The organism is Pantoea sp. A4 (assembly GCF_000295955.2).
Classification (GTDB): Bacteria; Pseudomonadota; Gammaproteobacteria; order Enterobacterales; family Enterobacteriaceae; genus Pantoea; species Pantoea multigeneris.
In genome coordinates this window covers 1-56,957 of the sequence record NZ_ALXE01000027.1, presented here as the reverse complement: position 1 = coordinate 56,957, position 56,957 = coordinate 1, and the positions used below count along the sequence as shown (strand labels likewise).

Sequence of the window (56,957 nt, the reverse complement as noted above, 5' to 3'; positions counted from 1 at the left end):
TGGCGATAAGCCCAGGCACCATCAGCAGGGCCATGAGCCAGTAAGTGGCCTGCCAGCCGAGAAAGCGATCGGCCAGCCACAATGCAAGGCCGCCCGACACCAGCATCGCCAGGCGGTAGCCCAGTACGGTAATTGCCGCCCCGTTTCCGCGTTCTTCCGCGGGTAACACATCGGTTTTCCATGCATCAAACACCACATCTTGTGAGGCGGAGCAGAAAGCCACGACGACAGCCAGTGCGGCTAACAGGGTTAAATCGCGGTTGGGTTGCATAAAGCCCATCGCCACGATACCTGCGATGAGTGCAAGTTGGGTCAGTAGCAGCCAGCCACGGCGGCGCCCCAGTAGCGGTGGGGTATAGCGATCCATCATCGGTGACCAGAGGAACTTGAAGACGTAAGCCTGGCCGACCAGAGAGAAGAAGCCGATGGTTTTCAGGTCAATGTTTTCTACCGTCATCCACGCTTGCAAGGTGCCTGCGGTGAGTGCCAGCGGTAAGCCGGAAGCGAAGCCCAACAGTAACAGCACGGCGGTATTGCGTTGCGTAAAGATGCGCAGATAGTGATTCATAGTGACCTTAAGACAATGCCCGGCTGAGCGCCGGGCAAAGAGCACAGATTAATGTGCGTTTTGTTTGATGAAGTTATGGATGGTGGTGTCTTGCGCCATATCGGCAATTACGTCACCCAGCGTGCTGTTAACCGCTTTGGTGATTTTGTCATTGGTCGCACTAAACGCGCCTTCCTGACTGTAAGTCTGACGGTAGTTTTTCACCATCTTGTTGCCGTTTTGGGCTGTCGCGATGATAGAGATATCGGCTTTCGTGGTAATGCTGTAGCGCACGTTGCCTTCAGTGACATCTGCGTACAGGTTGTTAACCACAATTTGCAGATCGACTGCGCCGTTTGGCCCCACCATATAACCGCGTGCGGTCATCTGCTTCTCCAGCACTTCCTGAAGCAGGAAGCGCAGATCGCGGGAAGGGGTTAAGGTCACCAGTTGACCGTCACGGTTCACTTTCGCCAGGGCCTGGTCAGTACGCTGATCGGCACCATTGATGCTGACGGTGATCCCCATCAGGCTTGGGTCCTGCGAAGGCAGTTGAATACGTGGTTGAACATCTAAGGTGTTGGTGCTGGCTGCACAACCGGCCAGAATAAAAGCGGCCAGCAGGGGGAAGAACAGTTTCTTTAACATACTCTTTCTCGTTAGCATTGAGGTTGACTTGCAAAACTGTGGCCATCATAACAAAGCGTTGCGGTGAAAAAAGCCCCGACTTGCCGGAAATTGATTGTAAAGGAGTTTTTTACATGAGGAAGGCGACGCTGGATTGATCTCGCCATTTTCCTCTATATCATGCGATGCAGGTCAGGATTTTTATCATGCGCCGGAGCGGTGACGCCAAAACCTACTAATATTTAAACAGATGAGGCACCCCTCTCGCCGTCAAGGAGTGTAAACATGATTCGCGAAGACATAGAAGAAAAATTGCGTAACGCGTTCCAACCGGCACATCTGGAAGTGGTCGACGAAAGTTACCGACACAACGTGCCGGCAGGATCAGAGAGCCATTTTAAAGTGGTGATTGTCAGTGAGCGTTTTACCGGACAGCGTTTCCTTGCTCGTCATCGTGCTATTTATAGCGAGCTGACGACCGAGTTGTCAGGCAGTGTCCATGCATTGGCGCTCCACACCTACACAGAAAAAGAGTGGGCAGGACTACAAGACACGGTGCTGGCTTCCCCCAACTGTCGGGGAGCAGGTACGCTGGCATAATGTCAGTGAACAGTTTAACAGACGGCCTCCGGGCCGTTTTTTATTGCCATTTGATTAATAAACGCGATCCATAGCGCAAAAAAGCGGCGAAGTCGTTAAAAAGTGGTGAGTTTGCGTCCTCGACTCATTCCAGTGATGCCGCTATAATGCGGCGTCTATTTTTCCGGAATGTCTTCGGGACGCTTCTGGTAACAGGGAACGGTCTCTTCGCAGAAGCTGTCCCGGTTGTTGGATACGCGCATTACACAATGTGTGGTGTCTGAAGTTGACCGAGCACGTGATTTTTTGAGGTATCAAGATGACAGTTTCAGTAGAAACCACTCAGGGTCTGGGCCGTCGCATTACGATTACTGTTGCAGCTGACAGCATCGATAGCGCCGTTAAGAAAGAACTGGTGGAAGTGGCTAAGAAAGTCCGTATCGACGGTTTCCGTAAAGGTAAAGTGCCGAGCAAAATCATCGAGCAGCGCTATGGCGCTTCTGTTCGTCAGGATGTGCTGGGCGAACTGATGACCCGCAACTTCGTTGATGCAATCATCAAAGAGAAAATCAACCCGGCTGGCGCACCTAACTACGTGCCAGGCGAGTACACCGAAGGCCAGGACTTCACCTACGCGGTAGAGTTTGAAGTTTACCCGGAAGTTGAACTGCAGGGTCTGGAGTCTATCGAAGTTGAGAAACCAGTTGTGGAAGTTAACGACGAAGACGTTGACACCATGCTGGAAACTCTGCGTAAGCAGCAGGCGACCTGGACTGAGAGCGAAGCAGCAGCGACTGCTGAAGATCGCGCTACCATCGATTTCACCGGTTCTGTAGACGGTGAAGAGTTCGAAGGCGGCAAAGCGTCTGACTTCGTACTGGCGATGGGCCAGGGTCGTATGATTCCAGGCTTCGAAGAAGGTGTTGTTGGCCACAAAGCGGGCGAAACCTTCACTATCGACGTTAAATTCCCGGAAGATTACCACGCAGAAAACCTGAAAGGGAAAGATGCGAAGTTTGAAATCGTCCTGAAGAAAGTCGAAACGCGTGAGCTGCCAGAGCTGACTGAAGAGTTCATCAAACGTTTCGGCGTTGAAGATGGTTCAGTTGCTGGTCTGCGTGCTGAAGTACGTAAAAACATGCAGCGTGAGCTGAAAGGCGCAATCCGCAACCGCGTGAAGAGCCAGGCAATTGATGGTCTGGTTGCTGCTAACGAAATCGACGTGCCAGCTGCGCTGATCGACAGCGAAATCGACGTTCTGCGTCGTCAGGCTGCACAGCGTTTCGGTGGTAACGAGAAGCAAGCGCTGGAACTGCCACGTGAACTGTTCGAAGAGCAGGCTAAACGTCGCGTTGTTGTTGGCCTGCTGCTGGGTGAAGTTATCCGTACCCACGAGCTGAAAGCTGACGAAGCACGCGTTGCTGCCCTGATCGAAGAAATGGCTTCTGCCTACGAAGATCCACAGGAAGTTATCGAGTTCTACAGCAAAAACAACGAGCTGATGAACAACATGCGTAACGTGGCTCTGGAAGAGCAGGCTGTTGAAGCGGTGCTGGAAAAAGCGAAAGTGACTGAGAAAGCCACTAACTTCCAGGAACTGATGAATCAGACCGCTAACGTCTAATCTTCCGTTCTGAAAGTACCCGGCCCGCGACTGCTGCAGTTGCGGGCTTTTTTTTGTTTTTTACCGGTATAACCCTTGTTTTTGCTCAATTAAGCAGCAAATTCACCCTGATGCGCTTTTTCAGGGTTAGCGATTGAGAAAAAGGTTGTTATGCTTGAAATAACTGGGTCGCATCCCCAGATACAAGGAATGCCTGAAACAGAAACTGACTGATGACCCATCCAGAGGATGGAATGGCTGATGTAGAAGGGCAAAATGCTTTTCGGCTCAGGCAACATCGGTACAGCATGTTGCCAATGAATTTTTTCCAGGAGACGGTAATGTCATACAGTGGCGATCGCGAATTTACTGCACCGCACATGGCGCTGGTGCCAATGGTGGTTGAACAAACCTCACGGGGTGAGCGTTCTTACGACATTTACTCCCGCCTGCTCAAAGAGCGTGTGATCTTCCTGACCGGACAGGTTGAAGATCATATGGCCAACCTGATTGTTGCGCAGATGCTGTTTCTGGAAGCAGAAAACCCGGAAAAAGATATCTATCTGTACATCAACTCCCCAGGTGGTGTGATTACTGCCGGGATGTCGATCTACGACACCATGAAGTTCATCAAACCTGATGTCAGCACCATCTGTATGGGCCAGGCGTGCTCAATGGGCGCATTCCTGCTGACCGCAGGGACTAAGGGTAAGCGTTTCTGCCTGCCAAACTCGCGTGTCATGATTCACCAACCGCTGGGCGGCTACCAGGGCCAGGCAACGGATATCGAAATCCATGCGCGTGAAATCCTGAAAGTGAAACAGCGTATGAATGAGTTGATGGCTGAACATACGGGCAAAACGCTGGAAGAAATTGAGCGTGATACCGAGCGCGACCGTTTCCTCTCTGCGAGTGAAGCTGTAGAGTATGGCCTGGTAGACTCTATTTTAACGCATCGTAAATAAGACCCTCTGCCTGTGTCGCTGCACTCTGAACTATAGTTAGCGAGGAGCGGGCAGTTGTGTTGAATGATTAGTGGTCGCGCTTACGCGGCCATCGCCGTACCTCTGTATGGCCTGAGAACAAGAAGAGGTTAACTGATGACAGATAAGCGCAAAGACGGTTCAGGTAAGCTGCTGTACTGCTCTTTTTGCGGCAAAAGCCAGCATGAAGTGCGTAAGCTGATTGCCGGGCCGTCAGTGTATATCTGCGATGAATGTGTTGATTTATGCAATGACATCATCCGCGAAGAGATTAAAGAAGTCGCACCGCATCGCGAGCGCAGTGCGCTGCCGACGCCACACGAAATCCGCCATCACCTCGATGATTACGTAATCGGGCAGGAGAGAGCGAAAAAGGTGCTGGCCGTAGCGGTGTACAACCACTACAAACGTCTGCGTAATGGCGACACCAGTAACGGCATTGAGCTGGGCAAAAGTAACATTTTGCTGATTGGCCCAACCGGTAGCGGTAAAACCTTACTGGCTGAGACGCTGGCGCGGCTGTTAGATGTGCCATTTACCATGGCCGATGCTACCACCCTGACCGAAGCGGGTTATGTGGGTGAAGACGTAGAGAATATCATCCAGAAACTGCTGCAGAAGTGCGACTACGATGTACAGAAAGCGCAGCGTGGTATTGTCTACATCGATGAAATCGACAAGATTTCACGTAAGTCTGACAACCCATCGATCACCCGTGACGTCTCCGGTGAAGGTGTACAGCAGGCGTTGCTGAAACTGATTGAAGGTACAGTGGCTGCCGTTCCGCCGCAGGGTGGACGTAAGCACCCACAGCAGGAGTTCTTGCAGGTTGATACCTCAAAAATTCTGTTTATCTGTGGTGGCGCATTCGCCGGTCTGGATAAAGTCATCGCGCAGCGTGTTGAAACCGGCTCAGGCATTGGTTTTGGCGCGGTGGTGAAAGGCAAATCAGAGAAAGCCGGTGAAGGTGAGCTGCTGGCGCAGGTTGAGCCAGAAGATCTGATCAAATTTGGTCTGATCCCTGAATTCATCGGTCGTCTGCCAGTGGTTGCAACGCTGAATGAACTGAGTGAAGAAGCCCTGATCCAGATCCTGCGTGAGCCAAAAAATGCGCTGACGAAGCAGTATCAGGCGCTGTTCAACCTGGAAGGCGTAGAGTTGGAGTTCCGTGAAGAAGCCTTAACGGCGATCGCGAAGAAAGCGATGTCACGTAAAACCGGTGCTCGTGGTCTGCGCTCCATCGTTGAAGCTGCACTGCTGGAAACCATGTATGACCTGCCTTCTATGGACGGCGTGGAAAAAGTGGTCATTGATGACTCAGTGATTGGCGGTGAATCTGAACCGCTGTTGATTTATGGTAAGCACGAAGCTCAGGCTTCTGGTGAATAATTAACCAATAAATCCACACACTTAAACAATAAAGGGGAAAATTCTTTCCCCTTTTACTTTTCTCGCCCTTCCAACATTGAATGTCGGCTAAGCATCCCCATATACTCAGATACCTGTGGGTTTAACTGCGCATTTCCGCACTCTGCGTTACCCACCACCTGGCGGACACTAAACTAAGAGAGAGCTCTATGAATCCTGAGCGTTCTGAACGCATTGAAATCCCCGTGTTGCCTCTGCGCGACGTGGTGGTTTATCCGCACATGGTAATTCCGTTGTTTGTTGGTCGGGAAAAATCAATTCGGTGCCTCGAAGCCGCAATGGATCATGATAAAAAGATCATGCTGGTAGCACAGAAAGAGGCTTCAACGGATGAACCTGGCATTAATGATCTTTTCGCAGTAGGTACTGTTGCTTCTGTATTGCAGATGCTGAAACTGCCTGACGGCACGGTCAAAGTGTTGGTGGAGGGGCTTCAGCGTGCCCGTATCACTACACTGGCAGATAACGGTGACCATTTTGTTGCCCAAGCCGAATACCTTGACTCACCAGAAATTGAAGAACGTGAGCAGGAAGTATTGGTGCGAACTGCAATCAATCAGTTCGAAGGCTACATCAAACTTAATAAAAAAATTCCGCCAGAAGTGCTCACTTCCCTGAGCAATATCGACGATGCTGCCCGCCTGGCAGACACCGTTGCAGCGCATATGCCGTTGAAACTGGCCGATAAACAGTCAGTGCTGGAGATGTCAGACGTCAACGAACGTCTTGAGTATCTGATGGCGATGATGGAATCTGAAATCGATCTGCTGCAAGTTGAAAAACGCATCCGTAACCGGGTGAAAAAGCAGATGGAGAAGAGCCAGCGCGAGTACTATCTGAATGAGCAAATGAAAGCCATTCAGAAAGAGTTGGGCGAGATGGATGATGCGCCTGACGAATTTGAAGCGCTGAAGCGTAAAATCGAGCTGGCAAAAATGCCAACCGAAGCGCGTGAAAAAGCTGAAGCTGAACTGCAAAAACTGAAAATGATGTCACCTATGTCCGCAGAAGCGACCGTAGTACGTGGCTACATTGACTGGATGGTTCAGGTTCCGTGGAATGCACGCAGCAAGGTGAAGAAAGACCTGCGTAAAGCACAGGAAACGCTGGATACCGATCACCACGGCCTTGAGCGCGTGAAAGATCGCATCCTTGAGTATCTTGCGGTGCAGAGTCGTGTCAGCAAGATCAAAGGGCCAATCTTGTGCCTGGTGGGACCACCGGGTGTGGGTAAGACCTCTTTGGGTCAGTCAATTGCAAAAGCGACAGGACGTAAATACGTGCGTATGGCGCTGGGTGGCGTACGTGATGAAGCGGAAATCCGTGGACACCGTCGTACCTATATTGGCTCTATGCCAGGCAAACTGATTCAGAAAATGGCAAAAGTCGGGGTGAAAAACCCACTGTTCTTGCTGGATGAGATCGACAAAATGTCTTCGGACATGCGCGGCGATCCGGCGTCGGCACTGTTAGAAGTGCTTGATCCAGAACAGAACATTGCTTTTAACGATCACTATCTTGAAGTTGATTACGATCTCTCGGACGTGATGTTCGTTGCGACGTCTAACTCCATGAACATTCCGGCACCTCTGCTGGATCGTATGGAAGTCATTCGTCTCTCAGGCTACACCGAAGATGAGAAACTCAATATTGCACGCCAGCACTTGCTGCCGAAGCAGATTGAACGTAATGCTCTGAAAGAGAAAGAGCTGACCGTAGAGGACAGCGCTATCCTTGGCATCATTCGTTTCTATACGCGTGAAGCGGGTGTACGTAGCCTGGAACGTGAGCTCTCTAAGCTGTGCCGTAAAGCGGTGAAAGCGCTGCTGATGGACAAAAACCTGAAGCACATCACCATTAATGGTGAGAACCTGAAAGACTACCTCGGTATTCAGCGCTTTGACTATGGTCGCGCGGACACGGAAAACCGTGTTGGTCAGGTTACTGGCCTGGCGTGGACTGAAGTGGGTGGTGAACTGCTGACGATTGAAACGGCGAGCGTACCGGGTAAAGGTAAGCTGACTTATACCGGTTCACTCGGTGAAGTGATGCAGGAATCGATTCAGGCAGCGCTGACCGTGGTGCGTTCTCGTGCAGATAAGCTGGGAATCAACGCTGATTTCCATGAAAAACGTGATATTCACGTGCACGTGCCAGAAGGTGCAACACCGAAAGATGGCCCAAGTGCTGGTATCGCGATGTGTACTGCACTGGTTTCTTGCCTTACGGGCAATCCGGTTCGTTCGGATGTGGCAATGACGGGTGAAATCACCCTGCGTGGCCAGGTTCTGCCTATCGGCGGCTTGAAAGAGAAGTTACTGGCGGCACTGCGTGGCGGCATTAAAACTGTGCTGATCCCGGACGAAAACACCCGCGATCTGGAAGAAATTCCACAAAATGTCATTGATAGTTTGACCATTCATCCGGTGAAACGCATTGAAGATGTTTTGACCTTTGCGCTGGAAAATTCGCCGTACGGTATGCAGGTTGTTACCGCTAAATAGTGATTAACGGCAAAGTCCGTTAAAAAAAGCGAGGCTGGCAGGCACATTGGCGCTTGCCAGTCTTTTTTTGTGTCGCTACCTTTAAGAGCTGCTGGAACAACGTTTAAGATGATTACCGTTGTTTCAGCCTCACAGGCTTGATATAAATGCTGCGCGTTCGTTACCGGCTGGATGTTCGGGGCGAGTGGAATAATAACGAGGGGATGAAGAGAGTGAATAAGTCACAGTTGATCGACAAAATTGCTGCAGATGCAGATATCTCTAAAGCAGCCGCTGGCCGTGCACTGGATGCCATCATTGCCGGTGTTACTGACTCACTGAAGTCAGGCGAAGATGTAGCCCTGGTTGGTTTTGGTACTTTCAAAGTCAAGGATCGTGCAGCTCGTACTGGCCGTAATCCACAGACTGGTCAAGAGATCACCATCGCTGCGGCAAAAGTGCCTGGTTTCACTGCGGGCAAAGCCCTGAAAGACGCCGTCAACGCGTAATGACAGACACATCCATTAGAGCTTTTCTTTAGTGGATTGAGGACGATTAGTGCGTTCTCATGTAACATACGGGCACATCCTTGCGGATGTGCCTTTTTTTATCCTGTGGCGTGACAAATGACGAAAGTATTTGTCTCACCTGGGGCAGTTGTGGATTCTACAACTGCGTCGCCTCTTTTTTGGACTGAGGCGGGTTACTGAGCGTTAAATTCACACTACAGCGGAGTGTTGTCATACCATGATGGACAATTTACGCGCGGCATCAAGTCACGTCGTGCTCAAGATTATTTTGGGAGTGATTATTCTCTCCTTCGTGCTGACCAGCGTGGGTAACTATCTGATTGGCGGAACCAGCGACTACGCAGCAAAAGTTAACGGCCATGAAATTAGCCGTGCTGAGCTGGAGCAGGCGTTCAGTAATGAACGTGCGCGTCAGCAGCAGCAGTTGGGTGACCAGTTCTCACAGTTGGCCGCCAATGAAGGTTACATGCAGCAGGTTCGCCAGCAGGCACTGTCCCAGCTGATCGATCAGGCACTGCTGGCTCAGTATCAGAAAGATTTGCACATCTCGATCACAGATGACCAGGTCAAACAGGCCATCTTTAATCAGGCGGCTTTCCAGACCAATGGCAAATTCGACAACGCGAAATATAACAGCCTGATTGGCAATATGGGCTTCACCGCCGATCAATACGCTGAAGCGCTGCGTAAGCAGTTATCTAACCAGCAGTTGGTTAACGCTATTGCCAATACCGATTTCATGCTGAAAGGCGAAACCAGCAAGCTGGTGGACCTGGTGGCGCAGAAACGTGACATCCGCGAAGCGACAATTGACGTCAACGCGCTGGCTGCGAAGCAGACCGTCACTGATGATGAAATTGCCCAGTATTACAAACAGCATCAGAGCAGTTTCATGGCGGCTGAGCAGTTCCGTGTGAGCTACATCAAACTCGATGCTGCTGCACTGCAAACAACGCCAACTCAAGCTGATATTCAGAACTGGTATGACAGCCACAAAGCGGATTACACCCAACCGCAGCGTAACCGCTACAGCGTCATCCAGACCAAAACGCAAGCCGATGCAGATGCACTGCTGGCGCAGCTGAAGAGCGGTGGTGATTTTGCCGCGTTGGCGAAAGCAAAATCCATTGACCCAATCTCGTCGGCTAAAGGCGGAGACATGGGTTGGCTGGAACCAACAACCACACCAGACGAGCTGAAAAATGCCGGTTTAACGCAGAAAGGGCAGCTTTCAGGCGTGATCAAATCTTCTGTAGGCTTCCTGATCGTGCGTCTTGATGATGTGCAACCAGAACAGGTGAAACCGCTGAGTGAAGTGCAAGACGCACTGGCCACGAAAGTGAAAGAGGAAAAAGCGATTGATGCGTTCTACAAACTGCAGCAGAAAGTCAGCGATGCAGCGAATAACAACAACGCTTCCCTGAGCAGTGCAGAGCAGGTTTCTGGTGTTAAAGCCGTTGAAACCAACTGGTTCGGTCGTGATAACGTGCCACAGGATCTCAACTTTGATCAGGTGAAGAAAGTGCTGTTTGACGGTTCACTGCTGGGTCAAAATGGCGGTGCCGGTAATAACTCAGACATCATTACCGTTGATGGTGACCGTGCGTTTGTGGTTCGGATCAGTGAGCACAAACCGGAAGCGGTAAAACCGCTGGATGAGGTTAAAGCCCAGATCACCGATACGCTGAAGCACGATAAAGCCGTGCAGCAGGCGAAGACCCAGGCAGACAAGCTGCTGGCCGATCTGAAAGCCGGTAAACAGGATGCACTGGGCGCGGCTGGTTTAACCCTCAGCGCGACGAAAACCGTGGATCGCAATACGCAAGACAGCATTGTGCAAACCGTATTTGACCTGCCTCAACCTGCTGCTGGTAAGCCTTCATGGGGTGTCAGCGAGGATATGCAGGGCAACGTGGTATTGATTGCGCTGGATAAAGTCAGTGCGGGCACCATGCCGCAGGCACAGATTGATGCAATGGTAAAAGGTGTAACGGACAACAATGCCCAGTTAGCCTTTGAAGCCCTGCTGCAAAATCTGCGCAAGGAAGCCAAAATCAAATATGGCGATGCTGCGGAGGCCCAGTAAGGCTCGCAGAAATCCTGCAATACACTGCAACAACCAAAGGCCGCTTATGCGGCCTTTTCCATTCTTAATCAAAGGCTTTTGCTGCCTGATTTTTGCTATGTCACTCTCCCTGTGCTGTTTAACACAAGGAGAAACACAGCATGATTAAACGTACCACGTTCGCATTTTACCTCTCTCTGGTACTCAGCGGCGCAGGCTGGCATCAGGCAGCGCTGGCAGTAGAAAAGCCCGCAGCACCGGCAGTCACTCAGCCACAACCGGCGGATGCCTCTACGGTGGTGAGCATCAATACGGCAACGGCAGAACAGCTGGCGCAGGCGATGCGCGGTATTGGGTTAAAGAAAGCCCAGGCGATTGTTAGCTACCGTGAACAATATGGTCTGTTTAGCCATCTTGAGCAGTTGAAAGAGGTGCCGGGTATCGGTATTGCGCTGGTAGAACGCAATGCGGATCGGCTGAAACTGTGATCCCGTTGGCAGAGCATCAGCAATAAGCCCTTAACTGGACGGACCTCTGCTACGCTGTAGAGGTCCAACCAGTTGACTAATTCGGAGCCTGTGATGCAAACCACCATTAAAGTACGCGGCTATCATCTTGATGTTTACCAGCATGTGAATAACGCTCGTTATCTGGAGTTTCTCGAAGAAGCGCGTTGGCAGTGGCTGGAAAACGTTAATGCATTTGACTGGCTACAATCAGCGAAGTTGGCGTTTATCGTGGTAAACATCAACATTAACTACCGTCGGCCTGCGGTCATGGGGGATATATTACAGATTCATAGTGCAGTGGCGCAGCTCAACGGTAAGAGTGGCGTTCTCCACCAGCGTGTGACGCTGGCAGAGAGTGATGTCGAGGTGGCTGATGCGGCGATCACGTTTGTCTGTATTGATCTGCGCACGCAAAAAGCGGTAGCACTCGAAGGCGAACTGCGTCAACGGCTAGAGCAGCTCATGGCATAGGGCGATGAAGAGCATTTAACCCACAGGTGGGTGCCATTACTGCAATCCGCTCTTACGTTTCATGCTCGCCATCACGGCCGGTTGATCGGCGAAATAGTTTTCCAGACCGCGAGCACGCAGGTGGCAGGCGGCACATTCGCCACAACCATCACCTTTGATACCGTTATAACAGGTCAGTGTTTCACTGCGAATCAGCGGCAGCTGTTGCCAGTAGTCAGCCAGCGCCCAGGTTTCTGCTTTGTCTAACCACATCAGCGGAGTTTCAAAGCGAACATCACGCGCCATCCCTAAGGAAACGGCATGATTGAGCGCTTTAACAAACTCGTCCCGGCAATCCGGATAGCCTGAAAAGTCGGTTTCACATACGCCAGTGATCACTGCTTCAGCTTCAACCTGATAGGCGTAAACCGCAGCGAGTGTCAGGAACAGAATGTTACGTCCCGGCACAAAAGTACTCGGCAAACCGCTGGCGTCAGGATCGTAATTAGGCACGGGGATGTTATCACGCGTCAGGCTACTGACCGCCAGTTCGTTGAGCAGAGTAACATCCAGAACTTTGTGCGCGCGTGCGCCTAGTTTGAGTGACAGCTCGCGGGCCACGTCGATCTCTTCGCGATGGCGCTGACCGTAATCGAAGGTAACGCAGTGGACTTCATCATACTGCTGTAACGCCTGTACCAGGCAGGTGGTGGAATCCTGACCACCGCTAAACACCACAACGGCTCGTTGCATTGCTGCATACTCCAGAAAAAATTTTCGCCTATGGTACTGCCTGTGAACCGGGATGAACACCCCCGCTTACGGGAAGGAAAGGGGGCGCAGGTCAAGGCTCAGGGTTACATCAGCTGCTGCTGCCAGTGGCTGATATCACCAATATGTTGCGCGACCCAGACCGGATCGTAGTAAGTATCGGGGTAGCGTTCGCCGCTGTCACACAGCAGGGTGACCAGGGAGCCTTGCTCACGCTGTTCACGCATGCGCTGTGCTACCTGCATCATGCCCCAGAAATTGGTGCCGGTTGAAGCACCAGGACGACGGCCAAGGATGTTCTCCAGATGCAACATGGCGGCAATGCTGGCTGCATCCGGGACCTTCATCACTTCGTCGATCACATCCGGCATAAACGAGGCCTCGACGCGCGGGCGGCCAATGCCTTCAATACGACTGCCACGCTCGGCACACAGTGCCGGATTGCGCTGGTGCCAGAAATCATGAAACACCGAAAACTCAGGGTCCACGACCATCAGGCGGGTGTTATATCCCTGATAGCGAATGTAGCGCCCCAGCGTTGCGGAGGTGCCTCCAGTGCCCGCGCCCATAATCAGCGAGTGGGGCACAGGATGAGGCTCATGGGCCATCTGGCGGAAAATACTCTCTGCGATGTTGTTATTGCCCCGCCAGTCCGTTGCCCGCTCAGCAAAGGTGAACTGATCCATAAAATGACCATTTAACTGGTTGGCAAGGCGAAGTGACTCGCTGTAGATCTGTGCCGGATCGCTGACAAAATGGCACTCACCGCCGTAAAACCGGATCTGTTCAATTTTCCGTTTTGCGGTGGTTTCGGGCATGACGGCAATAAAGGGCAGATTCAGCAAGCGGGCGAAATAGGCTTCGGACACGGCCGTGCTGCCAGATGACGCTTCGATGATCGGGGTATCTTGCTTGATCCACCCGTTGACTAACCCATGCAGAAACAGCGAACGCGCCAGGCGGTGTTTCAGGCTGCCACTGGGATGCGTGCTTTCATCCTTGAGGTAAAAATCGATACCCGCATAATCCGCCAGACGAAAGCGAATCAGGTGTGTGTCCGCCGAACGTTGAAAATCGGCGTTAATTTCATTAATGGCGTGGCGGACCCAGGAGGTATTCATGACGGACGTTGCTCAAAGTGACAGAACGCATAGTGTAAAGCACGCGACGGAAAACGGGTTTGCTAAATTTCCATTAAAATCGGCTATCAAGAGAAAAATTTTCTCCCGGAGTCCCACATGCTAGATAAAACAGACCGTGCATTGCTGGCACTGTTGCAGCAAGATTGTACGCTTTCGCTCCAGTCGCTGGCAGATGCGGTCAATCTCACCACCACACCTTGCTGGAAACGCCTGAAAAAACTTGAAGATGATGGCATCATTCGCGGGCGCGTAGCGCTGTTGGACGGTGAAAAGCTGGGACTCGGTCTGACGGCGTTTATGTTTGTCAAAACGCATCAGCACAGCAGCGAGTGGTATCAGGCCTTTGTCGAAGCCGTTCAGACGCTTCCAGAGGTCATGGCTTTCTATCGTATGGCGGGTGAATACGACTACCTGCTCCGCATTCAGGTGGCAGATATGAAATGCTATGACCGGTTTTATAAACGTCTGGTGAACAGCGTGCCTGGACTCATAGATGTCACTTCCAGCTTTGCGATGGAAGAAATTAAATATACGACGGCACTGCCCGTCACCCTCTGAGCATTGATACTGAGAACAACGCGGTGCGATTATTCAGCCAGTTAAGTTGGTATTTTCTGCGTGAATGGCGTCGTTACCTCGGCGCGGTCGCGCTGTTGGTGATTATTGCCATTTTGCAACTTCTGCCGCCTCATCTGGTGGGGGTTATTGTGGATGGCGTAACACACCAAACGCTGGGCGTTGGGCGTTTAATGATGTGGATCGGCGTGATGCTGTTCACTGCGGTGATTGTTTATCTTCTGCGATATGTCTGGCGTGTGCTGTTGTTTGGCGCGTCTTATCAACTGGCCGTTGAGCTGCGGGAAAAGTTCTATCACCAGTTAAGTCAGCAGCATCCCGCCTTTTATCTTCGTCACCGGACGGGCGATCTGATTGCGCGTGCCACCAATGATGTCGATCGCGTGGTGTTTGCCGCCGGAGAAGGCGTGCTCACCCTGGTCGATTCATTGGTGATGGGGTGTGTGGTGCTGATCGTCATGAGCGTACAGATCAGCTGGGAACTCACTTTGCTGGCGCTGCTGCCTATGCCTCTGATGGCCATGGCGATTCATCGCTACGGTAACCAGCTACACGCCCGTTTCAAACTGGCTCAGGCCGGCTTTTCCGCGCTCAACGATCAGACGCAAGAGAGCCTGAGCAGTATCCGTATGATCAAAGCGTTTGGCCTCGAAGCACACCAGTCCAGGCTGTTTGCGGACATTGCGCGCGACACCGGAGAAAAAAACCTGCGGGTAGCGCGAGTAGATGCGCGGTTTGACCCGACTATTTATGTCGCGATTGGCTTTTCTAATTTGCTGGCAATTGGCGGGGGGAGCTGGATGGTGTGGCATGGTTCCCTGACGCTGGGCCAGCTCACTAGCTTTGTCATGTATCTCGGGTTGATGATTTGGCCGATGTTGGCACTGGCCTGGATGTTCAATATTGTTGAGCGCGGGAGTGCAGCCTGGAGCCGAATTCGTGCGCTGCTGGCGGAAGCCCCGGCCGTCCCTGATGGCAGCAAAACAGTGCCTGAACAGCCGGGTACGTTACAGATTGCGATCTGTCAGTTCAGCTATCCGGCCAGCACTGCACCGGTATTGCATCACATCAATTGCCAGCTCAAACCGGGGCAAATGCTTGGATTGTGTGGCCCGACCGGGAGCGGAAAAAGTACGCTATTAAGCCTGATTCAACGCCATTTTGACCTTCTTGAAGGGGAGATTCGTTTCCACAACCTGCCGTTGACAGAACTGCGCATTGATAGCTGGCGGAGTCGTTTGGCCGTGGTCAGTCAGACCGCTTTCCTGTTCTCGGATAGCATCGCCAATAATATTGCGCTGGGTAAACCCCACGCCAGCCTCGATGAGATCCGCCATGTGGCAAAACTTGCCTGCGTCGATGAAGACATTATGCATCTGCCACAGGGCTATGACACCGAAGTGGGGGAACGGGGGGTGATGCTTTCAGGTGGGCAGAAACAGCGTATAGCCATTGCGCGCGCGCTGCTGGTTAATGCCGAAATCCTGATCCTTGATGATGCGTTATCTGCCGTTGATGGCCGCACCGAACATGAAATCCTACGTAATCTCCGCCAGTGGGGGCGAGGTAGAACCGTGATTATCAGCGCCCACCGTCTCTCTGCATTGACTGAAGCCAGCGAAATCCTTGTGCTGCAACAAGGCAGTGTTGCTCAACGTGGCGATCACCACAGCCTGAGCAGCCAGCCGGGTTGGTATCGTGATATGCATCGCTACCAACAGATAGAAGCGGCTCTGGATGATGACCTGCCTGCGAAAGAGGTGCCACATGGCGAAGCCCACTAAAATTTGGCCCACCCTCAAGCGCCTGCTGGCTTATGGCAATCCGTGGCGAAAATCACTGCTGTTAGCGATGCTGATGCTCTGGACTGCCGCTGCCGCAGAAGTGGCTGGCCCCGCAATGATCAGCTATTTCATCGACCATCTACTGGCGCGCCATGAAATGCCATGGGGGATGGTCGCCGGTCTGGTCGTGGGGTTTATCCTGCTACAGCTGCTGGCGGCAGGCTTACATTACGGCCAGTCATTGCTGTTTAACCGTGCGGCGATCGGCGTCGTTCAGCGTTTACGTTGTGAAGTGATGGATGCGGCACTGCGCCAGCCGCTCAGCGCTTTCGATACTCAGCCGGTAGGGCAGGTTATCGCCCGCGTCACCAATGATACGGAAGTGATTCGCGATCTGTGGGTGACTGTCGTGGCGACGGTGCTACGCAGTGCCGCTCTGGTCGGGGCGATGCTCGTCGCCATGTTCACCCTTGACTGGCGTATGGCCTGGGTTGCTATTGCGATTTTCCCGCTGGTCTTCAGCGTAATGCTGATTTATCAGCGTTACAGCACCCCGATTGCCCGCCGCGTGCGCAGCTATCTTGCGGAGATCAACAACGGCTTCAATGAAGTGATCAGTGGAATGAGCGTCATTCAGCAGTTCCGCCAACAGGCGCGTTTTGGCGAGCGTATGAGCGAAGCCAGCCAGTCACACTACCTGGCACGCATGCAAACGCTGCGGCTGGACGGCTTTTTACTGCGGCCGCTGTTAAGTCTGTTTTCTGCGGTGATCCTCTGCGGCTTGCTGCTGCTGTTCAGTTTTAATGCACCTGGCGTGTTTGAGGTTGGCGTGCTGTATGCGTTTATTACCTACCTCGGGCGTTTAAACGAGCCACTGATAGAACTCACCACGCAGCAGTCCATGTTGCAGCAGGCGGTGGTCTCTGGTGAACGCGTCTTTGAGCTGATAGATGCGGCGCAGCAGTGCTATGGCAACGATATCCAGCCGCTGTCCAGCGGTCGGATTGAAGTGCGTCACCTCAATTTTGCCTATCGTGACGATCGTACTGTGCTCAGTGACGTCAGTGTCACCGTGCCTGCACGCAATTTCATCGCGTTGGTGGGGCACACAGGCAGCGGTAAAAGTACCCTCGCGAGCCTGCTGATGGGCTACTATCCGGCATCGAGTGGTGAGATTTTGCTGGACGATCGTCCGATTGGCGATTTATCGCACCAGGCGCTGCGGCAGAGTATTGCGATGGTGCAACAAGACCCGGTGGTTCTCGCTGAGTCGTTGCTGGAAAATGTTCGCCTTGGGCGCGACATTACGGAAGAGCAGGTCTGGCTGGCGTTGGAGCAGGTGCAGCTTGCCAAACTGGCGCGCACGCTACCGCAGGGGCTACATACCCGCCTGGGTGAGCAGGGGAATACTCTCTCTGTCGGGCAGAAGCAGCTGCTGGCGCTGGCTCGGGTGCTGGTCTCCCTGCCAAAAATCCTGATACTTGATGAAGCCACCGCCAACATTGACTCTGAGACGGAACAGGCGATTCAACACACCTTACGCCGTTTACGTGAGCACACTACGCTGGTGGTGATTGCGCACCGGCTGTCTACGGTGACAGAAGCGGATTCTATTTTAGTGCTACATCGCGGTAGTGTGGTTGAGCAGGGCAGTCACGATCAACTCCTCGCCCAGCAGGGACGCTACTGGCAAATGTATCAATTGCAGCAAGCTGGCGATGTGCTGATGACGAGCAATTCCTTAACCTCGACCGGCTAATTGCACCTTTTTCGTCCACACATATCAGACAGTTCTGTACAGATGCACTGATTTGGGCTTTTGAAGCACCAAACCAGTGCATTTTGTGCGGGCTTTCTTCATCACTCCCCCCTTCATGCCGTTTCATGTCACAAACCAGGCCGCAAGTCATCTCGTCTGGCCTAAAAACATCCGTATTTATCATTTATGGCACGGCGTTTGCTTATGTTTAACCGTGTCCGGTGTGACTCACAATTTTAACTATCTGGAGGGGATCGTATGAAGCTGGTTACCGTGGTAATCAAACCGTTCAAGCTGGAGGACGTGCGTGAAGCTTTGTCCTCCATTGGTATTCAGGGGCTGACGGTGACGGAAGTTAAAGGATTTGGCCGCCAGAAAGGACATGCCGAACTGTATCGTGGTGCGGAATACAGCGTCAATTTCCTGCCTAAAGTAAAAATTGATATTGCCATTGCTGATGACCAACTGGACGAAGTTGTTGATGTTATTAGCAAAGCTGCCTACACCGGAAAAATTGGTGACGGGAAGATTTTCGTTGCCGAACTGGAACGCGTCATCCGTATCCGTACGGGCGAGAATGACGAAGCCGCACTGTAAAACCTGCTCAGTAAAATGTGATGGGATGAAAAAAAATGAATAAAGTCTTCACTAAGTTAGGCCTTACCAGCCTTGCATTGTCACCATCGCTCGCGATGGCTGCTGCACCTGCGGTAGCAGACAAAGCCGATAACGCTTTTATGATGATTTGCACTGCGTTAGTGCTGTTTATGTCTATTCCAGGGATCGCGCTGTTCTACGGCGGATTAATTCGCGGCAAAAACGTGCTGTCTCTGCTGACTCAGGTTGCAGTGACCTTCTCACTGGTGATTGTGCTGTGGGTGCTTTATGGCTACTCACTGGCATTCAGCACCGGTAACGCGTTCTTCGGTGATTTCCAGTGGGCGATGTTGAAGAACATTGAACTGAAATCCCTGATGGGGACGTTCTATCAGTACATTCACGTGGCGTTCCAGGCTTCCTTCGCCTGTATTACGGTCGGCCTGATTGTCGGTTCGATTGCTGAACGTATCCGTTTCTCTGCGGTGCTGATCTTCGTGGCGGTGTGGCTGACGCTGGCTTATCTGCCGATTGCACACATGGTATGGGGCGGCGGTTACCTGGCGCTGGATGGCGCACTGGACTTCGCTGGCGGTACGGTCGTTCACATCAACGCTGCGGTTGCTGGTTTGGTCGGTGCCTACCTGGTGGGCAAACGTGCTGGCTTTGGTAAAGAAGCCTTCAAACCTCACAACCTGCCAATGGTCTTCACCGGTACAGCGATTCTGTATGTGGGTTGGTTTGGCTTCAACGCCGGTTCTGCGTCTTCTGCTAACGAAATTGCCGGCCTTGCCTTCCTGAATACAGTGGTTGCCACTGCGGGTGCAACGCTCTCCTGGACCTTCGGCGAGTGGGCTGTTCGTGGTAAGCCTTCACTGCTGGGCGCCAGCTCAGGCTTCATCGCTGGTCTGGTAGGGATTACACCGGCTTGTGGTTATGTGGGTGTGGGCGGTGCGCTGATTATCGGTCTGGCTGCTGGCCTGGCGGGTATCTGGGGTGTGACCACCCTGAAGAAATGGCTGCGCGTGGATGACCCTTGTGATGTGTTCGGTGTGCACGGCGTCTGCGGTATCATGGGCTGCGTAATGACCGGTATCTTTGCCTCTTCTTCACTGGGTGGCGTTGGCTACGCGGAAGGTGTGACGATGAGCCATCAGGTCTGGGTTCAGTTGTTCAGCTGTGGTGTGACCATCGTCTGGTCTGCTGTTGTTGCATTCATCAGCTTTAAAGTTGCCGATATGATTGTAGGCCTGCGTGTACCAGAAGATCAGGAACGCGAAGGTCTGGATGTTAACAGCCACGGCGAGAACGCTTACAACCAGTAAGTGCCGTGGATGGGAAATGCAGTGCGCTAAAATAAAAACCGAGGGGGCGATAACGCCCCCCATTTTTTTTACTCTTCCCGCTGGCGCATAACGCCTTCCTGCACCGTAGAAGCCACCAACTCTCCCTGCTGGTTATAAAACTCTCCTCGTACAAACCCACGCGCACCAGAAGCGGAAGGGCTAGTGATGCTATACAGCAGCCATTCATTGAGATTAAAGGGGCGATGGAACCACATGGAGTGGTCGATGGTCGCCACTTGCATATCCCGTTCGAGGAAGCCTTTACCGTGCGGTTGCAGCGCCACCGGCAGGAAGTTGAGGTCGGAAGCGTAGCCCAACAGATACTGATGGATACGTCGATCTTCCGGCAACGTACCATTTGCGCGGAGCCAGAGCTGACGTGCGCCTTCAGCCACATGGCCTTTGAGCGGGTTATAGAGCTGTACCGGTCTTATCTCCAGCGGCCGTTCTGCAAGGAACTTTTCACGCACTTTAGGCGGAATCAAATGTTGGATCTGCCTCGCTGCATCCTGTTCCGAGGGCAGATTATCGGGCCCTGGCACCTGTGGCATTTGCTGTTGGTGTTCAAAGCCGCTTTCCGGCGACTGGAAAGAGGCCGTCATGTAGAAAATCGGCTGACCGTTCTGAATTGCGCTGACGCGGCGTGCGCTAAAGCTTTTACCATCACGCAGGGTTTCAACGTCATAGACGATCGCTTTCTGGCTATCGCCTGGGCGCAAAAAGTAGCTGTGGAAGGAGTGGATAACACGGTCTTCCGGTACCATCTGTTTGGCGGCATACAACGCCTGTCCCACCACCTGACCCCCAAATACCTGACGTAATCCTAAGTCTTCACTCTGGCCACGAAACAGCCCTTCTTCCAGCTTTTCCAGCTGCATTAGCGCCAGTAAATTTTGTAGTGCCTGACTCATGGCAAGTTCCTCTTGATTGGGATGGGATAAGCCTCTCAGATCAGACCAGTTTCCGTCAATCTTCCGTGCAAAGGCGTACTCAGATTAGGCTTACAGGCAGAACCGGGATTGATGTGCCAGAATTAACACATACAGCGAGTGAAGCGCTGCATTTTAACATTCGCTGGTAATGCTCATTTGGTTCATAAGGAGACGACATCAATGAAACTCTGGCAAGTGATGAGTGGGGTTATGATCGTGGCGGCAATTGCTGGCTGCGCCGACAAAAGCAAACCAGTGCCGACCCCGACGCTGGGCTCGACGGTAGCGGGGCAACCTTCCGCGATTGCACAACCCAACGTGAGTGGTAGCGTCTATATTCGTCAGCGCGTGGCCCTGCCACCCGATGCAGTACTGACGGTGACGCTGTCTGATGCTTCCATCGCGGATGCACCTTCTCGCGTGCTGTCTCAGCAGGTGGCATTTACAGGAGGCAAACAGGCACCTTTCAGCTTTGTCCTGCCGTTCAAACCTTCGGATATCCAGCCTAACGCGCGTATTTTGTTGAGTGCTGCGATTACCGTTCAAGGTCGCATGATATTTGTGACGGACAGCGTGAAGCCAGTGATCAACCAGGGCGGCACCAAAGCTGAGCTGTTGTTAGTCCCGGTTCCACAGATGGCAATACCGACACAGTCAGGTGCTGTAACCAGTGTGCCTGCGACTTCACCCACGATGATTACCCCTTCTTCATCGATTCCGGCACCGACCAGCCTGCAATAATCGGCAAAAGGTTTAACGCCCCGTTAGCGGGGCGTTTTTATGGCTGCCAGCGATAGTGCTGTAGGGAGAGTTTCCCGTCATCGCTGACTTCAATCCCCTCTGCTGCTAACGCATCGCGCTGGCGCAGCAGGTCATCTCCCTGCTGTGAAATCTTGCCGGTGCTGTTTATGACCCGATGCCAGGGCAAGCGGCTGCCTTCAGGAAGACGCCGGAGTACACCGCCCACCTGACGCGCTGCGCGAGGCGATCCGGCCAGGCGAGCAATATCACCGTAGGTAGTGACTTTACCGGGCGGGATCGCGGCAATAATTTGCCAGACACGTTCCTGAAAACTGAGGTGTTCCATAAAGATTCCTGCTGTGAGAAGCCGCTGATTTTACCACGGCAAACGCTGGATTTCGTTGGGTTGTTCAAGAAAACAACGTTCGTCCGGCTTACCCTTGCAATTGCCAGCACCTTCCCTGATAATGCCCCCGCTCTTGCAAGAGAGCACCTCAATGGGGACCCTGTTGGTTCTCCCGCAATGCTAACTCGTGAACTCGGTCAGGTCCGGAAGGAAGCAGCCGCAGCGAGCGACGCGTGTGCCGGGATGTAGCTGGCAGGGTTCCCACCCAAATCTCCCCTGAATGTCTATTTCCCCCTGATTGATATTTCCTCCTCTACAATGTTGCTACTGTCATTGAGATTTCGGCTGCTATTGAGGATTATTGCGTGTTTATTCGCCAACTTGAGTATCTGATCGCACTGGAGAAGTATCGTCACTTTGCTAAAGCCGCTGAAAGCTGCTTTGTTTCTCAACCCTCATTGTCGGTCGCGATTCGCCAGTTGGAAGATGAACTGGGGCTGACCATTATTCAGCGTCAGCGCCGTTTTCTTGGTTTTACGCCAGAAGGGCAGCGGGTACTGGAGTGGGCCAGAAAAACACTCTCCTCGCTGGATGGACTGAAGCAGGAAGCCGCGTTTGCGCAGAGCGTAGCGGGCGGACACATGACCCTCGGCACCGTCCCTTCTGCACTGCGTGCGGTTTCACGACTCGCTGCGGAGTTCCGCCGCGCCATTCCCGGACTGACGCTGGAAATTGTCTCTCTCAGCACGCGTGAAATTCAGCGCCGTTTAGTGCATCAAGAGCTCCATCTTGGTCTGGCCTATTCCGGCGAGATGGAGGAGAGCCTGGTGAGCCAGCCGCTCTATGCCGAGCGCTTTGTGCTGGTGTGTGGGCGTAAAAGCAGCCTGTTGCCGCGAACCACGCTCAGTTGGCAGGCGCTGGCCGCGTTGCCATTGTGCCTGCTGGATTCGGAAATGCAGAACCGGCGTATTATTGATGAAGTTTTCCAGCAGGCGGGCATTGTGCCGAATGTGGTGCTGGAGACGAATAACATCAGTTTGTTATACGAAATGGTGCAGGAAGGGGATCTCTACAGCATCATGCCAATCAGCGCTATTCCGGCCTATCTCCTCAATAATTCCGAAATGATGATCATGCCTGTCACGCCGTTTTCCACGCCGCAGCTTAATCTGTTGCGTTTACGTCAGGATAATTCCCCGGCCGTGCTGGAAGCCGTATGGCAAATCAGCCAACGTCTTAATATTGCCCAGCAGTTTGATGAAGAGGCCGCCGCAGAGCGCTATAGCCTGCAACTATCAGGCGATATTAACAATGAATTGGAGGGATAAGGCGTAAAGCGCAACACTGTCTGTGTAACGCAACTGTTACTAACATGGTTTTTAAATGTAAAATCAGACAGCTCGCAGGAGACAAGAATGTCTAAAATACTTTGCGTACTTTATCCCGATCCGGTTAGTGGTTTTCCGCCAGTTTATGCCCGTGATGCCGTTCCGGAAATTAAGCGTTATCCTAACGGGCAGACAGCGCCCACGCCGCATGGTGAGTTAGGTTTTACTCCAGGCGAGTTGATCGGGAGTGTTTCCGGGGAGCTGGGATTACGCGCTTATCTTGAAAGTCAGGGGCATGAACTGATCGTCACCAGTGATAAAGAAGGCGCTGACTCTGTATTTGAACGCCATCTGGCGGATGCGGATGTGGTCATTTCCCAGCCATTCTGGCCAGCGTATTTAACCGCCGAGCGCATTGCGAAAGCGAAAAACCTGAAATTAGCCCTGACGGCAGGGATTGGTTCTGACCACGTTGATTTGAAAGCGGCATCTGAGCGGGGTATTACCGTCGCGGAAGTCACTTTCTCAAACTCTATCAGTGTGGCTGAACATGTCGTTATGACCGCACTGGCGCTGGTGCGTAATTATTTACCCTCACACCAGTGGGCGAATAACGGCGGCTGGAATATTGCCGACTGTGTGACGCGCAGTTATGACATTGAAGGCATGCAGTTTGGCACCCTGGGCGCTGGGCGCATCGGTCTGGCGGTATTGCGCCGCATGAAACCGTTTGATGTACAGCTCCACTACTATGATCCGCACCGTTTACCGGCAGAAACCGAGCAGGAATTAAATCTGACCTATCACGAAACGCCGGAGTCACTGGTTGCGGTTTGTGATGTCGTTAACCTGCAAACGCCGCTCTATCCTTCAACCCAGGGCTTTGTAGATGCTAAATTCCTGGCACGCTTCAAACGTGGCGCTTATCTGGTCAATACCGCGCGTGGCGCACTCTGTGACAGAGACGCTATCGCTGATGCGCTGGAGTCAGGCCAGCTTGCAGGCTACGGTGGGGATGTCTGGTTCCCGCAGCCAGCGCCGGTCGATCACCGCTGGCGTCGAATGCCACATCAGGGTATGACCCCACACATCTCCGGCACATCGCTGTCTGCCCAGGCACGTTATGCTGCTGGCACACTTGAGATTTTGCAAAACTTCCTTGAAGGCAAAGCCATCCGCGAAGAGTATCTGATTGTTAATGGCGGGAATCTGGCGGGTGCCGGCGCTAATGCTTACAAGTTAGTCTAAGCGTTAACGTGAATTAACTGGGTGGCCACCCGTACAACATCACGCTCTCTTCGCCTGGGGCCGATCCTGTGCCGGCAGGCGAGGGGATGTGTGAGTAACATAATGTATTAACAGCGTTTAGTGTGGCGGTGATTAACGAACAAATTTCCATACCGAGCTAGGGATTTTGTCGTACAGCTTGTTCATCGTCAGTTCTGCCAGGCGATGATCGGCTGCTGAATAAAATACAGCCAGTTCGTCATCGTTAAGTTCATACTTGTTTTTCTCAATCACGCGTTCCAGAGTGTCGATTGAACGACAGCGTCTCAGGCGCATCAAATAATCAGTTTTGGTAAGGGCTTGTGTGCTCATAAATAAACCGTTCTCAGTGTCAAAAAGTGCAAGCTATATGGAGTGACTAGGTTGCTGAGGAAAAGCGCACTCATCGATAAACAGATTAAATAACCGGCGGCCCGTCCGCTGCCAGCGCTGTAGATCTTGCGTGTTAATACCGTAATTGCTAAACAGCATAAAGGTATCGTCAAGATATTCATCGATTTGTGTAATCAGTTCTTCGTCTTCTGTGTGTTTAATTTTGTAGTTCATAGTAAATGAGGCGATATGTTCAATCAGCTCATTTAACTGCAAATTACTCTCTGAAGTGGGATCGTTAACCCAGCCATGATGACTGTCGGTCAAGGTTGCCATGCTCTCATCGAACAGACTTTCACACAGGAATTTCAGCTGAGCGATATCATGCCGTTTTGGTGAGTATTCGTCCATCTTTTTCCCCTCCATAGCAAACATAGTAACCGTAATTCGGCGAGATAAGGAAAACAGCCAGGGAGCAATTTGGGTACAACTCAATGAATGAATAAATTAACTGTAGAACAAAAGCATTAGTTACGCTCAAGATTATTACGAAATATTACAATTCATCCGCTGTGCCTGGGCGCTGATTATCAACCACTTCAAAGTGCAGAGCACCTGCATGAACGTTAAAAGTGACTTGCTCCTCACGACGCGTTACTTCATTTAGATCCAAGCATGGACTAAATAAATTCCATTCGAAATCATAAAACATTTTAAATCTGTTGGTCGTGACTTGTTCGACAGATTTTACGCGAAAACTATTTTCATTCAGTTGGGCATTTTCAGAATACCACTGTAAATCACCGACTAATGCCGAGGCTATTTTGGGAATATTCTGCTGAATCAGTATTTTTAATTTTTCGCTGTCATTTTCATCAACAGCAATGTCACAGGGTAAGGTAACTGTCATCAAGCCTCCACGTTAGTCTGGCTTACCTTCATCATTGACCTGCCAGGCCCACTTTTCAAGTGGGAAGTGTCTATCTATGCGATTAAATATTTTAGTCTCCATGCCATGGTGTGCGCATCCCCTGAGTTCTCTGGCTTTGGGGTTATCTTTTGCAACATTTTAGGGTCTTTCATTTTGCCTTGAAGTGGGTAGAATGTTTGTTATGTTATAACGTTTTTGGTGTAAGTATGAATCACAGCGGCCTGCTTTTGTCACTCGGTGAGCGTCTACTGATTGCCCTGGTACTGACTGGATTGTTGTCTTTATTAATGTGGTGGGGCATTCATTAATGATCGTGTTTCGTGATTTAAAAGCGGGTTATCAGGGTAATGCGGTGACGCCGTTGATCAATGGTCGCCTGGCGGAAGGCAGCATGACCGCGCTGGTGGGGGCGAATGGCACAGGTAAATCGACCTTATTAAAGACCATCGCAGGATTGATGCCGCCAATAGAAGGGCGCTGTGATTTGCATTTTTCCCGCCGTGATTTGGGCTGGTTGCCACAACGTACCGAGTTAGAAACGCGTTTTCCAGTGACGGCCTACGAACTGGCTGCCATGGGATGCTGGCCACGCTGTGGCTGGTTCGGTGGCATCAACCGTGCCATGAAGCGTGAGATCTGGCAGGCGCTTGAAGCCGTACAGATGGCAGATTTTGCCGATGCGCAGCCGTCCACCCTGTCCGGTGGTCAGCTACAGCGCGTGCTGTTTGCCCGAATGATGCTTCAGCGCAGTCGCGTGTGGCTGTTGGATGAGCCCTTCAATGGTATTGATGCACAGACCATTGAGTTGTTGATGTCTATTTTGCAGCAACAGCAGGCAGCAGGGACCACCTTGTTGGTGGTGCTGCACGACCGTGCGTTGGTGTCGCGCTATTTTACCGATGTGCTGAATATGGATGATGCGGCTTTTTTGCAGGCTCCGGTTAAACCGACACCGCTACGGAGTGTGGCTCTGTGACGTTGATCCAACCTTTCATCGAATATGGTTTTATGCGTCGCGCACTGGTGGCTTGTATTGCGCTGGCAGTGAGCGCCACTCCTCTGGGCGTGTTCCTTTCCCTTCGTCGTATGTCTCTCATGGGTGATGCGTTATCCCATGCTGTGTTACCTGGTGCGGCAATCGGCTACCTGATTTCCGGTCTCTCTCTGGTGGCTATGGGTATTGGTGGTGTGATTGCCGGTCTGGCCGTGGCGTTACTTTCGGGCGCTGTTAGTCGGTTTACCCCACTGAAAGAGGACGCCAGCCTGTCCGGTTTCTACCTTGGTTCGTTGGCGCTAGGGGTCACGTTAGTTTCGCTGCGTGGTTCGAGCGTTGACTTGCTCAACGTTTTATTTGGTTCTCTGCTGGCGGTTGATAACAGTGCCTTGTTACTGGTGGGCTTCATTGCCGTCTTTACACTGTTCATGCTGGCCGTCATTTTCCGTCCTTTAGTGATTGATGCCTTTGACCCTGACTTTTTGCGATCCCAGGGAAAATGGGGCGCACCCCTGGTGCACGGTATTTTCCTGTTGTTAGTCGTGATGAATCTGGTGGCGGGATTCCAGGTGCTGGGCACGTTGATGTCGGTCGGCCTGATGATGCTGCCTGCCACCAGTGCGCGGTTCTGGAGCCGCCATCTGGCATGGATGTTAGTGATTGCGATGGGACTGGCTATCGTCTCCGCGTTCACTGGACTGACGTTGTCCTGGTATCTGTCGTTACCGGCAGGGCCCGCTGTGGTACTGAGTGCTGCGGTGCTGTTTTTTGTTTCTGTTTTGGCAGGACCATGCGGTGGCATGTTGCGCCGCCGCTAATTCAATATTAAGGGGATTGTATGAAGAAGTTACCGCTGAGCCTGGCGATTGGTGCCATGCTGTTAAGCCCGTTGACCATGGCAAAGACGGTGAATGCCGTAGCCAGTTTTACCGTGTTAGGCGATATCGTTAAAGAAGTTGGCGGTTCGCATGTGAATGTTAAGAGCCTGGTGGGACCGAATGGTGATCCGCACACCTTTGAGCCAACGCCAAAAGATAGCCAGGAACTGAATCAGGCTGATGTGGTGTTTGTCAGTGGTCTGGGTCTGGAAGGATGGTTAGATCGTCTGGTGAAAGCGTCAGGTTATAAGGGCCATCCGGTTGTGACATCTGCGGGAATCTCCACCCGTAAAATGGTCGATGATGGTGAAACCATTACCGATCCTCACGCGTGGAATAGCATGGCAAACGGCGTGGTATATGCCACCAACGTGATGAATGCGCTGATCAAAGCCGATCCTGAAGATGCCGCGGATATCCGTAAGAGCGGTGAGCGTTATATTCAGCAGTTGCAGCAGTTAGACAGCTGGGCGAAGCAGTCATTTGCCGCGATCCCGGTGGAAAAACGCAAAGTGTTGACCAGCCACGATGCCTTTGGGTATTTCGGTCAGCGTTATGGCGTTGAGTTTAAGGCACCTGTTGGTTTCTCTACGGAAGCTGAAGCGAGCGCCAGCGATGTTGCCGGTCTGATTAAGCAGCTGAAAGCTGAGCACATCAATACCTATTTCATGGAGAATCAGACGGACCCACGTCTGGTGAAGCAGATTGCTTCAGAAACAGGAGCACAGGCGGGCGGCGAGCTGTATCCAGAAGCGTTGTCTGAAGCTAATGGCCCAGCCTCAACTTATGTTGCTGCCTTTAAGCATAACGTTGAGCTGATGCTGGCAAGCATGAAGTAATACTGTGATATCCCTGCCCAGCTACTGGGCAGGTTTTTTTGTTGCCTGGTGTTCTAACAAAAATTCAAAACGGCTTCTCAGCAATAAAAAAAAGGCCGGGGATTTCCCCGGCCAATGTTCACGACACATCCTAACGTTTTTTCTTTCTTCCCTGAACCGCCTTAAAGCGCGGGTTAGTCTTACAAATGACGTAGATACGTCCTTTACGACGCACGACTTTGCAATCTGGGTGGCGAGTTTTCGCCCCTTTGAGTGAACTGAGGACCTGCATGTGCTGCTCTCCTGTTATTTACTACCGAGGAAGCTGCCGAAGCGTTTGTTGAAGCGCGCGGTGCTGCCTTCTTTGGCGAATTCACGTTGTTTCCCGGTGTAGAACACGTGGGATTTTGATGAGACGTCAAGCGCCACATATGGCAGGGTCTGACCTTCAAACTCAACGGTACGGTCAGTTTTGATGGTGGACCCTACTTTGAAGTACTCATCCGCAGTGGTGTCATGGAAGACGACAGGGCGGTAGTGGGGATGGATATCTGGTTTCATCACGAATGCCTTTGTGTAATGTTATAATATAACAATTATGCCGGGGTTACGGTTTGATTGCAACCCTGCGTTTTGTGATGTTGTTTGCGGGAGAGGGTAGGCACACCACTTACATGAAGGCGGGGATGGTGGGGAGTAGAGTAAAGCTTCCGCTGCATGGATGCAGCGGCAGAGCCTCCAGGGAGGGATTCACGGCGTCTTTACGGCACTCCCCGCCATCTGCGACTGGAACGCACGAACACCGACCGCACCGTACCAACCTGAAACACACGAACCCGATCGCACAGTGCCAATCTGGCACACACGAACACCAGCCGTTGCCCATAAAACCAGCCCAATAAAAAAGGCCGCTTGCGCGACCTTTTTACGATTAACTTCGGGCTATCAGTGATGATCGACCGGATGGCCTTTTTCCAACTCGCCTTTCTGCTTGCTGAAACGACGACGCACCACCACAAAGAACACAGGCACGAAGAAAATGGCCAGTGCGGTAGCGGTCACCATCCCGCCCATTACGCCAGTACCTACGGCGTTCTGTGCGCCGGAACCGGCACCGGTGCTGATGGCCAATGGCAGAACCCCGAGGATAAACGCCAGGGAGGTCATCAGGATCGGACGTAAACGCATCCGTGAAGCTTCCAGCGTGGCTTCCACCAGGCCTTTCCCTTCTTTATCCATCAGATCCTTGGCGAACTCGACGATCAGAATGGCGTTCTTCGCCGACAGACCTATGGTGGTTAACAGCCCCACCACAAAGTACACGTCATTGCTCAAGCCGCGCAGGGTGGTGAACAACAGCGCACCTACAACACCCAATGGCACCACCAGCATGACAGAGAACGGAATCGACCAGCTCTCATACAGCGCTGCCAGACACAGGAACACGACAATCAGTGAAATCGCATACAACGCCGGAGCCTGGTTGCCCGACAGACGTTCCTGATAAGACATACCAGTCCAGTCGAAGCCAATCCCCGCAGGCAGCTTCGCCGCCAGTTGCTCCATCAGATCCATCGCTTCACCGGAACTCTTGCCTGGTGCAGCCTGACCGAGCAGCTCCATTGAAGGCAAGCCGTTATAACGCTCCAGACGTGGCGAACCATACTGCCACTGCGCGGAAGAGAAGGCAGCAAACGAAACCATCTCGCCGCTGCTGTTACGGACATACCACTTATTCAGGTCATCCGGCAGCATACGGGAGTGGGCTTCACCCATCACATACACCTTCTTCACACGGCCACGGTCAACAAAGTCGTTAACGTATGAACCGCCCCATGCCGCACCCAGCGTGGTATTGATATCGGACAGAGAAACGCCCAGTGCCTGTGCTTTCTCCTGATCGATAATCAATTTGTACTGCGGTGTATCTTCCATACCGTTCGGACGCACACCCACCAGGGTATCGCCATGCTGAGCAATCATGCCAAACAGCTGGTTACGCGCGGCGGTCAACTTCTCATGACCGAGGTTGCCCTGGTCAATCAACTCAAAGTCAAAACCGGTGGCGTTACCCAGTTCGATAATGGCTGGCAGGTTGAACGGGAAGACCATCGCATCTTTGATCTGCCCCAGTGCCTGCATGGCACGGCCCGCGATAGCTGGCACCTTAGACTCTGCGCTGCTGCGCTCATCCCAAGGCTTCAGGCTGACGAAGGCGATACCGGTGTTTTGCCCACGACCGGCGAAACCAAAGCCGTTAACGGTAAATACGGAGTTAACGTTGTCTTTCTCTTTGGTCAGGAAGTAATTGGTCACCTGATCCAGGACTTTTTGGGTACGTTCCTGCGTTGCGCCAGCAGGCAACTGCGCCTGAGCCAACAGCAGCCCCTGATCTTCTTCCGGCAGGAAGGAAGAGGGAAGCTTAAGGAACAGCCATGCCATACCCACTACAATCACCAGATAGATCACCAGATAGCGGCCAGTGCTGCTAACGATGTGACCTACGCTGTCCACGTAGTGGTTCGTGCTCTTATCGAACACCCGGTTAAACCAGCCGAAGAAACCGGTGGTTTTGCCGTGGCTGCCTTTCTCAATCGGCTTCAGGATCGTGGCGCAAAGTGCCGGGGTCAGAATCAATGCCACCAGCACCGACAGCACCATCGCTGAAACGATAGTGATCGAGAACTGACGGTAAATTACCCCGGTGGAGCCACCGAAGAAGGCCATCGGGATAAATACCGCAGACAGCACCAGGGCGATACCGACCAGTGCACCCTGAATCTGCTCCATCGAACGGCGCGTGGCTTCCTTCGGCGGTAGGCCATCTTCTGCCATGACACGCTCGACGTTTTCCACCACCACGATGGCATCATCCACCAACAGGCCGATGGCGAGCACCATCCCGAACATCGTCAGGGTGTTTATCGAATAACCAAACGCACTGATAATGGCAAACGTCCCCAGCAGAACCACCGGCACCGCGATCGTTGGGATCAGCGTGGCGCGGAAGTTTTGCAGGAACAGATACATCACGAGGAACACCAGCACGATGGCTTCAAACAGGGTTTTCACCACTTCGAAAATCGAAATTTTCACAAATGGCGTGGTGTCGTACGGATACACCACTTTCATCCCGTGCGGGAAGAACGGCGACAGCTTGGCCAGCTCGGCTTTTACCGCCGCAGCGGTATCCAGCGCATTCGCACCGGTTGCCAGCTTGATACCGATACCAGAAGCCGGTTTACCGTTATACCGTGCAATGATCTCGTAGTTTTCACCACCCAGCTCAATCTTTGCCACATCACGCAGGCGAACTTGCGAACCGTCGCTGTTCACTTTGAGCAGGATGTTGCCAAACTCCGCCGTCGAGGTCAGACGGGTCTGTGCAATGATCGAAGCATTTAACTGCTGACCAGGCGCAGGAGGAGATCCCCCCAACTGACCGGCAGCAACCTGGGCGTTCTGTGTATCCAGTGCGCTGATCACATCCACCGGTGTCAGTGAATAGTTGTTCAGCTTGTGCGGGTCCATCCAGATTCGCATCGCGTATTGCGCACCAAAGATCTGTGTGTCGCCCACCCCAAGGGTACGACTGATAGGATCTTTAATGTTCGAGGCCACATAGTCCGCAATATCGTTCTGCGTCATGCTGCCATCTTCGCTCACGAAGCCCGCCACCATCAGGAAGCTGCTGGAGGATTTCTGAACCTGAATGCCCTGTTGCTGAACTTCTTGCGGCAGCAGCGGCATCGCCAGTTGCAGTTTGTTCTGTACCTGCACCTGCGCGATATCCGGGTTGGTGCCGGACTGGAAGGTCAGCGTCAGCTGCAGTGTCCCCGAGGAGTCACTGTTCGAGGACATATACATCAGTCCGTCGATACCATTCATATTTTGTTCGATCACCTGAGTGACCGAGTCTTGCAGCGTTTTCGCATCAGCACCTGGGTAGGTCGCACGGATCTGAACCGCCGGTGGAGCAACTTCTGGGTATTGCTCAATCGGAAGTTTCAGAATCGATAGCGCACCTGCCAACATGATGATGATGGCGATGACCCATGCAAAGATGGGGCGATCGATAAAGAACTTAGCCATGTATTAACGGCTCCTGTTAAGACGATGATTTTTCAGAATTCGCGGGGGCCTGTTGTGCATCGTCGGAAACTTCTTGTGGCGTTACCTGCGCACCTGGTTTAGCGCGTTGGATACCCACGGTAATCACGCGGTCACCGGCTTTTAAGCCGCTGGTCACCAGCCACTTATCGCCAATCGCCTGCGGTGCTTCGATGTTACGCACTTCAACTTTATTATCCGCACCTACTACCATCGCCGTTGCCTGACCGGTTGGCGTACGAGTGACGGCCTGCTGTGGCACCAGCAGCGCGGTTGGGTTTACCCCTTCCTGCAAGCGGGCACGAACAAACATGCCAGGTAACAGGTTATGGCCTGGGTTCGGGAACACGGCACGCAGGGTGATAGAACCGGTGGTTTCATCAACGGTAACGTCCGAGAACTCCAGTGAACCTTGCTGCGCGTAGGTTGAACCGTTTTGCATTAGCAGCGTCACGCTGGCTTTACCATTGTTCTGCTGTAACTGACCGGATTCCAGCTCTGCCTTCAGACGTAAGAAGTCATCGCTCGACTGCGTCACATCGACATACATAGGATCAAGCTGTTGAACGGTGGCCAGCGCGGTGGTTTGTGCACTCTGCACCAGAGCACCCTCAGTCACCGAAGACTTGCCAATACGGCCGCTGATCGGAGAAGTCACTTTGGTGTAGGCGAGATTAATACGCGCGGTTTCGACATTTGCCTGAGCGACCTGTACCGCAGCAGCATTCTGAGCAGCTGTTGCAGCGGCAGTATCATAATCCTGCTGACTGATGTACTTGGTACCCAGCAGCGGCTTATAACGCTTTAATGTCAAATCAGCGATACGTGCATTCGCCTGAGCCTGGACCAGATCGCCTTTGGCGCTGTCATAAGCGGCCTGATAAGTCGCAGGATCAATTTGATACAGCGATTCCCCGGCTTTAACGTCGCTTCCTTCGACAAAGTTACGTTTCAGCACAATGCCAGAAACCTGCGGACGCACTTCAGCCACGCGATACGCGGAAGTACGGCCAGGCAGTTCTGTTGTCATTTGCAGAGGTGCTGTTTTTAAGGTCAGTACACCCACTTCAGGTGGCTGTTGCTGGGCGGCTTGCTCGGATTTGCTACCATCACATCCTGTTAACACAAAGCTGCCTGAAAGCATCAGGACGGCCGCCAGAGGCGCTAATCCTCTGTTTTTATTCATATAATAAACCTCTAGTGTCCGATATCAATTGATCAATGGATCACAAACCGATAAACCCATTGCTGCGCTATATCACGGGTCATGCTATGGTACATACATTCACAAATGTATGTAAACTTGCCAGATTGTAAAAAAAGTCACCTATGGCACGAAAAACCAAAGCGCAAGCGCTTGAAACGCGACAGCAAATTCTCGATGCTGCCGTGGAACTCTTCTCTCATCAGGGGGTTTCTGCCACATCACTGGCAGAGATCGCGGCCGCTGCTGGTGTCACAAGGGGCGCGATTTACTGGCACTTCAAAAATAAAGCTGATTTATTACACGCCATCTGGCTAGAGACGGATGCCGGACTGGATAGTGTGGAACTTGAGTATCAGACAAAATACCCTGGTGATCCACTTTCTGTTTTACGCTCGATGCTGATTTATCTTTTTGAAGCAACGGCAAAAGATCCGCAGCGGCGGGCATTAATGGAAATTATTTTCCATAAATGCGAGTTTGTGGGGGAAATGGCCGCGCTACAGCATATTCAACAGACTTTACTGCTGGCATGTTACGACAAAATTGAAGAAATCTTGCGTGAGTGTATTGAGGCGGGTCAACTGCCCGCAACGCTAAATACCCGTCAGGCGGCGCTTATTATGCGCGGCTACGTCAACGGGATGATGGAAAGTTGGTTATTTACGCCCGAGACCTTTGATTTAGCCGAGGACGCGCCACAATTAGTAGAAACCTTTATTGATATGCTGCGATTCAGCCCAACGCTCAGTCAGCGGCCCTGAGATGTTTCTGCCTGTTCACGTTTCTTTTCATAGTCGCGCTGGACAATCGCCAGCGCTGCCAGCACGGTTTCAGCCGGTAAGTTGTTCTCTTCCAGCAGCATAATCAAATCAACCGCCAGTTTGACTTCGGCAGGTGCATTTTCCAGAGACATCACTCCTCCTGTTGGACATTTCAAGGGTTCATCACAGTATAGAAAAGAGAGGAGAGCGGTTATTCCGCTTTCCCCCGCAGAGCGAGCGCCCAGGAAACCTGTTTGATCGCGGCCTTGCAGCGCCCCATGCGCTGTTCCAGCACGGTGAGATCTTGCTTAAGCTGCTGTTGCACCGCCAGGGTCTCTGCCTGAGCCAGCCGGGTTTCCCGCTCATCGATCATCTGTTGTAAGCGCTGCTGATAGCCGAGGTATTCCGCATGCTTTGCCTGTTGTGGATCGGTGCGAACGCGTTCGCGTTGCGGGCGCAGGTGGCGACTGCCCAGCTCACGCTGTAAGGCGGCAACTTGATTAGCCACGCGTTCCGCCAGCCACAGACGCTGCTCATCGTGCTGGCTACTGCACAGTCGCGCATAGCTCTGCTCAAGGATCGCCAGGCACTGGCCTAACTGCCGGGCATCGCCCGGAAACAGCTGCTTATCAAAGCGGGACACCCGGCAAGTTTCCCCCGCAACCGGCTCGATTTGCAGACGTAGCGCCTGAATCGCGGCCTGAAGTCGCGTTAATGCGGATGTTATGGTCATTTTTTACTCGCCTGGGTCAGTCAAAATCCACCACTATGATAAATGATAATGCGCTATCGGGGCGATAAGGTTGCAATTATCTCCCTGTTTGCTTAGATTTGGGCGTCTTCGTGCGTGGCTTCCCTTAGTGAATCAACTGTCGCCTAACCTGAAACCAGGTTTAAGCGCTATGGAAGCTGCGCGATACAGAATATTCACCAGGCGTAACATCATGACCGCAACTGCGCAGCAGCTTGATTTCATTAAAGACAGCATCAAAAGTATTCCGGATTACCCGAAGCCGGGCATCCTGTTCCGTGACGTAACCAGCCTGCTGGAAGATCCAGTGGCCTATGCCGCGACTATCGCGCTGCTGGTTGAGCGCTATCGCGACAAAGGCATCACCAAAGTCGTGGGAACAGAAGCACGTGGTTTCTTGTTCGGTGCTCCTGTGGCGCTGGGGCTGGGCGTAGGCTTTGTACCGGTGCGTAAGCCTGGCAAACTGCCACGTGAAACATTCCAGGAACAGTATCAGCTGGAGTACGGCACTGATGCGCTGGAACTGCATAAAGATGCCATCGTGCCGGGCGACGTGGTGTTGATGGTTGATGATCTGTTGGCGACTGGCGGCACCATTGAAGCCACGGTAAAACTGATTCGCCGCGCGGGCGGTACAGTAGAAGATGCTGCATTCGTGATTAACCTGTTTGATCTGAGCGGTGAAGCTCGCCTGCAGGCGCTGGGCATCAATTGTTACAGTCTGGTCAACTTCCCAGGCCACTAAGTCATATTGGCCTCGCAGCAGTGCGGGGCCGTCTAATGTGACAACCCGGTAGGCATCTGTCGGTGTCGCTGTTAAACTACACCTCTCGATATTCCGGGGTATTGCCCCTTATCACTCTTTATTCCAGCGACTGAAACCCTATGAGCTATCAGGTACTTGCGCGAAAATGGCGCCCTCAGGCTTTTGCCGATGTAGTCGGCCAGGAACATGTGCTGAAGGCGCTGGCCAACGGGCTGACTCTGGGGCGCATTCATCACGCCTATCTCTTTTCTGGTACGCGCGGCGTAGGGAAAACCTCCATCGCCCGTTTGCTGGCGAAAGGGCTGAACTGCGAAACGGGTATCACTGCCACCCCTTGCGGTCAGTGCAGTGCCTGTCGAGAGATCGAACAGGGGCGTTTTGTTGATCTGATTGAGATTGATGCCGCATCACGCACCAAAGTAGAAGATACCCGCGATCTGCTGGACAACGTGCAGTACGCTCCCGCACGCGGCCGCTTCAAAGTCTATTTGATCGATGAAGTCCATATGCTCTCGCGTCACAGCTTTAACGCGCTGTTAAAGACGCTGGAAGAGCCTCCGGCACACGTTAAGTTCTTACTCGCCACTACCGATCCGCAAAAACTGCCGGTCACCATTTTATCGCGCTGCTTACAGTTTCATCTCAAAGCGTTAGAGCCGGAACAGATTCGCCAGCAGCTGACCTATATTCTGGAACAGGAGCAGGTCAGTAGCGAACCGCGTGCGCTGCAACTGTTGGCGCGTGCGGCAGATGGCAGTATGCGTGATGCCTTAAGTCTGACCGATCAGGCGATTGCCATGGGGCAGGGCAGTATCAGCAGCGAAGGCGTCAGCCAGATGCTAGGCACGCTGGACGATGAACAACCGTTAGCGTTAGTTGAAGCATTAATGGCTGGCAGCGGTGAACAAGTGATGGCCCTGCTGGCGCAGGCGGCATCACGCGGCGTGGAGTGGGATGCGCTGTTAGTGGAAATGCTGCGCTTGCTGCATCACCTGGCGATGGCGCAATTACTGCCTTCCAGCCTGGATGATATGGGCGAACATGATGCCCAGCATCTGCGCGAGCTGTCGCGTCAGATCCCGCCACAGGATTTACAACTGTATTACCAGACGCTGTTAATGGGCCGCAAAGATCTGCCGCTGGCACCTGACAGGCGTATGGGCGTGGAAATGACGCTGCTGCGTGCCTTGGCTTTTCATCCAGCCGCACCCATAGCCGCGCCAGCCAGTCCCGCACCAACGCCGGTGCAGGTGCAATCTGCTACGGTAAACGCCACGCCAGTGCCACCGCAGGCCGCGTCAGCGCCGGTAGCCGTGGCGCCTCCGGTGGTTGAAAACCGGCCCCCGGAACCTAAATTGTCCGACAGCACCAGCCAACTGCTACAGGCCAGGAGCCAGTTGCAGCGCCAGGGAGCGAACAAAGCAAAAAAGAGTGAGCCGGCAGCGCCTTCTGCGCGGCCGGCCAGTTCAGCGCTGGAGCGTCTGGCTTCAGTGACCGAACGTAGTCAGCCCCAGCGCAAAGCGCCTGAGGCAGAAAACAGCAAAAAAGAAGCATACCGCTGGAAAGCGCAGACGATCACAGAAGTGAAAGCTGAGCCCGTCGCAACGCCAAAAGCCTTGCGTTCAGCGCTGGAGCATGAGAAAACGCCCGAGCTTGCCGCGCGCCTGGCGGAAGAAGCCCAACAGCGCGATGCCTGGGCGGCTGAAATCGCCACGCTGCCCCTGCCGAAGCTGGTACAGCAGTTGGCGCTCAATGCCTGGAAAGAGCAGAGCGAATCCGCAGTGACGCTGCATCTGCGTTCCAGCCAGCGTCACCTGAATTCAGCGTCGGCGCAGCAGGTTCTGGCAACCGCATTGAGTAACGCCGCCAGTCAGGCAGTTGAACTGACGGTGATTGAAGATGATAATCCGGCGGTGTTAACGCCGCTGGAGTGGCGTCAGGCCATTTATGAAGAAAAACTGGCGCAGGCGCGTCAGTCCATTATGAGTGATACCCATATTCAAACCTTGCAGCGTTTCTTCGATGCTGATCTGGATGAAGAGAGTATCCGACCTGTTTAATCACGCTGCAACTGCCTCTGGCAGCATACGCAGCCCGGTAAAGAGAGAAGACTATGTTTGGTGGTAAAGGCGGACTGGGCAACCTGATGAAACAGGCCCAACAGATGCAGGACAAAATGGCGAAAGTGCAGGAAGAGATTGCTGCGCTGGAAGTGACCGGTGAATCAGGCGCGGGCCTGGTAAAAGTGACCATCAATGGTGCGCACAACTGCCGTCGCGTTGAAGTTGATCCAAGCCTGCTGGAAGACGACAAAGACATGCTGGAAGATCTGATTGCTGCGGCATTTAACGATGCAGCGCGTCGCATCGATGAAGCGCAGAAAGAGAAAATGGGTGCTGTTTCTGCTGGAATGCAGCTGCCACCAGGCTTCAAGATGCCATTCTGATGCAAACCAGTCCACTGCTTGAATCCCTGATGGAGGCGCTGCGCTGTTTGCCTGGCGTCGGCCCGAAATCAGCGCAGCGTATGGCCTTTCAGCTGCTGCAGCGCGATCGCAGCGGTGGGATGCGGCTGGCGCAGGCTTTGACCCGCGCCATGTCCGAAATTGGCCACTGTGCGGATTGCCGCACCTTTACCGAGCAGGACATCTGCACCATCTGCGCCAACCCAAGAAGGCAGCAAAATGGTCAGATCTGCGTGGTTGAGAGCCCGGCGGATATCCACGCTATTGAGCAAACCGGGCAATTTGCCGGACGCTACTTTGTGCTGATGGGGCATCTTTCGCCGCTGGATGGCATTGGCCCGCAGGATATCGGTCTGGACCGCCTTGAGCAGCGTCTGGAAAGTGAAACCCTGCATGAAGTCATTCTGGCGACAAATCCCACGGTGGAAGGTGAAGCCACGGCTAACTACATTGCCGAGCTGTGCGGCCAGTATGGCGTCGAAGCCAGCCGTATTGCGCACGGTGTCCCGGTGGGGGGCGAGCTGGAAATGGTCGACGGGACGACGCTGTCGCACTCGCTGGCAGGACGCCAAAAGTTTAAATTCTGACCACTTGCCGGTGTTGTGACAAATACCGGCTTGAAATCCGCTGTTCGGCCCCCATCTCCTCCTCAACGTCCATTAAACCTGATTCCGTTGAGGTAGCAATGACCATGAAAGGACAAGAGACCCGTGGCTTCCAGTCAGAAGTAAAACAGCTTCTGCACCTGATGATCCATTCTCTGTATTCCAACAAAGAGATTTTCCTGCGTGAACTGATTTCCAACGCCTCCGATGCGGCTGACAAACTGCGTTTCCGCGCACTGTCACAGCCGGATCTGTATGAAGGCGACGGCGACCTGCGCGTGCGTGTCTCTGTGGATAAGGACAACCGCACCCTGACCCTGAGCGATAACGGCATTGGTATGCGTCGTGACGAGGTGATCGAAAACCTCGGGACTATCGCGAAATCAGGCACCAAAGCCTTCCTCGATTCAATGGGTTCTGACCAGGCCAAAGACAGCCAGCTGATTGGTCAGTTCGGTGTTGGTTTCTACTCAGCCTTTATTGTGGCGGACAAAGTTTCCGTGCGCACGCGTGCAGCCGGTGCTGCCGCAGACGAAGGCGTGTTCTGGGAATCTGCTGGTGAAGGTGAATACACCATTGCCGATATCGAAAAAGCGGATCGCGGTACTGAAATCACTCTGCACCTGCGCGAAGGTGAGGATGAGTTCCTTGATGCGTGGCGTGTACGCAGCACCATCAGCAAATACTCCGATCACATCGCGCTGCCGGTTGAGATCGAAAGTAAAGATGAAGAGAGCGACACCACCAGCTGGGAAAAGATCAACAAAGCCCAGGCTCTGTGGACGCGCAACAAATCTGACATCAGCGATGAAGAGTACGGTGAGTTTTATAAACACATCGCCCATGATTTCACGGATCCTGTCACCTGGAGCCACAACCGCGTAGAAGGTAAGCAGGAGTACACTTCACTGCTGTACATCCCTGCGCGTGCGCCGTTTGATATGTGGAACCGCGATCAGAAACACGGTCTGAAACTGTATGTGCAACGCGTATTCATCATGGATGACGCGGAACAGTTCATGCCGAACTACCTGCGCTTTGTGCGCGGCCTGATTGACTCAAACGATCTGCCACTTAACGTCTCCCGTGAAATTCTGCAGGATAACCGTGTTACCCAGAGCCTGCGTGGCGCACTGACCAAGCGTAGCCTGCAGATGCTGGAAAAACTGGCTAAAGACGACGCAGAAAAATATCAGACCTTCTGGAAAGAGTTTGGTCTGGTGCTGAAAGAAGGCCCGGCGGAAGATAACGCCAACCAGGAAACCATTGCTAAGCTGTTGCGTTTCGCTACCAGCCAGAGCGAAGGCTCCGCGCAGACTATCTCGCTGGAAGACTATGTCAGCCGCATGGTGGAAGGCCAGGATAAGATCTACTACATCACGGCCGACAGCTACGCCGCCGCGAAGAGCAGCCCGCACCTTGAGCTGTTCCGTAAAAAAGGCATTGAAGTGCTGCTGCTCTCCGATCGCATCGATGAGTGGATGATGAGCTACCTGACCGAATTCGACGGTAAGAGCTTCCAGTCGGTCAGCAAAGCGGATGAGTCGCTGAATAAGCTGGCTGATGAAGAGAGCGAAGCGCAGAAAGAAGCCGGTAAAGCGCTGGAGCCGTTTGTTGATCGTGTGAAAACGCTGCTGGGCGAGCGTGTGAAGGAAGTGCGTCTGACGCATCGCCTGACAGACACCCCGGCGATTGTCACCACGGATGCGGATGAAATCAGCACCCAGATGGCGAAGCTGTTTGCTGCCGCAGGTCAGGCTGCACCGGAAGTGAAATACATCTTCGAACTGAACCCAGAGCACGCGCTGGTGAAACGTGCGGCTGATACCGAAGAAGAAACCCGCTTCAGCGAGTGGATTGAACTGCTGCTGGACCAGGCGCTGTTGGCTGAACGCGGCACGCTGGAAGATCCTAACCAGTTTATCCGTCGTATGAACCAACTGCTGGCGTAAGCCGTAGATTCAGCCCCTGCCACTGGCAGGGGCTTTTTTTATGCCCGCAATTTATTGCTGTAGCAGTTCCTCCCCCAGCCAGTGGCGGAACAGCGCGATTTCCACATCGTCACGGCGTGACTGCTTCGTCATCATCCAGGTGGCGCGTGCGGCGCGAACAAAGCCCAGTGGTGCAATCAGTGAGCCGTCTTCCAGCTCTTTGCGCACTAACAGGCGTGGTGCCATGATCACACCCAGGCCATTACGCGCGGCCTGAATCCCCAAAGTCAGATTGTCAAAATGCTTACCGCTGTGCTCTTGTGACTCCGCGCCATACAGGGCAGCCCACTCGCTCCACGCCTGACGGCGCGTATCGGCGTGTAAAATGGGCAACGAGGCGAGATCGGCGGCCTGTTTAAAACCGTTGGCAAAGCGCGGTGCGCAGAGCGGGCCGATGTAATCAGCGGTGACCAGCGTAGCATCGACATCTTCATCTGGCTGCTGTTCATAGCTCATGATCAGCACATCAGCATGCTCGCTGCGTAATTGGTCTACATCCATAATACCTTGAAACTGCACATCAATTTCCGGATGACGCTGATAAAAGCCGCCCAGCCGTGGAATCAGCCACTGCGCCAGAAAACTCGGCGCGCAGGCGATATTTAACTGATGACGCAGTCCGTTGCGAATGCCTTCACTGGTGGCGGCCAGTTCGTTGAACGCTTTCTGGCAGCTCAAGAGCAGGCGTTCGCCATGTGATGTTAATTTAACGCGGCCACTGGCGCGGACAAACAGCGGTTTGCCCATCCAGCTCTCCAGCTGGCGAACCTGGTGACTGATTGCACTATGGGTTACATGTAACCTTGCAGCGGCAACGCTAAAACTGCTGTGTAAGGCGGCCTGATAAAAGTAGTGCAGCGCCCGCAGTGGTGGTAGCCCGGTCATACCCATCCCCTGTGCAAAAACCTAACAGGGATTGTCAGTTTATATCATTTTAAAGTCCAGACGCATTGACCTAACCTTGCCCGCAGATTCTGGCGGGTTGACGGCGCGCTTATCCTGTGATTGTCACCTGCCTCGCACCCCGTCGACGGGTAAAAAATGAGAAACTCACGCAATGTCTATTACGGAACGAATGACACAGGCGCGAGATGAACTCCGTGCCGAACTTTCCCGTTGCTATCACCTGGAGCAGTTTGATCTGTTCTTCGCCCCCTCTTTGCATGTTGCGCGCGTGCTGCTCTCACGGCTGTTTTTACGCCAGGAACAGACGCGTAATCAGCGACGCTATGCTTCGTATTACCCGATCACGGAGTTGAGCAGCATGCCGGAAGTACCGGTTATGGCGGGGAGTATTAATCTGGTGGCGCAGGTCGATCCTGCGGAAGGCAAAATTCGCACGCTGCAATCTTGCCAGAAAGAGGGGGTGGTTGATGTGAGTGAAACCTTCGCAACAACCCTGCATATGCCGTTGGTTGAAGAGAGCCAGCTGTTTGTCACCCGGCTCGACAATCATGCCGCACTGCCTGGCGGCCTGGTGCTGATTGCGCTCCGCACCCAGGATTTCAGCACGCTGGTGCGTAGTGAACTGCGCTTGTTTGAGCAGGGCATGGCGTTCGGGGAGGCGATTACTGATGCTCTCGAACAGATTAACGGAGGTCGCTGGCAGCCCTATAATATTGCGATGGTGAGTGCAATTCGCATTGAAACGCCCCATGTGATCCACTCTTGTCATACGCCAGGGTTGCCTTTCGCACTGCTGGAATTGCCCGATAATCTGCTTAACCGGTTGGTGCTGTCGCCCGGTATGCAAATTTTTCCCCACGCCTTGAAACTCTCTATTCGCGCCGAAAAACGCGGCAGTGGTAAAAAAATTAGCGACACAACTGAATCGATTAGACAGCGACTGTACCAGACGTTGGCGGCGGCGGGGTAATCTGAAAACGCCACAGGTAGCCCACCGTTTCCGGGTGCAAAGCGCAGAATGCGCAAGCCAGATAATCATCCGCGACTGTCCGCGTTCCTTGTGGTGTGCGGGTCATAATGGTATGTTCTTCGCCTTCTCAGATTGATCATGTGTGTTTGCAAGAGGAATTACGCAATGCGTATTATTCTGCTCGGTGCTCCGGGCGCAGGTAAGGGGACTCAGGCCCAGTTTATTATGGAAAACTACGGTATTCCGCAAATCTCTACCGGAGATATGCTGCGTGCTGCGGTTAAGGCCGGGAGCGAGCTGGGTAATCAGGCAAAAGCGATCATGGATGCAGGTAAACTGGTCACTGATGAGCTGGTGATTGCGCTGGTTAAAGAGCGTATTGCTCAGGAAGATTGTGCGAAAGGTTTCCTGCTGGATGGCTTCCCGCGTACGATTCCACAGGCGGATGCGATGAAAGAAGCCGGGATCAACGTTGATTTCGTGCTGGAGTTCGACGTACCGGATGAACTGATCGTTGACCGTATTACTGGCCGTCGCGTTCACGCGAACTCTGGCCGTGTTTACCACGTCAAATACAATCCACCAAAAGTGGAAGGTAAAGATGACGTCACCGGCGAAGAGCTGTCTACGCGTAAAGACGATCAGGAAGAGACCGTACGTAAGCGCCTGGTCGAGTACCATGAGCTGACGGCTCCACTGATTGGCTATTATAGCGATGAAGCGGCTGCGGGTAACACCAAATACGTTAAAATCGACGGCACCCGTCAGGTGGCCGAAGTGCGTGCAGAACTGGCTGAGATCCTCGGCTAATGCACTTCAGGGGCTAGTTAGCTGGCCCCTTTTGCAGTAATTGCTTTTCCTCCCCGCTAATTCCGCTACAATTTCCCCGTTTTCTGATCTGTCCAATGTCAGCAAGGAATTAGAATGAGGCAAGATAAGCCCGGCGTTCTGTTGGTTAACCTCGGTACGCCAGATGCACCTACTACTCCCGCCGTAAAACGCTACCTGCAGCAGTTCCTGAGCGATCCGCGCGTTGTGGATACGCCACGCCCAATTTGGTTGCCGATCCTGCACGGCATCGTGCTGCCGTTCCGATCGCCGCGTGTAGCCAAACTCTATGCATCGGTATGGATGGAAGAGGGCTCGCCGCTGCTGGTGTTCAGCAAGCGCCAACGCGATGCGCTGGCAGAACGCGTGGATATGCCCGTTGCGTTGGGCATGAGCTACGGCAATCCGAGCCTGAAAAGCGCGCTCGATAGCCTGATGGCGCAGGGCGTCACCCGGCTGATCGTGCTGCCACTCTATCCCCAGTTCTCCTGTTCGACGGTGGCTGCGGTATGGGATGGGATTGCGGATATTTTCAAAGGCTATCGCTCTCTGCCGGACGTCCAGTTTATTCGCGACTATGCCGATCACCCTGCTTATATTGCCGCGCTGAAAGCCTCGGTTGAGCGTTCATTTGCTCAACATGGCCAGCCCGATTTGCTGGTGCTGTCTTACCACGGTATTCCGCAGCGCTTTGTGGATGAAGGGGATGACTACGCGCAACGCTGCAAAGACACTACCGCTGCGTTGCAACAGGCTCTGGGGCTGCGTGACGACCAGATCAAGATGACTTTCCAGTCACGCTTTGGTCGTGAGCCATGGCTTCAGCCGTACACCGATGAAACCATGCAAAATCTGCCGCAGAAAGGCGTGAAGCACGTTCAGGTCATGAGCCCTGGCTTCTCGGCGGACTGCCTGGAAACGCTGGAAGAGATCAGCGAGCAGAACTGTGAATTCTTCATGCATGCTGGTGGTGACAAATTCGAGTACATTCCTGCCCTGAATGATGACGCAGAGCACATCGAAATGATGGTGCAGCTGGTGAACAGTCGCCGTTAAAACCCAGGCAGAGAGTGTGATATCATTCTCTGCCTGTTTTTCCAGTACGGCACCTTCATGAAATTTCCCGGCAAACGTAAATCTAAACACTACTTCCCCGTTAGCGCACGCGATCCGCTGATACAAACCACTCAGCAGGAGCAGGGTGAAGGCAGCACCATTGTCGGCATCGACCAGATCATGGTGGATATTGAAGCCCGCGTAGACGACAGCTTTTTACAGCGTTATCAGCTCAGCGCAGGCCATTCGCTGGTTATTGACGATGCACGTGCCGAAGCGCTGTATCAGGAGCTGATGCAGCATCAGCTGATTAGCCATCAGTTTGCCGGTGGCACCATTGGTAATACCTTACACAACTACTCGGTGCTGGCGGACGATCGCTCCGTCCTGCTTGGCGTGATGTGTAATAACATCCAGATTGGCGGTTATGCCTATCGCTACCTGTGCAACACCTCCAGCCGTATGGATCTTAACTACCTGCAAGGCGTTGACGGTGCCATTGGGCGCTGCTTCACCTTGATTGGCGAACACGGTGAGCGGACGTTCGCCATTAGCCCAGCGCAGATGAACCAACTCAGCGCGAGCAGCATTCCCGAAGCGGTGATTGCTGAATCTTCTGCACTGGTGCTGACCTCCTATTTGCTACGTGGACAACCGGACGATCCGATGCCTGCGGCCACGCTCCAGGCGATTGAGTATGCGAAACGCCATGATGTCCCGGTGGTCTTAACGCTGGGGACTCAGCACATCATCCATGATGATCCGCAGTTCTGGCGCGACTTCCTGCGCGATCACGTCACTATCGTGGCGATGAACGAAGAAGAGGGTGAGGCGCTGACCGGCGAAAGCGATCCGCTGCTGGCGGCACAAAAGGCGCTGGAGTGGGTAGATTTAGTGTTGTGCACGGCCGGTCCGAACGGACTCTATATGGCGGGTTATACCGAAGAGGCGTTTAAGCGCAGCACCAATCGCCCGCTGTTGCCCGGTGCTATCGCCGAATTCAACCAGTATGAGTTCAGCCGTGCGATGCGTCGTAGCGACTGTGAACAGCCATTAGCCATCTACTCACACATCGCGCCTTATATGGGCGGGCCAGAGAAGATCATGAATACTAATGGCGCGGGAGATGGCGCACTGGCCGCGTTGTTACACGATATCAGCGCGAATAATTTCCATCGCCAGAATGTGCCGAACTCCAGTAAGCACTCGCGGGCTTACCTGACTTACTCTTCGCTTTCTCAGGTGTGCAAATATGCCAACCGCGTCTCTTATCAGGTGCTCAATCAGCACTCTCCGCGTTTGATGCGAGGCCTGCCTGAACGAGAAGATAGCCTGGAAGAGGCGTACTGGGAGCGTTAAGTCTGACTGTCAGCCCTGCCGCCAAACGGTGCGCAGGGCTGGAAGTTTCTGGCCTTGCCTGCGACGAGAACAGCGGTCGCAGGCAGGAAGGTTATGAAGCGGCGGTGACCGACGCTGGCGATTCAGGGGGAGCAACAGCAGGAGCCACCTGCAACAGCCCCAGCATGCTGTTGGCGATTTCGCGCTCGCCCATCACCACCTGATTTGCGCCGCGTGCCAGAATGTAATCCACCTCTTCGTCATGGTGTGCCCGGGCGAAAATCTCAATGTCTTCACGCTGCTCGCGGGCGGCAGTGACAATTTCACCGGATTCATAGCCATTAGGAATAGTGAGCAGCAGCCAACGCGCACACTCCAGGCGCGCCAGTTCCATGGTTTCAGCGCGCGCGGCATTGCCGAGTACCGCTCTGATGCCTTGCTCACGCAGTGCCTGAACGCGAGTGCGTGAATTCTCAACCACCACCAGCGGGACTTCGGCTTCCTGTAGCTTTTGCCCCAGCAGGCTGCCAACGCGGCCATAACCAACTAAAATGGCATGGTTGCAGATATCCACCGGGATCTGGTTTTCCTCTTCACTGGCCTCTTCCTGAATCTGTTCGGCAACGGTTTCGGTGCGGGCCAGATAGCGCTCCAGCAGAGTAAACAGCACTGGGTTTATCATGATCGACAGAATGGCGGCCGCGAGCACCAGATTACGGCCCTCCTCGGTCAGCATACCCAGTGAAATGCCTAACCCGGCGAGAATAAACGCAAACTCACCAATCTGCGCGAGGCTGACCGAAATGGTTAATGCGGTTCGCCGTGAATGGCCCAGCACCGACACCAGTAACCAGGCCGCCAGAGATTTCCCCACCACAATGATGGTGAGTGCGCCCAGCACCGCCAGCGGCTGCGACAGTAAAATCATCGGATCGAACAACATCCCCACCGAAACAAAAAACAGCACGGCAAAGGCATCCCGCAGCGGCAGGGTATCGTGAGCGGCACGGTGGCTCAGTTCAGACTCATTCAGCACCATACCGGCGAAGAAAGCGCCCAGGGCAAATGACACGTCGAAAAATTCGACTGCCCCGAAGGCGATCCCTAATGCCAGTGCCAACACGGCGAGGGTGAACAGCTCGCGTGAGCCAGTTGCCGCACTTTTGGCCAGAATCCAGGGAACAACGCGTTTGCCCACCACCATCATGAGCACCATAAACGCGGCGACTTTACCGATTGTAAACAGCAGATCCCAGGCCAACAGCGCTGGGCTGGCGTTGCCCTGTTCCAGCATGCCAGCGATGGCAGGCAACAGGACCAGCGTCAGCACCATGACCAGATCTTCCACGATCAGCCAGCCAATCGCGATCTGACCGCGCTGGCTGTCGATCAACTGCCTCTCTTCCAGGGCGCGTAGCAGCACGACCGTACTGGCAGTGGAAAGGCACAGACCAAACACCAGACCGGTCATCCACGACCAGCCTAAGGCCCACGACAGCCCCATACCCAGCAGCGTTGCCACAGCAATCTGTGCCACGGCGCCCGGAATGGCGATCGCTTTCACCGACATCAAATCTTTTAATGAGAAGTGCAGACCCACGCCAAACATCAGCAAAATAACGCCAAGTTCAGCCAGTTCAGGGGCGAGGTTGGTATCGGCCACAAAGCCGGGGGTAAAAGGGCCTGCTAACACGCCAGCAAGCAAGTAACCGACTAAAGGGGAAATACGCAGGCGATTTGCCAGCATACCAAGGAGAAAAGCCAGAACCAGCGCCCCAACTATAGTGGTAATCAACGGTGTGGTGTGGTGCATATCTGTCTCCTTGTGTACAAATGTGTCCGCTTGTAACAATCGAGTGTACGCGAGTTTATTCTTTATAGTTTAGTTATTTTAGTGATAAATGAAAAAAATCCGGCGATAAAGTGAAATCAGGCACAAAAGGCGCATTTTTAGCAATCATGTCCATCAGGTTGCCATTTCATCAGCATGCGCGGCCAAGTCAACCCAGAAACCATACTGCCGTAAGTCCGATATGGAACGAGAGCGGCTGGTGGTGACCAAAAAATCCTGCCGTTACGAATGATTCGTTTACTCACAGTTTTCCTGCCCACTCTATGCGTGTTTCACCTTGAGTTAAAGTCTGGAATGTGCGACACAAAAGAAGAGAATGCAGAAAGCAAATAAAGGCCAGCCGGAAGCGGCGATAAGGAGAGTGGCAGTGGTGTTGACTCGCAAGAAAGGCATAGTTCTGGCTCTGGCCATTGCGCTGACGCCAGGACTGGCGCAGGCATGGCTGCCAGGCCATAGCTACAATTTTACGTTGTTGCATACCAATGATGAGCACGGCCACTTCTGGCCCAATGAGCAGAACGAGTATGGCCTCGCTGCACAAAAAACCTTAATGGATCAGCAGCGCTATGATGCGCAAGCCAAAGGCGGTGGTGCGCTGATCCTCTCCGCAGGAGACGTCAATACCGGAGTGCCGGAATCAGATATCACCCATGCTGAACCCGATATTCGCGGTATGAACCTGATTGGTTACGATGCCATGGCACTGGGCAATCATGAGTTTGATAAATCGCTCAGCGTGCTGCAACAGCAGCAAAAGTGGGCGAGATTTCCCTTTATTGCGGCCAATGTGTATCAAAAACAAGACGGAAAGCGGCTGTTTAAGCCCTGGGCTGTGTTTAACCGCATGGGGCTGAAAATTGCCGTGATTGGTCTCAGCACGCCGGATACGCTAAAACTGGCCAGCCCGCTGAATGTGCAAAATCTGGAATTTCGTGACCCGGTCAGTGAAACCCTGAAAGCACTGGCTGAGCTTCGTCAGCAGGAAAAACCTGATGTGGTGATTGTGCTTTCTCACCTCGGCTGGCACAGCGAGGGAATAAATGATGTCACCCTGGCGCAGGCGTTACCACAAGGCAGTGTCGGCGCAATTGTGGGCGGTCACAGTCACGACTTGATCTGCATGGACAAACAGAATCAGCCGGTGAAAGAGTATAAACCGGGCGATCCTTGCCTGCCGGATGTTGAAAACGGCATCTGGATTATGCAGGCGGGTGAGTGGGGTAAATATGTCGGGCGCGCTGATTTCCGCTTCCAGGATGGCAAACTCAGCCTGGCAAATTACCAGCTACTGCCGGTGAACCTGCGCCATCAAATCAAAAATGAGGATGGATCGACCCTCTGGCTGCCGTGGAAGCAGGAAATCGTGCCTAACAGCGCGATGATGAAGCTGCTGCTACCGTTTAAAAAGCGGGCAGAAGAAAAAATGCAGGTCGCGGTGGGCAGCAGTAACGAGGCGTTTAATGGCGATAGCGATGTGGTGCGCTATCGACGCAGTGACCTGGCTCAGCTGATTCTGGCAGCACAAACCGCCAGCACGCAGGCCGATCTCGCGGTGATGAGCGGCGGCGGGGTACGCAGTTCGCTGCCAGCAGGAAAACTAACGCTGCGCGATTTGTTGCAGGTGCAGCCGTTTGCTAATCAGGTGGTTTCCGTCACGTTGACCGGCACTGAACTGGCACAATACCTCACTGCGGTAGCGAAAATTCCGGCGGGCAGTGGGGGATATGCGCAGTTCTCCGGGGTGGGCTTTGTGCGTGCGGGGGATGTGCTGACGGAGATTACGGTCAAAGGCCAACCGTTGCAGGCCGATAAAGTCTATCGGCTGGCGACCAACAGCTTCAACGCCAGCGGCGGTGACGGTTATCCGCGTATCGACCAGCAGCCCGGTTATTCCAGTAAGGGGGTGACGGACATCAGCGTATTACGCGACTGGGTGCAGCATCACTCACCGCTGAAACGTGCTGACTACGCTCCAGACGGTGAAATTCGCCAACTGACGCCCGAAGAGCTAGAGCAACAGGAAAAAGCACGCCAGCAGTCTGAGAAGAAGAAAGCCCTGACCTTCCCACAGGCGATTCTGGCGTGGTTCGAGCCGTTGCGTGAGAAACACGAATAATCAGGCTTCACACGACCTGCGCGCGACCCAACGTGTGCGCAGGTTATCCCATATCCAGTTGTACGCCATGGTATAGGGCAGGAAGAACAGGAAAAATGCCACTTCCAGCAACAGGGCTTGCCACAGGCCAATACCCAGCATCATCGCGGCAATCGGCAGGCCGATCAGTATAAATCCACCCTCGAAGCCTAATGCATGTAACACACGGATCAGCAAACCGCGCTTAACTTTATCGCGCGGTAGCAGACGATCAAACACCGCGTTGTAGATCATGTTCCAGACCAGCGCCACGCTGGAGAGCATGATGGCAAGTGCGCCCATTTGAAACAGCGGTTTGCCCATCGCCCAGGCGGCCAGTGGTGAAACCGTCAAAATAGCTAACACCTCAAATCCGACGGCATGGAAAAAGCGTTCTTTCATTGAGCGAGCGTGACTCATATATCCTCCATTAGTGAATGGGGCGTATTTTCTCACGCGGGCATGCTAAGCTGAAATTAACACCTATCGGAAAAAGCGATGGATTTAATGAAATACTCTCCTGAATCACTGGAAGCCTTTGTGCAGACCGTGGCCAGCGGATCATTTTCGGCTGCCGCCCGCGCCCTCGGAAAAAGCCAGTCCACGATCAGTGCGGCGATCGCTAATCTGGAAGACGATCTTGGGATAGAGTTGTTCGATCGTCAGGGACGTCAACCGGTACTGACGCCACAAGGGGCGCGTGCATTGACACGCGTTCAGCAAATCATTGCCGCCAGTCAACGGTTAGACGACCTCGCATTGCAGTTAGCGCAGGGTGTTGAGCCGCGCCTTAGCATCGCCATTTCAGATTTCTGGCAGGCCGATCATCATGAAAACATGCTCAACCGCTTTGCTGCCCGTTACCCGGACATTGAGTTCGAATGCATGATTGCTGAAGATGAGGATGTGGTGGATCTACTCCAGGGGGGAAGAGTGCATCTTGGCGTGGTGCGGACGCAACCCACCTTGCCGCCGGATATTGCGGTGGCGCGTTTGCAGGTTGAAGCGCAAATGGCGATCTATCTGCACCAGCAGCACCCTTTAAGTGCGCTTTCCGAAGTCAGCGAAGGGCAGTTGGGCGAAGTGCGTCAACTGCGCCTGAATACCTGGAGCCAGCAACGTCCGCTACCGCAAAGTGGACAGGTGTGGTCTGCGCCTTCCTATTTGTTACTACTGGAAATGGCAGAGCAGGGGTTTGGCTGGAGCGTATTACCGCGTTGGCTGGTGGCGCAGTTTGGTCATCAGGTACTGGTTGAGCTGCCGGTGTGTGGCTGGCCGCAGCATATCGCTGTGGATGTGCTGTGGTCGCATCGCCACCCGCCGGGCCCGGCCGGGCGCTGGATGATCGATCAACTCTGCGCACAGCCGCGTGATTAATCGCGGCGAGCAATGTCCGCCAGCGGGGCATTCAGCAACCGCGCCAGATCGTTGGGTGCCAGTTCCAGATCGAGACCGCGCTTCCCGCCGGAGATAAACAGAGTACTGAATTCTGTGGCTTGTATATCAATGACCGTGGGTAGACGCTTTTTCTGCCCCAAAGGACTGATGCCGCCCAGCAGATAGCCGGTAACGCGCTGTGCGAGCTGCGGGTCAGCCATATCAGCTTTTTTCGCCGCGAAAGCCTTAGCGACTTTCTTCAAGTCTAACTGTGAGGAAACCGGTGTCACCGCGACGGCCAGCTGTTTGGCATCTCCATTTAGCGCAACCAACAAGGTTTTAAACACCTGACGTGCATCGAGATTGAGCTTTCGCACCGCTTCATCACCAAAATTGGTCTCGTTACTGTCATGCTCATAGGGATGAAGTTTGAAGCTTACCTTTTGTTTTTCAAGCAGCTTTACCGCTGGAGTCATAACCGGTCCTTGCGAGGAAAAAAACTAATTACGTCGATTGATGAATTTTAGTGGCGAAAATCTGAGCTTTGCGCGAAAATTAGCCCGCGTTCGGCACTGGAGTGCCGGGCGATAACCAAAATCATAAACAAATTCCTCTTTGACGGGCCAGTAACGCTACTGGCCTTTTTTTTATGCCTGACGCAATAGCTCAGGCAGATTATCGTCACCGTACAGGTGCAATGCCCCTACGGCCACCACATAGCGTCCGCCAGGTAGCGCCGTTAAACTCTCTTTCCACTGTAAATTTCGTTGGGTAATCAGCGTATCATTCAACGTCTGGCTAAATGTTGTTGGCAACGCGAGCTGCCGCTGCTTTGGCGGATGCTCAAGCCACCAGCCCATCATCATCTGTAGCAGGCGCGCATTGGTATGCCAGTGCTCCAGCGTATCCAGCAGCAGTGCTTTGCCATCATCCGGCAGCGTCTTCAGCAGCGTAATTTGGGCATCAGCCCCCTCCAGTTCGATGACCGGTTTATGCCAGTCACGTGCGGCCTGCAGGAGCTGATAATCAATACCGTATTCCGGGCGTAAGCCAAGCTGTTGCGCCTGCTGTGCCTGCAACATCAGGGCTATCTGCCACGCGGGCAGGTTATCCAGCTGGGACAGCGAAAATGGCAGGGACAGCAGCAACTTTTCTAACCCGGCGAGGGTGGTGGCCGGGAAGCGCTCAGCCAGTGGTGGACGCTGTTCATCTTGCGTGAACGGCGAGCCACCACGTGTGATATCTGCTTCGACAATCAGGGCATCTGCCTGACGCAACCTCCGCAGGAGTTGTGGAGGCAGCGGTTGCATATTTTGAGTGCCCATGTGAATGCTGCCGACCAGATGCAGCCAGCGATCGCCCAGCAGCATATCCAGCGCAGGCCAGCGGTACTGGGTCGGGAACAGGCGCATTTTCAAGGCGCTCAGGCGTTGCCACAGGCTGACAGTCATGCACGTTCCTTGGTTAATCAAAACGTCATGCTAGCGGTTTCAGCGTGGCAAAAACAGCGCTGAAAGGGCTATTCCTGTCCCGGTGGTTGATAGCGCAACAGGCGATTGGCGTTCCCGACCACGGTGATAGATGAGAGTGCCATGGCTGCACCGGCAACAATCGGGCTGAGCAGCGAACCGGTCAGTGGGAACAGCACGCCCGCAGCCAGCGGAATCCCCAGACTGTTATAGATAAAGGCTCCAAACAGGTTTTGGCGGATATTCCGCAGGGTGGCCGCTGACAGTGCGAGGGCATCGGCAACGCTGTGGAGATCGTCTCGCATCAGCGCAAAACCGGCACTTTCCAGCGCCACGTCACTTCCGCCGCCGATGGCAATGCCAACATCCGCCTGCGCCAATGCGGGCGCATCATTAATACCATCGCCAATCATGGCCACTTTATGTCCGGCCTGCTGCAATTTCACGATGGCCTCTGCCTTACCAGCCGGTAACACACCAGCAATCACTTCATCAATCCCGGCTTCTGCCGCAATTGCCCGCGCGGTTTGTTCCCGATCGCCGGTTAACATCACCAGGCGATAGCCCAAACGGTGCAAGCGCTGCAGGGCATTTTTGCTCTCGCTGCGCAGCGTGTCACGGATCATGATGGCTCCCAGCAACTGGCCTGCCAGTGCAACCAACACCGGCGTCGCCCCTTGCTGAGCCGCCTGATCCAGTTTTGCTTCCAGCGGCCGCCAGTCAATCTGTTGTTCCGTCATCAAGGCCGGGTTGCCCACCAGCAACATCTGACCCTTAAGCTGACCGGTAACCCCTTTGCCCGGCAGGGTACGGAATTGAGCGATCTCGACGCGTGGCAGATGTTGTGCCGCTGCCACAATGGCTCCGGCGAGCGGGTGGGCGGAGAGTGACTCCAGTGCCGCTGCGGCACTGAGCAGTGTATCGTTATCGCCCGTTAAGCTGATTATCTCACTCACAACCGGCTTGCCGTTGGTGAGCGTGCCGGTTTTGTCGAACACCAGGGTGTCGAGCTGTGAAGCCTGCTGCAGTGCATCAGCATCACGCACCAGAATGCCCAGTTCCGCTGCGCGGCCAACACCGGCAATAATTGACATTGGCGTGGCAAGACCCAGCGCGCAAGGGCAGGCGATGATCAAGACTGTCGTCATCACCACCAGGGCATAAGCGGTGTTGGGCTGTGGCCCAAAGAAATACCAGATGGCGCCACTGATCAGCGCTAAGGCCACCACGACCGGGACAAATACCGCAGAAATGCGATCCGCGAGGCGACCAACAGCCGGTTTACTGCTTTGCGCCTGACGCACCAGATGAATAATCCGTGCCAGCGCGGTGTTATTGCCGGTGGCCTGGGCGATAAACCGGGCGCTGCCGTCATGGATCAACGTACCGGCATACAGTTTTTCCCCCGGCGTTTTATGCCGTGGCTGGGCTTCCCCGGTCAACATTGCTTCATCAACCCATACTTCGCCCTGACTGACTTCGCCATCCACCGGAACGCGATCGCCGGTAGTGACGCGCAACGTCATGCCTGACTGCACCGCAGCCAGCGGCAGGAGCTGCTCATTGTCGTTTTCAATAACCCGCGCCTGTTGAGGGGTAAGATCCAGCAGGCGCAGCAGGGCCTGAGAAGATCGTTGACGCGCCCGTTGTTCCAGCGCATGACCGAGGTTGATCAGGCCAATGATCATCACGCTGGCTTCAAAATAGAGATGTCGTGCCTGGTGGGGGAAGAAATCGGGCCAGATCACGACGCTAAAGGAGTAAATCCAGGCGGCGGCAGTACCGAGTGCCACCAGCGTGTCCATGGTTGCACTGCCGTTACGCAGGCTGCGAGCCGCACTGCGATAAAAATGGCCGCCAGTCACGCCCATCACCAGTAAGGTAATAATACCCAACGTTAGCCAGGTAGAGTGGTTCTGTGGGCTGAGCATCATGTTGTCACCCAGCATGCCCCAAATCATCAGGGGGATGCCGAATGCCAGTGCCAGCGTTGCCTGCCAGCTAAAGCGGCGCATGGCACTGCGTGCATTGTTCTGCTGTTTTTCCCGTCGTTGTTGCTCGTCCGCGATCGCTTCTGCGCCATAGCCTGCGGCCTGCACGGCAGCAACCAGAGCATCACTGGTGACTTCGCCCAGCACCAATGCACTACGTTCACCCAGATTGACCCGCGCTTCACTGACGCCTTCCACGCCTTGCAGGGCTTTTTCCACCCGGCTGACGCAGCTGGCGCAGCTCATTCCTTCAATCAGCAACACCTGAGCCGGTGCTGCTGGTTTTTTTGCCGGGGAGTCGGACTCGGCCGTTGCCAGCGCCTCCGGCGGCGGCTCTGCTGCTGTCAACGGCTCAGACTTTGGGTGATCGGCCTTTAACGCCGCGTGATAACCCGCCTGTTCGACAGTAGCAATCAGATCGCTGGCCTGTGCAGAGCCAGAGATGCGCGCTTCCTGTTGTGTCACTTCTGCTTGTTCAACATCATCGCGCTGTTCCAGCGCCTCTTTAACGCGTTTGACGCAGTGGCCACAAGAGAGACCCTCCAACGCCAGAGTCAAGGTATTGCTCATTTTTAACTCCTTGTGTGACGGCAGTTGACCTGCCCGGTAATTTGCATTGAGATAAAGGTTAAACCTTCCATCAAGGGGAAGGTCAAGCGAGGGGCAGATGAATATCAGCGATGTGGCAAAAAAAACCGGTTTAACCCGTAAAGCGATTCGCTTTTATGAAGAGAAGGGCGTCGTCACGCCACCCGTTCGCAGTGCCAACGGCTACCGCAGCTATACGCAACATCATCTGGATGAGTTAAACCTTCTGCGCCAGTCACGCCAGGTCGGCTTCACGCTGGAGGAGTGCGGGGAGCTGGTGCAACTGATGAACAACCCGGCCCGCCATAGCGCAGAGGTGAAAGCGCGTACCCTGCAAAAGGCGGAAGAGATTGCCGCACATATTGAAGATCTCCACGCTATGCGAGCCAGATTACTGGCGCTGGCGGCTGATTGCCCAGGCGATGAAAGTGCCGCGTGTCCCATCATTGAGCACCTGGCGGGCTGTTGCCATGGGGTTATGGAGAAGCCGTCCGGAGAGAAATAACGTTTTGTTGTAGGGGCAGGGGACAATGGCTGGAAGGTCGTTGCCATGCTACATACGGGCGAGAAATAGCCCTCAGCTCAGGGACAGGAAATAAAGCCTGCGATCGGCAGGCGAGGGAGTTGCCTTACTTCATGGGGCCGGAGTGCCGGATATAGCCGCCGACATTTTGCGGTGTCGTGAAGGTTGTGATGCTCTTCGCATTAGCATCAAGAAATCGTGATCTCTCACTACCGTTACTTCCGCATTGCGCTGTGGCATTAACATTCTGTTTGCGACATATCATGTCGCTATTTTTGGCTCAGCGTTATATCGCACTTAATCTGCGGTCTCTGTACCCGCTTCAATTCCTTTTTCCCGTGAAATCCAGACCGGCTTCGGGTTGACACTACGGGCTAATTTTGTGAAGGTTCCCCGCGTTTTGCGACCACCTCAGCGTGGTTCGCCTCTCCATCCCCGGCATCAATTAAGGACAGCCCATGACGCCCCGTTGTATTTTCACTGAAGGCAGCGTAACCCTGCCAGATGGCTACCGTGATCGTACCGTTAATGTACTGATCGCTACCGATGAAACCTCGCCAGCATTGAATATTTCCCGTGATTCGCTGAATCCGGGCGAAGATCTCGCGGCTTATGTCACCCGTCAGTTAGCAAGCCTGGCGGATGGCCTTAAAGGCTGGGCCGAGAAAGAGCGTGCACCAGCCGTGCTGGGTGACAACGTTTTACAAGGCGAACAGGTACTGGCCACTTACTTGCGAAGTGGCCAGCGCGTCTGGCAGCGCCAGGCGGTCTTTGTGGTTGGAGGGGATACCGTGCTGGTATTTACCCTGGCCGTGACACGGAAACTCACCACAGAAGATGAAAATCTGCTGGCGCAGGTCCTGCTCAGCTACACGCCTGGAAAGGAACCACAGGCTTAAAAAACAAGGAGATTCACATGGGAGA

The 56,957-nt window shown here is 53.6% G+C and carries 55 protein-coding genes, 1 other RNA gene and 1 other annotated feature (1 of these 57 running past the window's edge); of the genes, 35 read left to right on the top strand and 21 right to left on the bottom strand.

The annotated features are described in order from the left end of the window. Both ampG and B880_RS0113105 read right to left on the bottom strand, forming a co-directional pair. Positions 1-568, bottom strand: partial view of a muropeptide MFS transporter AmpG gene (ampG, locus tag B880_RS0113110; RefSeq protein ID WP_017347880.1) — the beginning only. It extends 902 nt beyond the left edge of the window; only the first 568 of its 1,470 coding nucleotides appear in the window; its start codon is at positions 566-568; the stop codon falls past the left edge of the window. A gap of 48 nt (positions 569-616) precedes the next feature. Then, a complete protein-coding gene (locus B880_RS0113105) occupies positions 617-1,195 on the bottom strand; it encodes a lipoprotein (RefSeq protein WP_017347879.1) in 579 nt (192 codons plus the stop codon). Between the two features lie 264 nt (positions 1,196-1,459). On the opposite strand from B880_RS0113105, the gene bolA reads away from it, so the two are divergent. The 9 genes from bolA (at position 1,460) to B880_RS0113060 (ending at position 11,825) form a co-directional block, all read left to right on the top strand. Then, positions 1,460-1,774, top strand: coding sequence for a transcriptional regulator BolA (gene bolA / locus B880_RS0113100; RefSeq protein WP_017347878.1), 315 nt, complete (start codon positions 1,460-1,462; stop codon positions 1,772-1,774). Between the two features lie 298 nt (positions 1,775-2,072). Beyond that, positions 2,073-3,377: a trigger factor gene (gene tig, locus B880_RS0113095; RefSeq protein WP_017347877.1), complete on the top strand. Its 1,305-nt coding sequence runs from the start codon at positions 2,073-2,075 to the stop codon at positions 3,375-3,377. Between the two features lie 320 nt (positions 3,378-3,697). Further along, a complete protein-coding gene (gene clpP, locus B880_RS0113090) occupies positions 3,698-4,321 on the top strand; it encodes an ATP-dependent Clp endopeptidase proteolytic subunit ClpP (protein WP_017347876.1) in 624 nt (207 codons plus the stop codon). 135 nt (positions 4,322-4,456) lie between these two features. Then, on the top strand, positions 4,457-5,728 hold the full coding sequence (gene clpX, locus B880_RS0113085) for an ATP-dependent protease ATP-binding subunit ClpX (RefSeq protein WP_017347875.1): 1,272 nt from the start codon (positions 4,457-4,459) through the stop codon (positions 5,726-5,728). Positions 5,729-5,916: 188 nt separating this feature from the next. Then, positions 5,917-8,271 (top strand): endopeptidase La, encoded by a 2,355-nt coding sequence (gene lon, locus B880_RS0113080; protein WP_017347874.1) that lies wholly within the window; start codon positions 5,917-5,919, stop codon positions 8,269-8,271. 212 nt (positions 8,272-8,483) lie between these two features. Then, a complete protein-coding gene (hupB, locus tag B880_RS0113075; RefSeq protein ID WP_026042626.1) occupies positions 8,484-8,759 on the top strand; it encodes a nucleoid-associated protein HU-beta in 276 nt (91 codons plus the stop codon). 238 nt (positions 8,760-8,997) lie between these two features. Then, positions 8,998-10,866, top strand: a complete 1,869-nt coding sequence (gene ppiD, locus B880_RS0113070) for a peptidylprolyl isomerase (protein ID WP_017347872.1) — start codon at positions 8,998-9,000, stop codon at positions 10,864-10,866. A 140-nt stretch (positions 10,867-11,006) separates the two neighbouring features. Then, complete coding sequence (locus B880_RS0113065; RefSeq protein ID WP_017347871.1) at positions 11,007-11,333, top strand: ComEA family DNA-binding protein; 327 nt, start codon at positions 11,007-11,009, stop codon at positions 11,331-11,333. Positions 11,334-11,426: 93 nt separating this feature from the next. Beyond that, positions 11,427-11,825: an acyl-CoA thioesterase gene (locus tag B880_RS0113060; protein WP_017347870.1), complete on the top strand. Its 399-nt coding sequence runs from the start codon at positions 11,427-11,429 to the stop codon at positions 11,823-11,825. A gap of 36 nt (positions 11,826-11,861) precedes the next feature. On the opposite strand, the gene queC is transcribed toward B880_RS0113060, so the two are convergent. Together queC and B880_RS0113050 are read right to left on the bottom strand one after the other, a co-directional pair. Then, complete coding sequence (gene queC / locus B880_RS0113055; RefSeq protein WP_017347869.1) at positions 11,862-12,557, bottom strand: 7-cyano-7-deazaguanine synthase QueC; 696 nt, start codon at positions 12,555-12,557, stop codon at positions 11,862-11,864. Positions 12,558-12,661: 104 nt separating this feature from the next. Continuing rightward, positions 12,662-13,696 (bottom strand): PLP-dependent cysteine synthase family protein, encoded by a 1,035-nt coding sequence (locus tag B880_RS0113050; RefSeq protein ID WP_017347868.1) that lies wholly within the window; start codon positions 13,694-13,696, stop codon positions 12,662-12,664. Between the two features lie 117 nt (positions 13,697-13,813). Here B880_RS0113050 and B880_RS0113040 point away from each other — a divergent pair, with 117 nt between their 5' ends. The 5 genes from B880_RS0113040 to amtB all read left to right on the top strand — a co-directional run bounded on the left by B880_RS0113040 (position 13,814) and on the right by amtB (position 19,758). Next, positions 13,814-14,275 (top strand): Lrp/AsnC family transcriptional regulator, encoded by a 462-nt coding sequence (locus B880_RS0113040; RefSeq protein ID WP_017347866.1) that lies wholly within the window; start codon positions 13,814-13,816, stop codon positions 14,273-14,275. Between the two features lie 23 nt (positions 14,276-14,298). After that, on the top strand, positions 14,299-16,077 hold the full coding sequence (locus B880_RS0113035) for a SmdA family multidrug ABC transporter permease/ATP-binding protein (protein WP_017347865.1): 1,779 nt from the start codon (positions 14,299-14,301) through the stop codon (positions 16,075-16,077). Further along, complete coding sequence (locus tag B880_RS0113030) at positions 16,061-17,836, top strand: SmdB family multidrug efflux ABC transporter permease/ATP-binding protein (protein WP_017347864.1); 1,776 nt, start codon at positions 16,061-16,063, stop codon at positions 17,834-17,836. Before B880_RS0113035 ends, B880_RS0113030 begins: the two co-directional genes overlap by 17 nt. A gap of 258 nt (positions 17,837-18,094) precedes the next feature. Then, the gene (gene glnK, locus B880_RS0113025) at positions 18,095-18,433 is read left to right on the top strand and encodes a P-II family nitrogen regulator (RefSeq protein WP_017347863.1); all 339 of its coding nucleotides are present in this window, start codon (positions 18,095-18,097) and stop codon (positions 18,431-18,433) included. A 35-nt stretch (positions 18,434-18,468) separates the two neighbouring features. Then, positions 18,469-19,758 (top strand): ammonium transporter AmtB, encoded by a 1,290-nt coding sequence (gene amtB / locus B880_RS0113020; protein ID WP_017347862.1) that lies wholly within the window; start codon positions 18,469-18,471, stop codon positions 19,756-19,758. Positions 19,759-19,826: 68 nt separating this feature from the next. Here the strand turns inward: amtB and tesB are convergent, their stop codons facing one another. Continuing rightward, positions 19,827-20,690, bottom strand: a complete 864-nt coding sequence (gene tesB / locus B880_RS0113015; protein ID WP_017347861.1) for an acyl-CoA thioesterase II — start codon at positions 20,688-20,690, stop codon at positions 19,827-19,829. 201 nt (positions 20,691-20,891) lie between these two features. Here tesB and B880_RS0113010 point away from each other — a divergent pair, with 201 nt between their 5' ends. After that, entirely contained in the window at positions 20,892-21,452 is a 561-nt protein-coding gene (locus B880_RS0113010) for a YbaY family lipoprotein (RefSeq protein WP_017347860.1), read from the top strand. A 37-nt stretch (positions 21,453-21,489) separates the two neighbouring features. On the opposite strand, the gene B880_RS0113005 is transcribed toward B880_RS0113010, so the two are convergent. Further along, on the bottom strand, positions 21,490-21,798 hold the full coding sequence (locus B880_RS0113005; protein ID WP_017347859.1) for an MGMT family protein: 309 nt from the start codon (positions 21,796-21,798) through the stop codon (positions 21,490-21,492). 161 nt (positions 21,799-21,959) lie between these two features. Here B880_RS0113005 and ffs point away from each other — a divergent pair. The 3 genes from ffs (at position 21,960) to B880_RS0112995 (ending at position 24,374) form a co-directional block, all read left to right on the top strand. Next, positions 21,960-22,056, top strand: an RNA gene (gene ffs / locus B880_RS26100) — signal recognition particle sRNA small type. Positions 22,057-22,163: 107 nt separating this feature from the next. Continuing rightward, positions 22,164-23,126, top strand: coding sequence for a LysR family transcriptional regulator (locus B880_RS25015; RefSeq protein ID WP_017347858.1), 963 nt, complete (start codon positions 22,164-22,166; stop codon positions 23,124-23,126). Between the two features lie 87 nt (positions 23,127-23,213). Next, on the top strand, positions 23,214-24,374 hold the full coding sequence (locus B880_RS0112995) for an NAD-dependent formate dehydrogenase (protein ID WP_017347857.1): 1,161 nt from the start codon (positions 23,214-23,216) through the stop codon (positions 24,372-24,374). Positions 24,375-24,506: 132 nt separating this feature from the next. On the opposite strand, the gene B880_RS0112990 is transcribed toward B880_RS0112995, so the two are convergent. The 3 genes from B880_RS0112990 to B880_RS0112980 all read right to left on the bottom strand — a co-directional run bounded on the left by B880_RS0112990 (position 24,507) and on the right by B880_RS0112980 (position 25,635). Next, positions 24,507-24,725 (bottom strand): HHA domain-containing protein, encoded by a 219-nt coding sequence (locus B880_RS0112990; RefSeq protein ID WP_017347856.1) that lies wholly within the window; start codon positions 24,723-24,725, stop codon positions 24,507-24,509. A 33-nt stretch (positions 24,726-24,758) separates the two neighbouring features. Further along, complete coding sequence (gene tomB, locus B880_RS0112985; protein ID WP_017347855.1) at positions 24,759-25,136, bottom strand: Hha toxicity modulator TomB; 378 nt, start codon at positions 25,134-25,136, stop codon at positions 24,759-24,761. Positions 25,137-25,281: 145 nt separating this feature from the next. Continuing rightward, positions 25,282-25,635: a hypothetical protein gene (locus B880_RS0112980; RefSeq protein WP_017347854.1), complete on the bottom strand. Its 354-nt coding sequence runs from the start codon at positions 25,633-25,635 to the stop codon at positions 25,282-25,284. 328 nt (positions 25,636-25,963) lie between these two features. Between B880_RS0112980 and B880_RS0112975 the strand changes: the two genes are divergently transcribed. The 3 genes from B880_RS0112975 to B880_RS0112965 are packed head-to-tail and all read left to right on the top strand — an operon-like array spanning position 25,964 to position 28,367. Further along, on the top strand, positions 25,964-26,632 hold the full coding sequence (locus B880_RS0112975; RefSeq protein ID WP_017347853.1) for a metal ABC transporter ATP-binding protein: 669 nt from the start codon (positions 25,964-25,966) through the stop codon (positions 26,630-26,632). Next, positions 26,629-27,468, top strand: a complete 840-nt coding sequence (locus B880_RS0112970; RefSeq protein ID WP_017347852.1) for a metal ABC transporter permease — start codon at positions 26,629-26,631, stop codon at positions 27,466-27,468. Before B880_RS0112975 ends, B880_RS0112970 begins: the two co-directional genes overlap by 4 nt. Before the next feature lie 20 nt (positions 27,469-27,488). Continuing rightward, on the top strand, positions 27,489-28,367 hold the full coding sequence (locus tag B880_RS0112965; RefSeq protein ID WP_017347851.1) for a metal ABC transporter substrate-binding protein: 879 nt from the start codon (positions 27,489-27,491) through the stop codon (positions 28,365-28,367). Positions 28,368-28,497: 130 nt separating this feature from the next. Here B880_RS0112965 and ykgO read toward each other — a convergent pair whose 3' ends face one another. The 4 genes from ykgO to B880_RS0112950 form a co-directional block, all read right to left on the bottom strand. Continuing rightward, the gene (gene ykgO / locus B880_RS26095) at positions 28,498-28,638 is read right to left on the bottom strand and encodes a type B 50S ribosomal protein L36 (RefSeq protein ID WP_071524402.1); all 141 of its coding nucleotides are present in this window, start codon (positions 28,636-28,638) and stop codon (positions 28,498-28,500) included. Between the two features lie 14 nt (positions 28,639-28,652). Continuing rightward, complete coding sequence (locus B880_RS0112960; RefSeq protein WP_017347850.1) at positions 28,653-28,907, bottom strand: type B 50S ribosomal protein L31; 255 nt, start codon at positions 28,905-28,907, stop codon at positions 28,653-28,655. A 384-nt stretch (positions 28,908-29,291) separates the two neighbouring features. Next, positions 29,292-32,438, bottom strand: a complete 3,147-nt coding sequence (locus tag B880_RS0112955; RefSeq protein WP_017347849.1) for a multidrug efflux RND transporter permease subunit AcrB — start codon at positions 32,436-32,438, stop codon at positions 29,292-29,294. Positions 32,439-32,454: 16 nt separating this feature from the next. Then, the gene (locus B880_RS0112950) at positions 32,455-33,642 is read right to left on the bottom strand and encodes an efflux RND transporter periplasmic adaptor subunit (RefSeq protein ID WP_017347848.1); all 1,188 of its coding nucleotides are present in this window, start codon (positions 33,640-33,642) and stop codon (positions 32,455-32,457) included. Positions 33,643-33,785: 143 nt separating this feature from the next. On the opposite strand from B880_RS0112950, the gene acrR reads away from it, so the two are divergent. Continuing rightward, positions 33,786-34,424, top strand: coding sequence for a multidrug efflux transporter transcriptional repressor AcrR (acrR, locus tag B880_RS0112945; protein ID WP_017347847.1), 639 nt, complete (start codon positions 33,786-33,788; stop codon positions 34,422-34,424). On the opposite strand, the gene rsmS is transcribed toward acrR, so the two are convergent. After that, positions 34,412-34,576: a pleiotropic regulatory protein RsmS gene (gene rsmS, locus B880_RS26090; RefSeq protein WP_017347846.1), complete on the bottom strand. Its 165-nt coding sequence runs from the start codon at positions 34,574-34,576 to the stop codon at positions 34,412-34,414. The genes acrR and rsmS overlap by 13 nt on opposite strands. A 59-nt stretch (positions 34,577-34,635) precedes the next feature. Next, a complete protein-coding gene (gene priC / locus B880_RS0112935) occupies positions 34,636-35,157 on the bottom strand; it encodes a primosomal replication protein PriC (RefSeq protein WP_017347845.1) in 522 nt (173 codons plus the stop codon). A 211-nt stretch (positions 35,158-35,368) separates the two neighbouring features. Here priC and apt point away from each other — a divergent pair, with 211 nt between their 5' ends. The 5 genes from apt to htpG all read left to right on the top strand — a co-directional run bounded on the left by apt (position 35,369) and on the right by htpG (position 40,962). Beyond that, the gene (apt, locus tag B880_RS0112930; protein WP_017347844.1) at positions 35,369-35,920 is read left to right on the top strand and encodes an adenine phosphoribosyltransferase; all 552 of its coding nucleotides are present in this window, start codon (positions 35,369-35,371) and stop codon (positions 35,918-35,920) included. A gap of 140 nt (positions 35,921-36,060) precedes the next feature. Then, positions 36,061-38,001: a DNA polymerase III subunit gamma/tau gene (gene dnaX / locus B880_RS0112925; protein ID WP_017347843.1), complete on the top strand. Its 1,941-nt coding sequence runs from the start codon at positions 36,061-36,063 to the stop codon at positions 37,999-38,001. Continuing rightward, positions 37,346-37,407 (top strand) — a sequence feature (DnaX frameshifting element). Its footprint overlaps the gene before it by 62 nt. 53 nt (positions 38,002-38,054) lie before the next feature. Then, positions 38,055-38,387 (top strand): YbaB/EbfC family nucleoid-associated protein, encoded by a 333-nt coding sequence (locus B880_RS0112920; protein ID WP_017347842.1) that lies wholly within the window; start codon positions 38,055-38,057, stop codon positions 38,385-38,387. Further along, positions 38,387-38,992: a recombination mediator RecR gene (gene recR, locus B880_RS0112915; protein WP_017347841.1), complete on the top strand. Its 606-nt coding sequence runs from the start codon at positions 38,387-38,389 to the stop codon at positions 38,990-38,992. The genes B880_RS0112920 and recR overlap by 1 nt, the downstream gene beginning before the upstream one ends. Positions 38,993-39,090: 98 nt before the next feature. Further along, positions 39,091-40,962 (top strand): molecular chaperone HtpG, encoded by a 1,872-nt coding sequence (gene htpG / locus B880_RS0112910; protein ID WP_017347840.1) that lies wholly within the window; start codon positions 39,091-39,093, stop codon positions 40,960-40,962. 51 nt (positions 40,963-41,013) lie between these two features. Here the strand turns inward: htpG and B880_RS0112905 are convergent, their stop codons facing one another. Then, the gene (locus B880_RS0112905) at positions 41,014-41,886 is read right to left on the bottom strand and encodes a LysR substrate-binding domain-containing protein (protein ID WP_017347839.1); all 873 of its coding nucleotides are present in this window, start codon (positions 41,884-41,886) and stop codon (positions 41,014-41,016) included. Positions 41,887-42,058: 172 nt separating this feature from the next. On the opposite strand from B880_RS0112905, the gene B880_RS0112900 reads away from it, so the two are divergent. The 4 genes from B880_RS0112900 (at position 42,059) to B880_RS0112885 (ending at position 46,120) form a co-directional block, all read left to right on the top strand. Next, positions 42,059-42,877, top strand: a complete 819-nt coding sequence (locus tag B880_RS0112900; protein WP_036645965.1) for a DUF6024 family protein — start codon at positions 42,059-42,061, stop codon at positions 42,875-42,877. A 165-nt stretch (positions 42,878-43,042) separates the two neighbouring features. Continuing rightward, positions 43,043-43,687: an adenylate kinase gene (gene adk, locus B880_RS0112895; RefSeq protein WP_017347837.1), complete on the top strand. Its 645-nt coding sequence runs from the start codon at positions 43,043-43,045 to the stop codon at positions 43,685-43,687. 114 nt (positions 43,688-43,801) lie between these two features. Then, positions 43,802-44,761 carry a ferrochelatase gene (hemH, locus tag B880_RS0112890; protein WP_017347836.1) on the top strand — a complete coding sequence of 320 codons (960 nt, stop codon included), beginning with the start codon at positions 43,802-43,804 and terminating at the stop codon, positions 44,759-44,761. A gap of 57 nt (positions 44,762-44,818) precedes the next feature. Next, a complete protein-coding gene (locus B880_RS0112885; RefSeq protein ID WP_017347835.1) occupies positions 44,819-46,120 on the top strand; it encodes an inosine/guanosine kinase in 1,302 nt (433 codons plus the stop codon). A 91-nt stretch (positions 46,121-46,211) separates the two neighbouring features. Here B880_RS0112885 and ybaL read toward each other — a convergent pair whose 3' ends face one another. Next, positions 46,212-47,912: a YbaL family putative K(+) efflux transporter gene (ybaL, locus tag B880_RS0112880; RefSeq protein WP_017347834.1), complete on the bottom strand. Its 1,701-nt coding sequence runs from the start codon at positions 47,910-47,912 to the stop codon at positions 46,212-46,214. A gap of 355 nt (positions 47,913-48,267) precedes the next feature. Between ybaL and ushA the strand changes: the two genes are divergently transcribed. Continuing rightward, the gene (ushA, locus tag B880_RS0112875; protein WP_237761014.1) at positions 48,268-50,067 is read left to right on the top strand and encodes a bifunctional UDP-sugar hydrolase/5'-nucleotidase UshA; all 1,800 of its coding nucleotides are present in this window, start codon (positions 48,268-48,270) and stop codon (positions 50,065-50,067) included. Here the strand turns inward: ushA and B880_RS0112870 are convergent, their stop codons facing one another. Further along, positions 50,068-50,505, bottom strand: a complete 438-nt coding sequence (locus B880_RS0112870; RefSeq protein ID WP_036645962.1) for a multidrug/biocide efflux PACE transporter — start codon at positions 50,503-50,505, stop codon at positions 50,068-50,070. 87 nt (positions 50,506-50,592) lie between these two features. On the opposite strand from B880_RS0112870, the gene B880_RS0112865 reads away from it, so the two are divergent. Continuing rightward, a complete protein-coding gene (locus B880_RS0112865; protein WP_017347831.1) occupies positions 50,593-51,462 on the top strand; it encodes a LysR family transcriptional regulator in 870 nt (289 codons plus the stop codon). Here the strand turns inward: B880_RS0112865 and ybaK are convergent. From ybaK to copA, 3 genes are all read right to left on the bottom strand, one after another. Then, positions 51,459-51,938, bottom strand: coding sequence for a Cys-tRNA(Pro)/Cys-tRNA(Cys) deacylase YbaK (gene ybaK, locus B880_RS0112860; protein WP_017347830.1), 480 nt, complete (start codon positions 51,936-51,938; stop codon positions 51,459-51,461). The genes B880_RS0112865 and ybaK overlap by 4 nt on opposite strands. A 171-nt stretch (positions 51,939-52,109) precedes the next feature. Continuing rightward, positions 52,110-52,913, bottom strand: a complete 804-nt coding sequence (locus B880_RS0112855; protein ID WP_017347829.1) for a TraB/GumN family protein — start codon at positions 52,911-52,913, stop codon at positions 52,110-52,112. A 68-nt stretch (positions 52,914-52,981) separates the two neighbouring features. Then, positions 52,982-55,492: a copper-exporting P-type ATPase CopA gene (copA, locus tag B880_RS0112850; protein WP_017347828.1), complete on the bottom strand. Its 2,511-nt coding sequence runs from the start codon at positions 55,490-55,492 to the stop codon at positions 52,982-52,984. Positions 55,493-55,589: 97 nt separating this feature from the next. Here copA and cueR point away from each other — a divergent pair, with 97 nt between their 5' ends. Both cueR and B880_RS0112840 read left to right on the top strand, forming a co-directional pair. Beyond that, positions 55,590-56,015, top strand: a complete 426-nt coding sequence (gene cueR / locus B880_RS0112845; RefSeq protein ID WP_017347827.1) for a Cu(I)-responsive transcriptional regulator — start codon at positions 55,590-55,592, stop codon at positions 56,013-56,015. A 476-nt stretch (positions 56,016-56,491) separates the two neighbouring features. Next, entirely contained in the window at positions 56,492-56,932 is a 441-nt protein-coding gene (locus B880_RS0112840; protein WP_017347826.1) for a DcrB-related protein, read from the top strand. Positions 56,933-56,957 lie beyond the last annotated feature (25 nt).

Excerpts from the sequence above, each read along its gene's own strand:
- B880_RS0113105 (WP_017347879.1), bottom strand. The coding sequence starts at position 1,195 with ATGTTAAAGAAACTGTTCTTCCCCCTGCTGGCCGCTTTTATTCTGGCC.
- bolA (WP_017347878.1), top strand. The coding sequence starts at position 1,460 with ATGATTCGCGAAGACATAGAAGAAAAATTGCGTAACGCGTTCCAACCG.
- tig (WP_017347877.1), top strand. The coding sequence starts at position 2,073 with ATGACAGTTTCAGTAGAAACCACTCAGGGTCTGGGCCGTCGCATTACG.
- clpP (WP_017347876.1), top strand. The coding sequence starts at position 3,698 with ATGTCATACAGTGGCGATCGCGAATTTACTGCACCGCACATGGCGCTG.
- clpX (WP_017347875.1), top strand. The coding sequence starts at position 4,457 with ATGACAGATAAGCGCAAAGACGGTTCAGGTAAGCTGCTGTACTGCTCT.
- lon (WP_017347874.1), top strand. The coding sequence starts at position 5,917 with ATGAATCCTGAGCGTTCTGAACGCATTGAAATCCCCGTGTTGCCTCTG.
- ppiD (WP_017347872.1), top strand. The coding sequence starts at position 8,998 with ATGATGGACAATTTACGCGCGGCATCAAGTCACGTCGTGCTCAAGATT.
- B880_RS0113065 (WP_017347871.1), top strand. The coding sequence starts at position 11,007 with ATGATTAAACGTACCACGTTCGCATTTTACCTCTCTCTGGTACTCAGC.
- B880_RS0113060 (WP_017347870.1), top strand. The coding sequence starts at position 11,427 with ATGCAAACCACCATTAAAGTACGCGGCTATCATCTTGATGTTTACCAG.
- queC (WP_017347869.1), bottom strand. The coding sequence starts at position 12,557 with ATGCAACGAGCCGTTGTGGTGTTTAGCGGTGGTCAGGATTCCACCACC.
- B880_RS0113050 (WP_017347868.1), bottom strand. The coding sequence starts at position 13,696 with ATGAATACCTCCTGGGTCCGCCACGCCATTAATGAAATTAACGCCGAT.
- B880_RS0113040 (WP_017347866.1), top strand. The coding sequence starts at position 13,814 with ATGCTAGATAAAACAGACCGTGCATTGCTGGCACTGTTGCAGCAAGAT.
- B880_RS0113030 (WP_017347864.1), top strand. The coding sequence starts at position 16,061 with ATGGCGAAGCCCACTAAAATTTGGCCCACCCTCAAGCGCCTGCTGGCT.
- glnK (WP_017347863.1), top strand. The coding sequence starts at position 18,095 with ATGAAGCTGGTTACCGTGGTAATCAAACCGTTCAAGCTGGAGGACGTG.
- amtB (WP_017347862.1), top strand. The coding sequence starts at position 18,469 with ATGAATAAAGTCTTCACTAAGTTAGGCCTTACCAGCCTTGCATTGTCA.
- tesB (WP_017347861.1), bottom strand. The coding sequence starts at position 20,690 with ATGAGTCAGGCACTACAAAATTTACTGGCGCTAATGCAGCTGGAAAAG.
- B880_RS0113010 (WP_017347860.1), top strand. The coding sequence starts at position 20,892 with ATGAAACTCTGGCAAGTGATGAGTGGGGTTATGATCGTGGCGGCAATT.
- B880_RS0113005 (WP_017347859.1), bottom strand. The coding sequence starts at position 21,798 with ATGGAACACCTCAGTTTTCAGGAACGTGTCTGGCAAATTATTGCCGCG.
- B880_RS0112995 (WP_017347857.1), top strand. The coding sequence starts at position 23,214 with ATGTCTAAAATACTTTGCGTACTTTATCCCGATCCGGTTAGTGGTTTT.
- B880_RS0112990 (WP_017347856.1), bottom strand. The coding sequence starts at position 24,725 with ATGAGCACACAAGCCCTTACCAAAACTGATTATTTGATGCGCCTGAGA.
- tomB (WP_017347855.1), bottom strand. The coding sequence starts at position 25,136 with ATGGACGAATACTCACCAAAACGGCATGATATCGCTCAGCTGAAATTC.
- B880_RS0112980 (WP_017347854.1), bottom strand. The coding sequence starts at position 25,635 with ATGACAGTTACCTTACCCTGTGACATTGCTGTTGATGAAAATGACAGC.
- B880_RS0112975 (WP_017347853.1), top strand. The coding sequence starts at position 25,964 with ATGATCGTGTTTCGTGATTTAAAAGCGGGTTATCAGGGTAATGCGGTG.
- B880_RS0112965 (WP_017347851.1), top strand. The coding sequence starts at position 27,489 with ATGAAGAAGTTACCGCTGAGCCTGGCGATTGGTGCCATGCTGTTAAGC.
- ykgO (WP_071524402.1), bottom strand. The coding sequence starts at position 28,638 with ATGCAGGTCCTCAGTTCACTCAAAGGGGCGAAAACTCGCCACCCAGAT.
- B880_RS0112960 (WP_017347850.1), bottom strand. The coding sequence starts at position 28,907 with ATGAAACCAGATATCCATCCCCACTACCGCCCTGTCGTCTTCCATGAC.
- B880_RS0112955 (WP_017347849.1), bottom strand. The coding sequence starts at position 32,438 with ATGGCTAAGTTCTTTATCGATCGCCCCATCTTTGCATGGGTCATCGCC.
- B880_RS0112950 (WP_017347848.1), bottom strand. The coding sequence starts at position 33,642 with ATGAATAAAAACAGAGGATTAGCGCCTCTGGCGGCCGTCCTGATGCTT.
- acrR (WP_017347847.1), top strand. The coding sequence starts at position 33,786 with ATGGCACGAAAAACCAAAGCGCAAGCGCTTGAAACGCGACAGCAAATT.
- rsmS (WP_017347846.1), bottom strand. The coding sequence starts at position 34,576 with ATGTCTCTGGAAAATGCACCTGCCGAAGTCAAACTGGCGGTTGATTTG.
- priC (WP_017347845.1), bottom strand. The coding sequence starts at position 35,157 with ATGACCATAACATCCGCATTAACGCGACTTCAGGCCGCGATTCAGGCG.
- apt (WP_017347844.1), top strand. The coding sequence starts at position 35,369 with ATGACCGCAACTGCGCAGCAGCTTGATTTCATTAAAGACAGCATCAAA.
- dnaX (WP_017347843.1), top strand. The coding sequence starts at position 36,061 with ATGAGCTATCAGGTACTTGCGCGAAAATGGCGCCCTCAGGCTTTTGCC.
- B880_RS0112920 (WP_017347842.1), top strand. The coding sequence starts at position 38,055 with ATGTTTGGTGGTAAAGGCGGACTGGGCAACCTGATGAAACAGGCCCAA.
- recR (WP_017347841.1), top strand. The coding sequence starts at position 38,387 with ATGCAAACCAGTCCACTGCTTGAATCCCTGATGGAGGCGCTGCGCTGT.
- htpG (WP_017347840.1), top strand. The coding sequence starts at position 39,091 with ATGACCATGAAAGGACAAGAGACCCGTGGCTTCCAGTCAGAAGTAAAA.
- B880_RS0112905 (WP_017347839.1), bottom strand. The coding sequence starts at position 41,886 with ATGACCGGGCTACCACCACTGCGGGCGCTGCACTACTTTTATCAGGCC.
- B880_RS0112900 (WP_036645965.1), top strand. The coding sequence starts at position 42,059 with ATGTCTATTACGGAACGAATGACACAGGCGCGAGATGAACTCCGTGCC.
- adk (WP_017347837.1), top strand. The coding sequence starts at position 43,043 with ATGCGTATTATTCTGCTCGGTGCTCCGGGCGCAGGTAAGGGGACTCAG.
- hemH (WP_017347836.1), top strand. The coding sequence starts at position 43,802 with ATGAGGCAAGATAAGCCCGGCGTTCTGTTGGTTAACCTCGGTACGCCA.
- B880_RS0112885 (WP_017347835.1), top strand. The coding sequence starts at position 44,819 with ATGAAATTTCCCGGCAAACGTAAATCTAAACACTACTTCCCCGTTAGC.
- ybaL (WP_017347834.1), bottom strand. The coding sequence starts at position 47,912 with ATGCACCACACCACACCGTTGATTACCACTATAGTTGGGGCGCTGGTT.
- ushA (WP_237761014.1), top strand. The coding sequence starts at position 48,268 with ATGCAGAAAGCAAATAAAGGCCAGCCGGAAGCGGCGATAAGGAGAGTG.
- B880_RS0112870 (WP_036645962.1), bottom strand. The coding sequence starts at position 50,505 with ATGAGTCACGCTCGCTCAATGAAAGAACGCTTTTTCCATGCCGTCGGA.
- B880_RS0112865 (WP_017347831.1), top strand. The coding sequence starts at position 50,593 with ATGAAATACTCTCCTGAATCACTGGAAGCCTTTGTGCAGACCGTGGCC.
- ybaK (WP_017347830.1), bottom strand. The coding sequence starts at position 51,938 with ATGACTCCAGCGGTAAAGCTGCTTGAAAAACAAAAGGTAAGCTTCAAA.
- B880_RS0112855 (WP_017347829.1), bottom strand. The coding sequence starts at position 52,913 with ATGACTGTCAGCCTGTGGCAACGCCTGAGCGCCTTGAAAATGCGCCTG.
- copA (WP_017347828.1), bottom strand. The coding sequence starts at position 55,492 with ATGAGCAATACCTTGACTCTGGCGTTGGAGGGTCTCTCTTGTGGCCAC.
- cueR (WP_017347827.1), top strand. The coding sequence starts at position 55,590 with ATGAATATCAGCGATGTGGCAAAAAAAACCGGTTTAACCCGTAAAGCG.
- B880_RS0112840 (WP_017347826.1), top strand. The coding sequence starts at position 56,492 with ATGACGCCCCGTTGTATTTTCACTGAAGGCAGCGTAACCCTGCCAGAT.